Raw genomic sequence first — 57,671 nt, forward strand, 5'->3', positions numbered from 1 at the left:
TTTTGCAGAGACAATTTTTTTAATGTATTTTGAATCTCACCTTCAGTAAAACAAGCAGACGGATATGTTCTTATCAGTTTAAGGTAATCATCTTTTTTACGCTCGTATTTACCAGTATAAATAGCACAGTCTTCGGGGAAAGCAACAAATACTACTAAAGGATATGGAATTGCATTTGACAAAACTTGAAATATTTTATCAAACGCGACTTGTTCATTCATTTGCACGTATAAAAACTCAATTTCGGTGTAAAGCTCATTTTCTGACTCGTAAATTGGAATATTCGTTGTTTCGCTTTTAAAAGAAGCTAACCACCAAATACGTTTGATCATCTTCTGAACTAATCTTTTGTCTTCAGTTTTTCTTAAGTGCTTGTAAAAATCATTTTTAGGCAAATACCGATTGATTAGAGTGTTCGGTGGGAATTGCCAAGCATTTATTATTTCCACTATTTCCATATTACCCCTCCCGAATAATCAAGAATGAAATTAGTTCAACCTCATCTACTGAATCCAGTTGCCTCACTTTGAAATTTGTCCCTCCAGGACTAAAAAGACTCATTCTGCCTTGTTCTTCTTTCATACCTTTTATTGCGGCAATTGCTTGATTTAATAAAAATGAATATTCATCCATATTTTTACCGTCATCAGTCTCCTCATTAAAAGTATCAATCAAATCTTGAAACAATTCATCTTGATTAATGGTTAATTGCTTAAAATAGTTCAATATATCCCGTGCATGCGTATGATTAATCTTTACAGTGCCATCCATATTCATATAAATGAGTAAATACGGTAAGAGACTCGTACTGTCCTTTTTAATTGACAGCCTATTCTGTTTCAAAATTAGAATAACTCCTGGATCCACTCCATTGACTAACGATGCATCAGTTATGGCAAACATCCCTTTCGGTGCCGCTAGAAGCTCCTTTTCATATGATTTTATTGCATTTGATAAATCCGCCTTAAAATCTGTAAAAGTAACATCCGTGATAGAAATAGCTCCATTGACATCTTCTAAATCCAATACTTCATTTTGAAGTTGCCGTAATTGGTTTTTACGATAGCTTAAATCATTCATCTCCTTATTGTTTTTTATGTTAAGTATGTCATCTTCCCCTGTCGCACTAGCATTCATCAATACCATACGTCCTCGAACTCGATTTTCTAAATTAATATACTCATCTAAATCCATATTAGGCCAAAAATTGACAAGTTGTATTTTTGAATTCCGTGATCCAATTCGATCAATTCGTCCAAATCGTTGAATAACTCGTACGGGATTCCAGTGAATATCATAATTAATCAGAAAATCAGCATCTTGCAAATTTTGACCTTCTGAAATAGTATCTGTTGCGATGAGAATGTCTATTTCTTCTACCACATCAGGATAGACTTGACTCCGACCTTTTGAGACTGGAGAAAAGTGAAGCAATATATCATTCATATCTTTTATTTCAACATTCTCTATTGTAGTTTTTTGTCCGCCAGATCCTGTAATCAATGCTGTGTGCAAGCCATATTCTTCTAAATTTTGTTCACTCAAATTATTGTAAAGATATTCTGCAGTATCGGAAAAAGCAGTAAATATAATTATTTTTTTATTATCAGGATTGATCGGTTGAATAATCTTTTTCCGTATAATTTCTTTCAAATTATTCAATTTTGAATCTTCATATGAAGTCACCAATGTTGCAACTTCATATAATTTTTGAATCAATAAACGATCATCTTGTAAAGCACCCCGCCACTTAACTAAGTCCATATCGCCTAATAAAATTTTTGTTTTCTTTCCTACCCATTGCTCGTTATCAAACATTGATTCAATATCATCTTCCGAAAAATCATTAATACTTTTTGCAATGATATCTCCATTCTTATACTCATCTATTTGTACAATAGTATCATTAAGATTCTGTAAAATCCTTTCTAAAGTTAATCGAAAAGAATGAATTGAACTCTCCATTCTTTTTAATAGATTCACTCTTATTAGACCTGTCAATGCTTGTTCTCTATCTACTTGTTTAAAAACCGATTTTCCGTCTTTAACCTTAATATCATACAAAGACTCATATTTTCCTTTTAACTGAGGCATCACATAAGACATTGGCGTATACAATGCTAAAGATAATTCTGAAATTTTTTGATTTACCTCTTCAAGTGGGATAAATAAATTTTTTTCATCAATATTCGCTTTAATAGTCTTAGGTAGTAATCTTTCTGGAAATTCGCCTATTTCGGATGAATCATAATATTTTTCTATATGCTTTCGACTTCGTGCGATAGTCAGCATATCCAATAATTTGAAATATCCGGGATTGACAGCATCAAGAAATTGCCTAGTTGTACGTGTCTCAGGATTTAAATTGCTCCATCGATTAAATGAATTTTGTGCTTTTCTTAACTCTTGATCGATATCATCTATTCCAAATTTTTGTAAAGCAAGAGAATTATCTTCAGTTATAAATGCAATTTGATTCTTAATATCATTCATCCGATTGTTTACAGGTGTAGCTGACAGCATCAATACTTTCGTTTTCACACCTGATTTAATAATATCCTTCATTAATCGGTGATAACGTGTTGGATTCTCGTTGTTTGTTGCAACATTATTTCTAAAGTTATGTGATTCGTCAATTACGACTAAATCATAATTTCCCCAATTAATCGTTCTTAAATCAATATTACCGGAAAACCCGTGATATCTGCTTAAATCTGTGTGATTCAAAACATCATAATTAAAACGATCTTGATTTAACACATTACGAATATCATTTTGAGTATAAATTGTCCAATTGTCCTTAAGACGTTTAGGCGCAAGAACGAGAACCCGATCATTGCGAAGTTCATAATACTTTATTACAGCTAATGCTGAAAAAGTTTTCCCTAGACCAACAGAATCAGCTAAAATTGCACCGTTATATTTTTCTAACTTTTCGATTAAGCCAACTACTCCATCCTTTTGAAACTGATATAATTTGTTCCATATAATGGTGTCTTTAAAACCAGTCCCTTCTTTGATCACTTTTTTTTCATCTAACTCATCTAGCTGTTCGTGAAAAATATGGTACAAGGAAACGAAATAGATCCATTCGGGTGTATTTTCTTGATAGAGCTTCTTTACTTTTTCTAGAATTTGATCAGTAATATTTTGCGTTAATTTATTATCTTCCCACAAGGAATTAAAGTTTTGAACAAAGATATCAACCAAACTCTCAGATCCTATAAGTGCTTGCGGAGGAAATAATTGTTCTCCTTCAACAATACCTAATCCATCTCCAGTAAAATCGAATGCCCCAGCAATATTGAGCCTTTTATCTTCATCTTTGAAATTCTCAATAAATATCTGATTTGAAGGAGGACTGAGCACTTTTTTAAAGAGTACTTTTTGCCTGATAATTTCAGAGGTTTCTCTTGCAATAAATGCAGAGTTCATTTTGTTACGTAATCGTATCTCATAATTATTTCCAGATATCATATTTTCTTTCTCTGCGATTTCGAATCTTTTCAATAGACTACTATCTGTCTTTTCTACAGCAACTTCCGAAAGAATCATCCGCATTCCTGAAGATCTTTTTATTTGTTTTTGAAGAGCGTGAAAAGCATATATAGAAAATGAACTCGTCATGATGCTTATCATACTGTTATCATCTATTAGTGATGAAATGAGATTAGCGACTGTATCATCACCTTTATTAGTAACTACTCGTGGCATATCTCTCCCTCTATTCTAAAAAAATATTCTGTCTATGATAATCCAAATTCTCAGCCATTTTTTTAGATACCTCAAGCTTTTGGCAATCTAAAATCTGTAGCTTTTCATAATCACTTGAAGAGATTAACGATGAAATTTGTATGTATCCGTCTTTATTAAACGTTATTAGGCCTTTGTCAAATAACCGATCATGTTGCGCACATAAAATCAATCCATTTTCAATATCTATTTTATTTTCGTCACTTGAACAAGTCCATGGGATAATGTGTGAAGCGATTAGCACTTGTCTATACTTTATACCACAAATTTGACATTCAGGTGACCTCCTTAACAATTGGCTTCTAAAGTGCCCTTGAGTCACCCGCTGTTTAGTGATGCTTTCTACTTCGTGTTGTTTCAAACAAAGACTCTCTGTACTATCGATTTTTTCTTGACTCATTTGAGGGTCTATTTCTAATTTTGATGATTTTTGTAGAATGTACGCCTCTAAATCGGATAAAATTTTAGGAGATTTTTCACTTATACAAGTAAATCCATCTTCTATTTCAATCAAAGAAGAACGCTTTGAAATATTTCTCAGTAGTACATTTTCCAACAAAAAAAGCAGTTCTAGCCTGATAATTTTGGTGCTTATTGAAGGTACTGTCTTCCAATAAATTGAATCATTTATTCTATTTTCTTTAAAAGGTACTCGATTGGGAATAACCATGGTTTTCGCAATAACTTTTAAGTGTTCTTTCGATCTAGCTATTATATAAACAATATCATAGACATTAGGATTATTATCACTACGATCCACATCAATTATTCTTAAATTTTCAAGCGACTTTCTGATATCATATATTTCTATATCCTGTTGAAATATCCATTTCATATTTATCTTCCTCAATACTCAGTTCATTATTCTGCATCATGTTATCACTATCTATTATAGCAAATATTTCGGTTCAACTTATAAATATAAATAAAAGCTCATCCTCACAATTTTAGAGAACGAGCTACAAATATTATTCCATATTTACTACAAATTTTTAGCAACAATATTTAGGGACCCTGTCTCAGCAAATTCTTTAAAAATACTACTTCGGCTTATTCTTTTTCACAAAACTTCTGCATTCTGCTAGATATTCAGTCAGTTGCTCCGGTGTAGGAATTTCTTCACCTAATCCACTTGCCCTATCATGAACCCAATTGGAGCATTTACTCATTCCTTTTTCTACCTCTTGGTACAGTTCTTGTGTAAATGCTGCTCGCTTTAGGCGCTGTGTTTGTATCGCTGGATTGAAGCGTTGAACCGAATTATTAAATAGTATTTCTTCAATTGTACGTTCCCAAGTTTCTCTCAGCTGTTCACACCAAAGTTTAGCTTCTTCACCATATCTGTCATAAAGTTCAATATTGCCTAAGTTATATTCTTTATAGACTTTTTCAACTGACTGTAATCTATTTTGCAAATAACCTATTCTTTCTTTTACGGGAGCTCCGATCCATGGTATAGCATATTGAATAATACCCGCGTCTTGATTTATCTTTCTTATGGTAACTACATCGCACTTGATATTTTTCTCTTCGCAAAGTTTTTGAACGCTCATTAAGAAAGTTATGTCGTGAGTAAGAATAACTACTTGTTTATTATCTGCTTCTTCAACAAGTCGATCAGCTATTATGTCCCTTCTTTTATAGTCTAATGAACATACAGGATCATCCAATACAATACAGACATTGTCTCTATTTAGATTTGTTTCAGCTAAAAAATTCGCTAGAGAAATGGATCGCTGTTCACCTTCACTTAGAATTTCTACAGGCTTTCGTCCTTTAACAGACAAAGTACTTAAAGTGGCACCTCTGCGTCCTCGTTGTTTAATTTCAGCAGAAAAGTTTGCTTTCAATTTTCTACATTCCTCATCAAACTTCTCCATATACTCCTGAGTTACGTATTTCGTAAATAATTTTTTTTGGAAATTCGTTAGCTTACCTGTGGTAATACTGATAGATCTTGCCTTGTCTACCCATTGAAGATTCTTTATAAAAACTTCAATTTTTGGAAGTAAATTGTTTAATTGCAGTTTATCCCGATAAAGATCCTCGTATATTTTTAAATCTTTTATTTTTTTATCGATACTATCAGCATCTAATTTACTAACTTCCTTCTTTAACAATGTGTAAGCTTTTTCAAAGGAGTCAATATTAAAATGGTACTCTTTAACTTCTGTCTTCCAGTCAAGACTGTTAAGATTATCAATTAGTAAAGAGTTGACCTCTTCATATTTTGTCTCCGCCTCAATCAATAATTCGCGAAGCACTAAATCGTTCTTCTTTAGCCAATCATCGAATTTAGACTCTTGAACTAATAAATGAAAATCTTGCTTTGAGAAATCTTGAATGATTTTCTTTATGTTTGATTCAGCAGTAATTAGATTCTGTTCGGCTACACTTTTTAAATACTTCCAATACTTATCAATTACCTTAATATGCGTTATATCTTGTCCACAAAAAATACAGTGTTCAATTTCTTCTTGGATAGAATTATAGTAAGATTGTGCAGTCAAAATAAAATCTTTCCATTCAACAGAACCTAACCTGTAAATATTTTCACCTTTAAGTTGCGCAATTCCTTCTTCTGCAGAGAGTAGCTTTAATTGATTCCTCTCAATTATTAACTCTTTGGTTTTCATTATTCGAGTATCAGAAAACTTGTTATTGAGCACCTCAATTCTTTCTCTAATCTTATTCAGCTCATTCTCATATCGTGTATACTCTTGCTCTTTTTCTTTAATATTCAGTGCTTGAAGTTTTACCTTTCTTCTCATCTTTTGCTTGTATGTTTCTTCATCTACATCAGTTATTTTAGCTAGCACTTTCAGGTAGTTAATATCAGTTTTACTATCAATCTTTTCTACACTTTGTCTGATTATAGTTTCATTGGTGAAGTAATCTAAAAATTCATTTTTAGTATTAATTGCTGCCAGCTCATCGTTTAACCTTTGCTTGATTGCGGAGAAGCTTTTGGCATACTTGTCGAAAAATTTGAATTCTATCGGTGCGAAGGATACTTCAGTTTCACAAGTTAAATCATTGGTGGCACTGACACTATCAAACACAGCTATTTTCTTCAAAATTTCTTGATCGCCAATATTAGGATAAATGAAATCTAAAAGTTCTCCATCTTCATTTACAAAGTTGAAGGTTGCACTAACTTGTGTGTTCGTTCGATTAAAAACGTTTGGTAATATATTTTTATCTCCTCTTGAAACAAAAGCATTGTTAAAAAGCCGCGTATAACCAGACTTACCACTACCATTTTCTCCGTATATTAAAGTGAGTTGTTCTCCGATTTCTAACTTTTCATTAGGCTTTAGCGCATTGACACCAATAACATTTGAAACACTTCGCCATTTTATTTTGTCTTCTTCATTAGAGTGATCCACGAGACTTAGAAAATCCAACTTTACTTTCTCTAAACTCTCTTCTGATAATCCAAATTCCTTTTTAAATAATAGATAAATTTCCTCTAGATCATCCTCACTTAAAGATTTACCTTCAAGAATTTCATTTGCTAAGTACTGCTCCCAATAAGTTTGCCTTTTAACCCAACTAACAATTTCCCTATTAATCATTAAGTATCCTCCTGTATGCCTTTTCACATATATCATACCAAAAAAGTTAACTAGCAGTATAAAAAAGTAGTGCGGTATCTGTGTCTATCTGTATGACTATTCTTTATCCAATCATGTAAGCTCCCACCAACACCCTCAACCCCTCACTCAACTCCAACTCATCCGCCCCATCATAATAAGGACTCGTCATCTGGTACCAGCTATAAGTCAAATGCGAAACCAGTACAGTCAGCTTCTCGTATTCACTGTCCTCAATATCATCCCGCATGATTCCAGTCTTCTTCAACGTCAAAAAGATCTTCAAATAAAAATCAGTCAGCCGTTTTCTGAACTTCAGCAGCTCTTCCTTCATTGAAGGAAATTCTTCGTGGATATTGACGATGTATTTGTAGTAATACATATTGGTCTTTCGGATTTCTTGAATTTCATGGATCGAATTTTTTAATAGGTCTAGGGCATTCTCGTCAGTGATTTCGGCATCGACGAAATGAAAGAAGGTGCTGTAGAGCTCTTCCTGCAGCCGCAGCATGATCGCTTCTTTTTTGGGAAAATGATAGGTTAGGTTGCCGATGGTGGTGCCGGCATGTTCGGCGATATCTCGTAAGGAAACGTCGCTGTAGCCGCGTTCCTGGAATAATTCTTTGGCACTTAAATAGATTTTGGTTTTAGTATCTGTCACAAAAGTCACCTCGTTTTTCTTTCGCTGCTGGTTAAAAATCAGCACGGTTTTTCTTCTGTTTATAGTATACACCAGAAAAAAGGCCATTGACATCTCGAATAGTACAGTGTACTATGAAATCGTAAACAGTACACTGTACTAGAAAAGGAGCGATTCGAATGGAGATTAGAAAAAGACCACCTGCACAGGATATTGGACGGATTTTAGGAGGCGGGATGTCTCCGGAGGATTTTCTTAAGATGATGGCGGAAACTGAGATGAACCTGGAGACCTTTGAAACGGTTGCCCCAGAGGATGCTGGAGATTTCGTAGAAGTGTGTGAACGTTTAGGGGATGAAGCTTACAGCTATGCCAAGCAGAACGAGAAAGCTGGTCACAAGGAAACAGCCAGCGAATACTACTTCAATGCTAATGCGCTATACCGTTTAGGCGATTACGGGATCAAGGCATTTGACGAAGAGAAGCATCGGATTTACGGCAAGCTGGTAGATAGCTTTAAGCGGCATAAACAATTGGCGCAAAATGAAAATGTTCAGTATATCGAGATTCCTTTTGAAGGCAAAATGATGCCTGCTTATCTGGCACTGCCTAACAATGCACCGAAGGACGTTCCGGTCATCATCTGTGTGGTTGGAGCGACTGGCTTCAAGGAAGAAAATTTTGTGATTGCCAAAACGGTAGTGAATCGTGGTTGTGCGGCGCTGATTTTTGATGGACCTGGTCAGGGTGAATGCAATTTGAATCGTGAGCTGTATTTGACTGAAGATAATTATGATGAGGCTGTCTTGGCCGTGGTTGATTATCTTTTGGAAAATCCAACAGTGGGCAATACAATTGGGATTATGGGGGTAAGCTTTGGCGGTTATCTGGCTACCAGTGCCGTTTGCCGTTATCCGGATAAATTCGCTGGATTGGTGGTTCGAGGAGGCTGTTCACAGCTGGATCAATTGACGATGCATACCTTTGCGGGAGTTGAGCGGTTCTATCTATACAACTTCTTGAATAAGTTCAACGTGGAAACCTTGGACGAAGCAGCGGAAATTTCCCATCGCATGAATTTGGATGATGTGCTGAAAAATATTACCTGTCCCATCTTGGTAGAGCATACTGAGGAAGATCCGGTGATTGGTGTGGAGGGTGCGAAAACCATTTATCGCAATGCTTCCAGTACCGATAAAGAATATTATGAGATTAAAGGCAATGTTCATTGCGGCAACAATGAAGCACAGAAGACATGTACTTATGGTGTGGATTGGCTGCTGGATCGGATGATGAAATAAAAATGGCAGCCTATGATTGGTTTTACTCAATCGTAGGCTGCTTTAACTTTCGAAGCTTCCTGTCAGGTCCCCCTATTTCACGAACTGATCAGAAAACTTTCTCTCTAGATGAATGAATAAAAAAATTTCTTCTCAACTCGGATTTTTTTGCAATATTTTTTTAATTCTACGTAGTAAAATCCAATCGATAATTTTTATATTCGTTAAAAGATTACAAAAACGACCTAAAATAAATAACTGATAATTAAACAATAATTATTAGAGTTGTGTTTAAATACAGAAACAAAGTGACTAACAACTAGACTAGTTGTTAGTCACTTTGTTTCTTTTTAAAAAATTACTTGATTTTTTATTGAAATATATTACAATGGAAGCGAATACTAAAACAACATGAAACAATTCATCCAAACTTACAACTATAGATGAGGAGATAATGCCATGACCACAAAAAAAACTACAGCTAACTCAACTGACAACCATGAAGAGAAAAGGACTCGAACGTAGATTTTCCGAGCACTTCGCGGAGCATCGTGCCATCCATCACATAGTGGAAAGTGCTGTTTTTGTACTTGTTCGCAATGCTTTTTCACCTGATAACTTTTCTTTCCTAGGTCAAGAGTTGATTTGCAGTATTTTTTTGGAAGGTAATGTGCAGGAATTAGCCTCCGTCCGTCATTTTTGTGTCTACTTTAAAGAATATTTCACTCCAGAACATTGGGAAAAGGTCCTTTCCCGTTTATTTGAAAGTCACGAAGAGTATTTAGCTGTTACCCAAGCTACCCGCGAGAAAACTGATCATCTTCACAAGATGCTGCATTCTGGCAGTCGCGAAGCCAACGAACTCATGAATATTTCCACTGTCTATAAAGACGCCAACGGGAGAAAGCATCGCTTCACTCTAAAGGACACTGATCCTTGCTATTCTATTGAAGAAACCACTGCCCTTTTATCCATTTTAAGCTCACTAACCATCCTTGAAAAAGATGGCGTAAGACGCTTCACTGAATTGGTTCGCTACATTTATTTACCGACTGAGCCAGTTTACGACAGTGAACGGGAAGCAGAAAAAGAAGTTGAAGCAGAACCAGCTGATGACATGCTGAGTATTCTACAGCCACAAATCTCTAAAGCAATGAATATCTTGGCTCAAATGGAAGCTCAACTTGAAGGTGATTCAGCAGAGACTGTTCCGTTTCTTGAGTCCAGCGACTATTTGAAAAATAATGTCTATGCAGGCAAATCCCTCGAAGAAACCACTGAATTCTTATTGGATGGCTTTACGCTGCCTCCAGAAACAGATGAAACAGAATTGCTCAGCAGGCTGTTGACTGCCCTTGCACGAGGAATTAAGCTGAAGGATGCTCAAGCTGAATTTGTCTTGAGTAATGAACCTGAGAACACGCCTGATCCTGATTCCGACAAAAAAGCAAAAACAGAAAAGCTCCCTAATAAGAAGAAATCCAAAAAGAATAAAAAGCAGAACTCTTATGAGAGTCCCGAAGAAATTCGCAAGAAAAAAGAGCAGTGGGAACAGAAGCGGTTAAAAAGACGTTTGGACAAAAAAATGGGCAAGAGTAAGCGAACTAAGAAAAAACGGAAATAAGTTGGGCTAGTGATCCCTGTGAAGGGAAAAAGTCGCTAAGCACAGGCTGGTGTGCTTAGCGACTCAAAAAATTCTGTCTTTGCGATTCAGTTTATCTCAGATCTAACTGTATAGTCACATTGCCTATCGAGCTGGCTTTTCAAAAATTAAATACTCAAAATTCGCATAATGTCTGAGCCTGCTAGCTTGGCTAACTCCTCAGTACGACTGATTGAATCAGCCAGTGAAAGAGGTCCTCTAGGCAAGGATAAAACTAAATCGATCCCTGCTTGATAGTTTTCCTCGCTGACTTCACTAGCATCGCCGACCAGAGCAATCACTGTTTTCTTGCTCAGCTTAGCTTTTTGGGCGATAACTGTAGGCAGCTTCCCATAAGCAGATTGGCGATCCATTTTGCCTTCACCGGTAATCACCACGTCCACCTGCTGCATTTTTTCCTGCAGTCCCAGCAGCTCGATCATATAGCTGGCTCCTGAAACGTAGGTGGCTTGAAAAAAGCTTAGAAAACTTAGGCCAATTCCGCCAGCCGCTCCCGTTCCCGCCTGCTGTGCGTAATCAACACCGGTTAATTCTGCTAATTTTTGATTGTAATGCTGCAGTGCTGCATCAACTGCGGCAAGATCCTTTACGCCTTTTTGTCGGCCGAAGGTATAAGTAGCGCCGGCTTTTCCAGCAAAGGGATTTTCTACGTCAGTAAGCAAGGTGAATTTTTTATTTGCTACCTGCTGATTCAGCTGGCTGGCATCAATCGTGGCGATCTGAGCAATTTCCGCTAGTCCGGGAACAATTTCAGTACCGTCTGCTTTTTTTAGAGAAACGCCTAACGCCTGCAGCATGCCGATCCCAGCATCATTAATGCCGCTGCCGCCTAAGCCAACAATAAAGTGCTGCACTGCTGGCTGCTGATCTACAATCGTTTTGAGCAGCTGGCCAAAACCAAAGGAGCTGGCTTCGCAGGCCCCTCGTTCTTCTGTCAAAAAATGAATGCCGGCTGCTTCCGCAACCTCCACTACAGCTGTTTCTTGATCAAGCAAGACATAGTTCGCTGTAATTGGCTGGTTGTAGAGGTCTGCTGCTGGTGCTTCCAGCAGTTCTCCTAACCCATTTTCGTGAAAGGCTGCTAGTGTCCCTTCGCCGCCGTCTGCTACGGAAACTATTTCCACCTCAATCGCAGGATCAAGTTTTTTCATCCCAGCTGCTACGGCTTGGTTCACCATTCTTGAAGTAGCACTGCCTTTGAAGGAATCAATGGCAATCAGTGCCTTCATACTGAAAGCACCTTTTCTGATTGGGTAGCTGAATCAACCAATGTTTCGCCATTGGTTGCGATAATTTCTTTGTACCATTGGAAGGAAGCTTTTTTATATCGTTTATAAGTACCATGACCGAAATCATCAATATCTACATAGATAAAGCCGTAGCGTTTTTCCATTTGATTCGTCGAATTTGAAATTACATCAATACAGCCCCAAGAGGTATAGCCTAAGACCTCCACGCCATCTTCGTTGATGGCTTTACTGATTTGTAAAATGTGGTCGTTCATATAGCTGATTCGATAATCGTCTTTCACCTGTCCGTCCACCAGCTGATCCTTGGCCCCTAAGCCATTCTCTACTACAAAGAGCGGCTTGCGGTAGCGATCGTACAATTCAATCAAGGAAATGCGCATCCCGATTGGATCAATTTGCCAGCCCCAGTCTGTTGTGGTCAAGTAAGGATTTTTAATCGTTGTGGCCGTATTGCCTTCGTTAATATCCAACCCGTTTTTATCAAAGGCTGAGCAAGAAGAGCTGTAATAACTGAAGGAGACAAAGTCCACCACGTATTTTTTCATGATGGCCAAATCGTCCTCGCCAATTGCCAGCTGAATTCCTTCATTTTGGTACTTCGTCCATAAATATGCCGGGTATTCGCCAAAAACCTGGGTATCAGAGAAGGCAAATAATTCTCTCGCATCTAATTGTGCCATCAAGACATCCTCTGGCTTGGCTGTCAAAGGATAGTAGGTTTGCTTAGTAATCATGCAGCCAACCTGTGCCTCGGGAATCCATTTGCGGCAAATTTTTGTCGCTAAAGCACTGGCAACGAATTGATGATGCATCGCCTGATAAATCGCCTGCTGATAGTCCTGCTCTGTTTGGAAATGATCACGGATCAAGCCGCCTGACATAAAGGGATGGCGAATAATACTGTCGATCTCGTTAAAGGTAATCCAATACTTCACTTTATTTTTGTAGCGTTGGCACAGGGCCTCCACATAACGAGTAAAGAATTCAATTGATTTCCGTGATGCCCAGCCATCGTATTTTTCTGCAAAATAAAGCGGCTGTTCATAGTGGCTGATGGTTACCAACGGCTCAATGCCATATTTTGCCAGCTCATCAAATACCTCGTCGTAAAACTGTAAGCCTGCTTCATTCGGTGTTTCTTCATCCCCATTTGGGAAGATTCGTGACCAAGCAATCGACATCCGATAAACGGTAAAGCCCATTTCTGCAAATAGCTTAATGTCTTCCTTATAATGATGGTAAAAATCAATCCCATGACGTTTTGGATAGTATTCGGTATCTTCAGACTCTCTAGCCTCAACAATATCCTGTGAAGAAATGTTCCAATGCTGACTCATGTTTTTTTGATCAGCACCTGGCTTCAATCGGCAAACATCCGCCACAGACATCCCTTTTCCAGCGACATTCCAGGCCCCTTCCATTTGATTGGCAGCAGTTGCGCCGCCCCATAAAAAGTCCTTTGGAAATCTTGTCATTGTTTTCATCCTTTATACTTCTACTGATAGTACAGCTTCTGTTGTATTTTTTGCCCCTAAAGAAATTGGGCTGACTTCTTTAACTGGTGAAGTGAATACCACCATCGTTGTTGGATCATATCCGGCCGCTTTAATGCCTGCCAAATCAAATGTTAACAGGGGCTGGCCTTTCTTAACTGAATCTCCTTGCTTAACCAAAGCCTTGAACATTTCTCCGTTTAGATTAACCGTATCAATTCCGACATGGATTAAGATTTCCAGTCCATTGTCACAGGCTATACCGATTGCATGCTTGGTATCAAAGAGCATTGCTACTTTACCGTCAACTGGTGAAACGACACTTCCTTCACTAGGAATAATTGCAAAGCCGTCACCCATCATTTTTTGAGAAAATACTTGGTCCTTAACACTGCTTAAATCAATCGTTTCACCCTTTACTGGGGCATCGATCGTCACTTTTCCATAGCTTTGAGGAGCCGCTGGCTGCTGTTCTGGCTTGAAGCCCCAAACATAAGTGATGATAAAAGTAGTTACAAAAGCAATTAGCATAGTAATTAGCGCATGAATTAGGTTCATTGGATTTTCACCAACAAAGACTGGTAATAACGCAATCCCGGCACCACCAGCCGAATAACGCACCAGACCGGAGAATCCCGCATATGCCCCACCGACTAAACCTCCAGCCATAACTGAAAACAGAATACTCTTTTGTTTAATGGTCACGCCAAACATTGCTGGCTCAGTAATCCCCAATAAAGCTGTAAAACCGGCAGAGCTGGCAATTGATTTTTGTTCTGGGTCCTTAGTTTTGATGGCTACAACTAAGCTGGCCGCTCCTTGGGCAATATTTGATGCCAGAGATCCAGGGCCTAACAAGGTTTCTGAACCGGTTTGGGCAATTGATCCCAGCCAGAACGGAGCCAAGCTCCAATGCATTCCTGTCATAACTAATAATGGGAACAATCCGCCAATAACGGTTGGTACGATCCATGAACCATAGGCATTCAAGCCATCAATAAGACCAGCTACCACGTTTCCGATTAAATTACCTAATGGTGCCAAAACTAACAGTGTAATAGTGGCAGTCACAGCAATAACCACTAACGGTTTTAAAAAGTACTTCAAGAAATTAGGAATGATACGATCACTGATTCTTTCCACATACGACATCAGCCAAGTCGACAGCAAGGCTGGAATAATAGTACTGCCGTAGCTTACCAGGGTTACTGGCAGACCTAAAAAGGTAAAGGAATTTCCTTCACTGACTAAGGCGGTAAAGGTTGGATGAATCAAGGTTGCCGCTACTACCATTGCCAGCACCTGATTGGTTTTGAACTTTTTAGCAGCACCATAGGCTACGATGATAGGCATGAAATAAAAGGCCGCATCTGCTACAAAATTTAACATGACATACGTATCTGAAGTGGCATTAATCCATTTTAAATTAACAAAAAGTGCTAAGAATGCTTTTAACAGACCGGCTCCTGTCAATGCCGGAATCATCGGGGTAATCGAACCGGAAATAATGCCCAGGAATCGATTAAACAGCCCTTCCTTGGGTTGATCTGTTTGATTCGTCGGTTGGATATCTCCTAATAATTGATTGATTTCAGCATAGACCTCCGGAACCTCTGTGCCAATAATAATCTGATATTGTCCCGAAGTCCGGGAAATCCCTTTTACTCCGACAATCTTATCCACCTGCTGATCCTGTGGAGTAGCCGTATCCTTAAGAACGAAACGCAGTCGTGTCGCACAATGGGATAACTCCACCACGTTTTCTTTTCCTCCGACAGCAGTAACTATTTCTGCGGCCATTTTTTGATAACTCATCTTTTTTTCCTCCTGATTGATTTGAAATCGATTTCTTGATTAAAGTATAGCCGCTTTATTTTTACAAACTGCTTATTTTCAGATTCTGAAAATAAATAAACTGAAACCCTTGCTAGGTTCCAGTTCACTTAACATATTTTTCGTAATACAGCAGCGTAATAAGCTGTACAATCAGCAGGGAGTCTAACGGATGAGCCGAAAAGCTGTCTGCACCCTCTGGCAGTAAAATGACCTCTTCCACATATTTCAGCTTTTCAATCTCTGGATTCATCGTAATGACATAGATCTTTACCTGTTCCTTCTGACTAATATCAGCAAAATATTCCCGAACATAGTTGCCGGATAAGGAAAAAATGATGACCAATAATTCCTGCTGCGTGTTCTCCATTAATTCCACTTGTTTTCTTGGGTCCAGCCGAGTTTCAATGATTTTTTTGCAGCGGAACAAATTATTTTGTAAAAGCAGCGAAACAGTCTCCATGTGCATTGCGCCAAAGGTTGCTACATCTTGGTAATGGTGAATTTCGTCTATCAAATGCTCCAGCTTGGCTAAATCGATTTTCCGCATCAGCTGATCAATATCACTTTTCACTGCTCCTAGATAACCGGCAACTAGCGGTTGATTCTCTTCAACTGGTTCAAATTCGTAATGAGGCTCGGTTGCCTGCTGGCGATGATTGATGACTTCTCGCAATTCCGCAAAGCTTTGCAGACCAATCTCCTTACAAAACCGACTGATGGTTGCAGTAGAAACGTGAGTTTTATTTGCCAAGTCTTTGATTGCTACATTCTGCAGTTCATCCATGTGAGTCAAAATATATTTAGCTACCGTATAATAAGGCGAATTCAACTCTGTTCGATTCAAAAAGGCATACAATAAAACCCCTAGTCCGTAAGGCGAACTTATTTTTGACATGATTCTTCCCCCTTGGAAGTCAAGCTTCTCGCCTGTTCACAATCAGGCGCGTTAGTTCTATCATCTTAGGGTAAAACATCAAGCATGTCAATATTCATTTGTTACCGCCTTCATTATAATTATATAAGTATTTAGCCTTTAACTATTATTCTTTACAGCAGGTTGATAATTAAAAAACTGCTTCCTATTAACAATCAAACATCCGAGGAAGTAGCTTATTCCTTTGATCAGTCATTTCTACTAAATTTAAGGAGTATACCCTTCGCTCGCTAGTCAGATCTTAGCTAGTTCATTCCGACGAAAAAGCGCTGTTCTTCTAGCAATTACTTGGTCTATTCCAATCATATAATTTGTACAATTAGTTATTTGTAGTTAGTATTTATCAGACAAGGAGGTACATCATGAAAATATTAACAAAAATTATAGTTGTATTCTTGCTTGCTGCTTTATTTCCAGTAAGTGCTCTAGCTGCTGAAAATCAGCCAGGCCTTCGAGCATATGGAGATATAAAATTAGAAATTGATGGACAGGAATTTTTGCCCGGCTCCATTTTCGATAATCAAGTGGTTAAGTCTGGTAGCGAAAAGAAAGTGGTTGTCGTTAGTAATTACCCTTGGGCAGTCACCAATTCGCCCTCAGCTGATGGCAAAGTTGCTGTTTCCCCTTCATCAGGTGAAGCGGGAAGAACAGAAATTTCCCTATCCTTTATTGAAAGCGGAAATGTTAGCCTAATATTTGAAGAGCAGGGTGAGAATGGACATGATCGAGACCAGTTTAACTTTAATATTACCGCCTATGGAAGCTTGATTTTACGGTATGAAAACGAAGCAGGCGAAACAATCTCGCCTGACGAAATAAAACACGATGAGCCTTCATGGTTTTGGTACGATGTCTCTGCGGATACTCCCAAAGATATCCCTGGCTATGAGTTCAGCAACGTTAAGGCTGGCAGTGCCCCTTTATCCGGAAGCTTAGGGGAAGGTACAAAGGTCATCACCTATGTGTATAAGGAAGTTAATAGAGAAAGTTCTATAAATATTCGTTATGTAGATGAAAACGGCAATGTCCTTCGACAGCAGCAATCTATTAAGGGACAAGTCGGGAGTGACTATCAAATTGAACCACCTGCTATTGACGGCTTTGGCTTTAAAGAAGTGCAAGCTGGCAGTGCCCCACTCCAAGGGCAATTCACTGCTGATGCACAAACCGTTACCTTAGTCTATGCAAGAATACCCAATGTTGAATTGGGTCATGTTTTAGTTAAATACGTTGACGAAAACGGTAAGGAGATTCAACAACGACAAACTATTCACGGACAAACCGGCAGTAATTACCAAGTAGATACTCCGGTTATTGATGGCTTCGGCTTCAAAGAGGTTCAGACAGGTAGTGCTCCGAGACAAGGGCAATTTAATGACGAATTCCAAACCGTTACCTTAGTCTATGTTAAATTACCCAATTTTGAATTGGGTCATGTTCTAGTTAAATATGTTGACGAAGACGGCAATGAGATTCAGCAACGACAAACCATTCATGGGTTAGTCGGTAGTGATTACCTCGTAGATACTCCAGCTATTGATGGCTTTGGCTTCAAAGAGGTTCAGACAGGTAGTGCTCCGAGACAAGGGCAATTTAATGACGAACCTCAATCTGTTACCTTGGTCTACGCTAAGTTACCTAATGTTGAATTAGGGCATGTTTTAGTTAAATACGTTGACGAAGACGGCAACGAAATTCAGCAACGACAAACTATCCATGGTAAAGTCGGCAGTGATTATCTCGTAGATACTCCAGCTATTGACGGCTTCGGCTTTAAAGAAGTTCAAAATGGCAGTGACCCTGTTCAAGGACAATTTGGGAATGAACCCCAATTTGTTACCTTGGTCTACGCTAAGTTACCCAATGTTGAATTAGGACATGTTTTAGTTAAATATGTTGACGAAGATGGCAACGAAACTCAACAACGACAAACCATCCATGGGTTAGTCGGCAGTGATTACCTCGTAGATACTCCGGCTATTGATGGCTTTGGCTTTAAAGAAGTTCAAACTGGCAGTGACCCTGTTCAAGGGCAATTTGGGAATGATCCCCAATCCGTTACCTTAGTCTATGCTAAGTTGCCTAATGTTGAATTGGGACATCTTTTAGTTAAATATGTTGACGAAGACGGCAACGAAATTCAACAACGGCAAACTATCCATGGTTCAGTTGGTAGTAATTACCTCGTCGAACCAGCTACTATTGATGGTTTTACCTTCAAGGAAGTACAAGTGAATAGCGATCCAGCGCAAGGGCAATTCTCTACTGAAGCTCAGTCGGTGACTTTTGTTTATTCTAAGCTTTCAAACATTGAGACGGGAAACCTTTTAATTAAATATGTCGACGAAAACGGTAAGGAGATTCATCAGAAACAGACGCTTAGCGGACCAATCGGTGAAAGCTATGATGTCTCCTCAGATAAATACAAATTAAGTATTGATGGGTATGCGCTCGTTGAAGAAAAGCTGCCTAGTAACATGAAGGGAACCTTCTCTGGCGAAGAACAAGTTGTTACCTTTGTATACAAAAAAATTGAGCAGCCTACTGTAGTAGCTGAAGGGACTGTTACGACTAACTATCTTGACGAAAACGGCGAACCGCTAGCTCCTTCAGATACTCAAACTGGGAAGATAGGTGAGGACTACACCACTACCGGAAAAACCATTAATGGGTACAAATTGGTTCAGTCTAAACTACCAGAAAATGCTGCCGGCAGCTTTACTAAAGATCCAATTACTGTAAATTATATTTATGCCAAGCAGCGAAGTTCAGTAGTCTCAGATAGAACGACTACTGTTCCTTCTAATAAGCAGTCTGGAAGCAATCATTCAAGTACAACTTACCCCAAAACTGGTGAGCAGACTTCCATGATTCTGACCCTGGCTGGCTTGATCTTTTTATCCTTAGCTGGCTTGATTGTCTACAAACGAAGAACCACTAAATAACTTGATAAAACCAACTCAATTACTAAAAAGTAATTGGGTTGGTTTATTTTGTCTGTCTGACCGCTAAAAAACTATTTAGAATCAGCTTATTAGGATGCCAAGTTGTAAATCTTGTGCTTTATTAATAGCACCATCCTCGATACTCAACAAGTTCCTTCCTTAGTATTGTCAAACTTCTATCTTGGTCTTCGTTGTCAATAATTTCTTGACCTGGGATGCGTTTCAGAGTGTATTCTATTTATATAAACCTTAAGAAGGAGTTGGAAAAATGGGGATCAAAATGATTGCTGTAGATATGGATGGCACGTTTTTAGATGATCAAAAGGCCTACAACCATGAACGGTTCCAACAGTTATTCCATCAAATGCAGGAAAAAGGCATTAAGTTTGTCGTTGCTAGCGGCAATCAATACGACCAATTGAAAAGCTTCTTTCCTGACAACCACGAAAAAATGTCCTTCGTTGCTGAGAACGGGGCGAATATTGTTTTAGAGGGAGAACACTTTGATAATGCCCGTTTAGATATGAAGGTAGTTCTCGCTGCACTGGCAAAAATTGAGACCCTAGACCCGACAGCCATTGTATTATGTGGCAAAAATAGCGCGTATGTTTCAGCGCAGCTGCCAGCGGAACGCTTTGAAAGTGTGCAGTTTTATTATCCTAGTATTAAGCGTTTGGAAAACTTGGCGGACATCCAGACTGAATCGGATGACATTTTCAAATTCGCCCTGTCCTTTCCTAACATTAATATTCCCGGGAAAGTGGCAGCTTTAACTGACCTCTTAGCCGAAGACCTAATCCCTGTTTCCAGCGGCCACGGCGATATTGATTTAATTATTCCTGGTGTTCACAAAGCCTATGGGCTATCGAAGCTGTGCCAGGTTTGGGCTATTTCCCCTAGCGAACTAGCGGCCTTTGGCGACAGTGGGAATGATATCGAAATGCTGGAATATGCCGGCTTCAGCTTTGCCATGGAAAATGCCCAGCCAGCAGTTAAAAAAGCAGCCGGAAAAGTGATCGGATCAAATAATCAAGAGAGTGTGTTTGATATAATAGAAGCACTACTATTAAAGGTGTGATGTTTCATGGCAAATATTCGTGATATTGCTAAGCTGGCCGGTGTCTCGCTCTCTACGGTTTCAAGAGTGATTAATCAGGAAAAATATGTGTCTGATGAGAAGAGAAAACTAGTCCAAGAGGCCATCGAAAAAACCGGCTACATCAGAAACGGGAATGCCGTAAAATTGAGTACCGGAAAAAGCGGCATAATCGGTGTACAAATTCCCTATAATAATTCCTGCTACGACCAATTAATCGACAGTATTTTACTAGCAACCAAGGAAAAGGGCTATCAGGTACAACTATTGCCCACCTACTATGAACAGGAAACGGAAAATTATTACTACTCCATGCTGGAGCAAAAATTAATTGATGGCTTGATTCTGACCTCGCGAACACCCCATCCGATTAATTGGTCCCGGCTATTGGCGAAGGGCAAACTAGTTTCGACTGAGAAGTTGGAAACTACCGAAGTGCCTATGATCTATGCGGACCGGGAACAGGTTTACAACCAGTTATTCTCACAGCTGCACGCTAAGAAAGTTAAGGACGTTGTATTTGTGACCAAAAGAAGCGCTGAGCAAAGCATCACCACTAGAAATAAAATTAAGGCCTTTGAACAATATTTTGGGAAAGCTGAAGAAGGGAAAAATTATTTTGTGGAGATCGATGACTATGAGAGCGGCTATGCTTGGGCACAAAAGCAAGCAGCTGCTGGGAAAATTCCAGCGTACGTGTACACCAATGGGGACAGCACCGCTGCCGGAATTCTAGCCGCTTTTCAGGAGGCCGGCTTCCAGCATAAAAAAGACTTTTGTCTAGTTGGTGAGGGCAACTCATCCTATAGTAAACTTCTGAATTTTTCTACTATCGATTTTTCTTCTCGAGAGATTGGCCAAGACTGTGTGGATTTTCTTTTATCAGATCAGCAACAGATTTGCTGCAGAAAAGAAGCAAAGCTTATTCTTAGGTAAGAAATTAGCAGCCTATACTTTAGGTAAATCCAAGCATAGGCTGCTTTCTTCGTATCTATTCCTTTAATTTCTCAAAAATCGGCAGCCAGCTTTCGCGAATCACGACAATATTCACCTGCAGGTCCTCATTTTCCTTGCGAGACGCTACCTCATAAAGAATTCGTGCTGCTTCCTCTTTAGGATAGTGGTAAACGCCAGCGCTGATTATCGGCGTGGCTAGAGAATGAATCCCTTTCTCATGAGCAAGGGCAAAAACAGCTTCATAGGCCGCATACAGCTGAGCTTCCTCGCCATGCTTCCCGTCACGATAAATTGGACCAACTGTATGAATGACATATTCGGCATTCAGTTTGTAGGCTGGAGTAATCACGGCTGTACCTGTAGGTGTTCCACCGATTTGGGCCATCGCCTTCCCCAGTTCGGGACCTGCTGCTCGATTGATGGCACCATCTACTCCACCACCAGGAATCAGCTGTGCATTGGCTGCATTTACAATTGCATCAACATGGAAAGCTAGTTTGGTAATATCGCCAAGGATAATGTTAATCATGAGATTTGCTCCTTTCAATACCCGCCTTGTTTTTTCTTTTATCATACTCGCATTAGTAATTAATTGCCATTGATTTAGTCAATGGGAAAAGCGCTCCGCAGCTTACTCGCGGAACGCCCTCTGGTTATCTTCTATTTAACAAATGGCAAAAGTTCCTCCGTTAGCTGATCAAAATCCAGCTCATTGACTGCTTCGATTTGACGAATCATTTCTTTAGGTAAATCCGGCTGCATACCACCGCAAATTGCGGCACTGATCGCCCCGATAGTATCTGTATCCCAACCAACTGATGCACTTAGTTGTGCAGCCTTCAATGGGTTGCCGGCTGCTAATTCAACAATCGCAAAGGTGCTTGGAATCGTCTCAATCGTTTCCATCCCCGTTCCAATTTCTTCATACAAACGTTGCAGAATGATCGCTTCATCGGTTTCTTCCTGCAGGATTTTTCTGGCCTGATTCATGCGAAAGGCCAAGGAAGCTGCTGGGAAATCGTGGCCATACTCCTGAGCTGCCTCAATTGCGGCAAAAGCCAGCTGCCAGATTTCTTCGATGGATTGGCCCCCACGAACGGTATAGCTTACAGCTGCTGCCACCGCACTGGCGCCAGCGATAGCGATTTTGGTATTGTGGGTTGGCAGACAAATTTCAGCCACATTTTTTATTAGCTCAGGAAGCTTGCGGTAATCGCTAATTAAGCCGATAGGGGCAATCTTCATGGAAGCCCCATTGGTTGTGCCGGTTACACCAGTTTCTTCAATTGGCACCCCTTGCGCAATTTTATCCAAAGCCTTCAAGGTTGAGGGTCCAGAAACGAAGGCTGAGACAGGAGAGTTGTCGTTCCATTCCCGTAATTCTGCCACATAATCGGCCACCCGAATACGGCCTTGGTTTTTCTTAATCATGGATAAAATCATCAAGACGTTGATCGTATCATCCGTGATTGCTCCAGCTGCTAGCTTGCGACCGAAGACATCATTTTCGTTAGAAGCAACTAGTTCTGTGACACCATTAGGAAACTGTTGGCGGATTTTTTGCTGGGACCAGCACTCGGTTGGCATGCCTAATGCATCGCCTAAAGCACCTCCAGCTAATACACCCCATATTTTTTCTCGCATTTAATTTACCTCCGCTAAGCTGTTGAATTCCGTTTGATTGTTAAAAGGAATCACAGTCAAAATTTTCTCACCGGCTTTGATATTGGCAGCCGATTCACTCATGACATCTAAAAACTGATCAGTATTGGTAACGGTAATTAACGATTCTATTGAATAACCAGCTGCTTTGACTTTTTCTAAGTCTACCTCAAGAATTTTTTCTCCTTGAACCACTTTCTGACCCTTTTTAACTAGGGGCTTAAAGCCTTCACCCTCCAGCTCAACTGTGTCAATTCCAATATGAATTAGGATTTCGATTCCCGTATCGCTGACAATCCCAATCGCATGTCCGCTTGGAAAGACCGTTTCGATTGTACCATTCACTGGTGAAACGATTTCGCCGTTTTTCGGTATAATTACGATACCGTTGCCCAGAGCTTTTGAAGCAAAGGTTGCATCAGTAGCACTTTCGATCGGTTTCAATTCACCAGTAACAGGAGCAGTAATTACTTCTGTTTTTACTAATTCCTTCTTTGGCTCGTCCACGACATCGTCTTCTTTTTTGAAGGTTATATAGGTTAACACAAAGGCCACCACTGAAGTCGCAATCGTTGCGATAATTGCCATAATCAAGCCATTCATGCTGCCAGTTTCAGGATTGATAAATGCCGCAAAGCCTAAAATACCAAAGGACATTGCATACATTTTCGTAGCGGAAAAAGCTAAAATCAAGGAACCTACTGCTCCGCCAATCATTGAAAAGGCAAAGCGTTTCTTCACTGGCAGGCTGAAGCCATAAATGGCCGGCTCAATAATGCAAAACAGCCCCGATACCATCGCTGGGATTGCCAAGGCTTTTTGATCCTTTGAACGGGTTCGCAGGAAAACTGCCAGCACCACAGCTGTTTGGGCGAAGTTTGCAGTAAAGGACATTGGGAAAATATAGTCCACTCCTGATTGGGCCAGATTGGTAATCCCAATCGCTGAAATTGGCCAATGCAAGCCGAAAATTACTAACGGTTGATACAACAGCGCCACTACCAAAGAAGTTACAATTGGCGAAATGCCATACAAGCCTGACACCCCGGCACTAATTAATGAGCTAAGTACATTGGTAATTGGTCCAACAATTAAAATCGCCAAAGGAACGGTAATCAAAATCGTTAAGAAGGAATTGACATTGTGGGCAATCACTGCCGGCACCACCTTCTTCAACCATTTTTCTACCTTTGAGCCAACATAAACGATAAAGATAATCGGAATAACGGTATATTGATAACCGTTGGCCGGAAACAGGATCGGAATCCCAAAGAAGGTATTATAAACCGGAGTTTGGAACAATGTCCCTTTAAACAACGTATATAAAACAGTGCCGTCCGACAAACCCGTCATCAATTCCGGAATAATCAACGTTGCTCCCAGCATCATGCCGACAAAGGGATTCATCTTGAAGGCCTTGGCACTGGTATAACCTAATGTAACAGGTAAGAAATAGAAGACTGCTTGCCCCATCGCATGCAGAATAATGTACGCTCCATCAGTCACAGCCAATACATGCGTTGCCGTCAGCAAGGCCAAAATTCCCTGCAGCAAACCAGAAGCAGTCAAAATACCTAGAACCGGAGTAATCACCTTAGTAATCGTATCAACTAAAGTGCTAAGCATCCCTTTCTTTTCCTCTTCCACCGCAGCTGTTGCAGTGCCGTTCAACTTTTCCTGCACCACTTGAAAAACCTCTGCGACATGTGTTCCAACAACAACTTGAAAACGGCCACTGGCGAATTGTGCACTCATCACATCTGGCGATTGAACAATTGCCTCCTTTTTAACTAGCGAATCATCCTTTAAAGTAAAGCGCAGTCGAGTCATACAGTGTGTCACACTTAATACGTTTTCCTTGCCTCCTACATTTTCCAAAATGAATGCTACCAGCTCTTGATACTTTTCCATTCTGCCTCTTCCTTTCTTATTTTGGGTATCAAAAAAGGCAACACTCAAACAAGAGACGCTGAACATCTCCTGTTTGGGTGTTGCCTGCTTTATCAGTTACAATCCCGTTTATTTAATTAGCCGTTGGACATGTAGAATTAAATACATCTCTTCCTCCGGATAAATCTGACAATGTAATTTGTCCTGCAGATAGCTCTTAATAATCCCGACGCTCTCTGTCGCCTTCGGATAAAACTGCACCACCTGATGGAACATCTCGGGTACCGCTTCTCGTCTTGGTTCATTTATTATGACACGTTGGATAAAGAATTTCAAGTGGGTCACAAAGCGAATATAGTTCAAGGAATCCATATCCAGCTCAATCCCTAAGCAATCCTCCACGATCAAAACAATTTTTTGCAGCGTCTCAGCCGTCAATAACGTCTGGGTGGTATCATTGCCTAATCCGCCATTAATAAAGTGCAGCGCAATAAAGCCAACCTCGTCTTCATTCAGCTCAATGCCCTCATAATAAGCAATGGTTTCTAATGCCTTCAGTCCCGCTGCATACTCCTTTGGATAAAATTTCTTAATCTCCAACAGCAGCGCATTGCGAATCGTCTCTCCCTTGCGGAAACGATTTACGGCATAATTAATGTGATCCGCCAAGCCGATATAGGTATTGCCGTCAAAATTCTTCTTCAGCTCGACTTCAGCATTCTTGATAATTACCGTAACCATCTCTAAGCGGTTCACCGGCACCTCTTCAATCAGCTGAACAAAACGATCGGTCACATTCGGGGAATCCACCACAAAGGTTTTTTCAATCTTATCCTTTTGGACGGTTTCTCCTACCTTTTTGCGAAAGGCAATCCCTCGGCCAATTAGAATCCGCTCCAGCCCCTTGGCATCAATTACCAGCACGACATTGTTGTTAAAAATCTTCTTTATTCTAAGCAACTCACATCACCATCCCCAGGTCACGCTTTCATAGGCTATAGTACAGGTTATTTTATTTTTGTCAAGAAGACCTGAATCGAAGTGGGCTTTTTTCCTTTGAAGTTATTTTTAGAACTACACAATTCCACCACAAATTTCCCTCCTCCGTCAAAAATAAAAAAGAAGCGAACAATCCGCTCCTTTTCCCTATACCAGTTCCTGATTGTAAAACTGCAACAGCTTAGGTGACAGCTGGTAGCCGTAGCCCCAGACGGTCTCGATTAACTCCTCCTGGAAGCCGGCCTCCTGCAGCTTTTGCTTAAGCCGCTTAATCAATACCGAAATCTGAGTCAGGCGAGAATTATTAGGGCCGCCGTTCCATATGTATTGGCACAACATTTCCCGAGAAACCAGCGGCTCCTCACTCGTAAGCAGGCATTCAAAGGTTTTACTTTCCTTTTTAGTCAGATTCTTTTTGAATTCCTCCAGCGTTTTAGGTGAATCTTCTTTTTGATAAAAGAAAAAAACATTATTGTTTTCCTTCTTTTGTACGTTGGCTAACTGCTGAGCCAGTTGTTCCCGTAACAAATCGACCGGCTCACCCTCACAAATCCACATATCCAATCCTATTTGATTCAGCTCTTCCTGCTCAGTGGTTGAAGGTTTGTGCACCAGCTTGCGGATCAGCAAATAATCACTTGAAGTGATAAACAGCAGTAAATCGCGGATTTCCATATTCGTCAGCGTCTCGCTAAAAATAATTGCTTGATAGCCTTCCACTATTTCAGGCTGATTCGGTTTATTTTGCAGCTGCTTTAAAATGGACGTCGAACAAAACACCTCGTAATTAAGATGCTGCAGCTGCTCCTGCAGCGATTGTTCGATTAGTAAATTCTTAGTTAAAATTAAAATTGGGCGCATACTTCTTCCTCCTGTTCACTTCATTTTTGTCTGTTTCCTCTTAGGCTCCGGTTGTTTCTCTAATACCGAGTTAAGTAGTTCTTCAACGATCAATCCCCTAGAGCCCTCGTACATACAGCACACGCTGCTTATGCCAGATATATTTCTCGGTGCCTTTGACGGATTGTGCGAATAATTTAAGTGGAAGACTGAGTCAATTGCAGCTGCTAAAAGTGACCTTCCCTAACACAGTACCAATATCGTAGACTTCATCTCTTTTTTTATACCCTATGAGTTCGTTTCAGACTTGTTTCTTTTGCGTCGTCGCAGGATAAACAGCAGTAGTAACAAAATGATCAGTCCAGCAATTCCATAAACAAGGTACTTAGTAAATGGCTGCTTGCCTGCTTTCTTCTCAGCAGCAATCTTTTCTTCAGAGTAAGGTACTCGATGCCCCCGGACGTACAAACGATGGCTGTTGACCATATAAGGGGTGCAGGTAATTAAAGTAGCATAATCTTTACCTGGCTCGATCCGCAAAGCCTCTGTTTCCTCCGGCTTTACCGTCAAAATCTGATCCACCTCATAGGCCAGCTTTTCGTCTAAATAGCTAATCACAAATTGATCGCCTTTTTTCACTTCCGGCAAATTAGTAAACAGCTCCGCCGTTGGTAATCCCCGATGCCCTGTCAAAACTGTATGGGTGCTGTCACCCCCAGCTGGCAATGAGCTGCCTTCCAGCCAGCCGATTCCCTTTTGTAAAATCTCCTCGGTGGTTCCTTTATAAATTGGTGAACTCAGACCGATTTTGGGTATTTCAATGGTACCTAGCGTTTCTCCCAGCATCGCCTGCATCACATCAAATATTTGATTGCCTGAATCATCTACCGCATTCCCTTTGGTATCCTGAACTTTTTCTTCACTAAAGGTGTTCCCCAGTGACGGTGTGGACTCGATCCGAGATTGATTGTATTTCTTGGTTTCCTTTTTAAGTTCTGCCTTTTGCTCTTCCGGTAACTCAGCTACCTTAGTCTGATAGTGCTCTACCACCATCGTTTGCGAACGGACGAGCAGATAATTGCTGATTTTAGGATAAAGTAAAATACCTAAGCCAATCAGAAAAACCAGCGGCACAATCACCCTGGAAATGATTTTCTGTTGAAGTGTTTTATCCATCAGCCCTCATCCTTTTAAGCAAAAACGGCGTAAGCTTGTTTACGCCGTTTCTACTCGATTATTCTGTTTCATCAAGCGGTGAAACGATATCTTTTTAAATACCAGCCTAGACCAGCAATCACTGCAATCGCTACAATCAACAATAGACTAATCGCTGCACCAGTACCTCCAGTGATCGGTAGAATAAATTTCTTGCGGTTGTAGACATTTAGACTAATTGTATTCTCACTAAAGCTATACTTCCAATGGTTCGTATCTTTTGGATGAGTGACTGTTCGGTCATCATTGACCGTAAACTCATAGACTCCGGCAAGCAGTTCATAGCCAAACTTCGTAGACTTCTCTCGCAGCTTATATTTTCCTGGTTCTAGGTCGGTTACTTTGATCTGTCCTAAATTGTTCGTTGTGTAATCCTTTTTCGTTCCATCAGGATATTCGAGTTCAAATTTTACCCCGTCTAATTTCGTTGATGGATTTTCCAAGTCTTGTTTTACAATCGTAAGATCAGGGTTTCTATACAATTGGAAGTCAGTGTAGACTCCTTCAGTTACATCGCTGACAGCATTACCTGAGGTTACTCTAGTCGAGGAAAGCCACGGCACATTGTAGGCCTTCGGTAAGCTTGGCATATTTTCAGGCATCTTCATTTTAAACGTAATATTGATATACTCGTTATTTTTAAACTGTTTATCAACACCAGTGGTAGTTTTTGTCAGGTCAACTGCGATAGTCTTAATGTTCTTTCGATCTGCTTCTGACATGGAGCTGGTGAACAATTTCCAACCGCTTGCTGAATTTAGCGAACCACCGCCTGGTTTAAATGGCGTAATCAAATTATTATTGACGTATATTTTAGCATCAATTCCTTTGCTTCTCGCATAGCTGGTGTCCACATCCACCAAGATCCCCTTCCATCCCTGAGAGTAACCTTGTTGGTTAGTATTTACTTGTTCTAGCTGATCAAAAAGAACAACGTTTTTAACATAATTCTCTTCAACAGAGGCCTCTGTTCGATAATCCAAACGGTAGAAATAGTTCCCAGTTGGACTGAACTTGCCTGTACCTGAGATATCAAAGATTGCACCCTCTTCATCAGCTTTAACGAATTTGCTTAAACCATTCTCTACAGAAGTTTCTCCAGTAATTTCCACTGCCTCATAAGCATTTAAACTATTTTTAGTAATTGTTCCAGGAGACGCATGGCTAGCGTTACTATTATTCAATTCACTTTTTATCTCTGTATTCGCTGCTGTTCCTGTTTTAGCATCACCCAACATCGCCTCGGGTGTATAGTTTTGATTAAACAATTGAATAGTTGCTGAATTTCGATTTGAACTCGTCGCATTCTCATTAGCTAAGAAACGATCCGCCCAAGCAATTCGTGTTATTAGATTAACACTAAGGGTATTTCCGCGAATTCCTTTTCTATTCGTAGTGATACCTTTTTCACTTAAGTACCCTGATTTATTGGTGACAGAGCTTGGATCAATCTGAAATCTAACTAATGTTCGTCCAGTATTCCCATAATTTTCTGTAAGGGTGACCGTATAATCCTCATCTTCGACTAACCATTTTCCTCGATAGTATACGCTGGCACTTTCATATGTGTGTCCTGCGGGTAAAAGATCGGTGAAACGTATCATCTTTCGTTCAGGTACTTTCAACTGACCATTGGTAAACATCTGTCTTATTTCATCCAAATCAGTTAAACCAATATCATATCCTTCCGCCCAATTAATTTTCCAATTTACCAGGTTAGACTTGTTTCCGGGATCATTGGATTGATGAACGACTTGTTTATCCATAAAAGACTTTTCTGGTTCTGTGGTAATCGTATGATTGGCCTCTCTTCTTTCGAGATAGTCACCGTATTCCTTTACATCCTGCGTAAAGCGATCATTTGCTGTATTGTGATCAGGATTATAGTGAGTATATTTGCCTGTACTTGAGTAATACCCCTCGACCTTCCAACCTGTAAAATTATGAATAGTCAAGCTGTCTAATTGATTGTTATTGTTCCAGCTTTCCAGCTGCGTGACCTTGTTATCGGTCGTATCAATCCCACGAATAGTCATATCATATTGAACATTAACGGTGACTTGCCCAACAGCGCCATCACTTTTAGTTTTATTTCCAGCTTTATCTACTGTTACCATCCTTAAACGATAAGGTTTTATTCCATAATCCTTCACTAAATCAAACACACCATACACACCTGAATTTGTTTCTCCTGACCGTGCTGCTCCCCAACCATATTTATCGTATTTTGTTCCATCAGGGTTAGTCCCTGCATTCGGATAAACTTTGGGAGCAATTAATTGGCTATGCTCCTTCCAATTTCCACTGTCATCATCTTGATACATAATTTTTAAATAAGGAAGCTTTACGCCATCTTGTTGTGTCCAGTTTTTCGCTGCATTTGGTAAGAGCGTTTGAGTTTGAATCCGCATCTGACTAAAGTAGAAATCCTCCGCCTTCATATCTACAGGACTCGTTCCGCCTGTTTTCCATTTGGCATGATCGTCTGTTAATTCAAATGAGAAGATTCCACCAGCTTTGCTCTGATTGGCGCTGTAGGTCGCCTTGGCCGTATGGATCGTTACATCATTTCCTGCTTTAAGTACCGGAATAACTAGTTCCTTTTTCAAACTGGTGGATCCGCTGGTTGATCCGTAAATTGAATACGTTGGATCCCAAGTATCGTAACTTCTGTGCGCAAAGATTTTTCTAGAACTAGTTAGATCTCCTGGTGGATATTCAAAACTGTACTCTGAAAGGGTAGCAACCGTTGTTTTTGTGTCTGTACTATACCAAGTATTAGTATCTCCGTCGCGATATTCCGAGGTAATTGTATTGTGAATTTTATCGGTCGTTTCAAATTTATTTTTGGGAAATCCTACAACGAAGTAAAAGTGATGCTGATCATTACTTCCTTCCCCATATTGAGTATTTGTACCAATGAAATCAGTGTGATTACGATTTGTTTTAGACGTCCACTTAATTTGTCCACTGCTACTAGTTGTCCGACTATCTAAACCAGCATTTCCCTCCGTCACAAAATATTGCCTATTATTGTTAACAGCATAATAAGGAAATATTTTTAAGCTATCCACTTCTGCTTTTGTCAAATTTCTTTTTGTTGAGCCTCTTTCAAAGGCAAATTGATCCGTAAAATTCATGACGAGATTTTTCCCATTTACAGTACCGCCCATGTGGGTAATGTCAAACTTAATCCATCGATAGTTATAGAAGTTATCAGGACGGTTATGCCCAATATCCTCAGCTTTCCATTCATACGGATTAAATGGAGTGGAGAACTTATTCATAGTGGGTTGAGCATAACTAGTATTTAAGGTCAGCTTGATTGAATTTGTTTTGAAATTCTTTTTGGCTGGCTCCGTTTGACTACTATCCTCTACATTAAACGCCATGCTAGCATTCGTTCCATGATAAATTTGACGCGCCCTTACATAACCTTGATTTGATCCATCCTCGTTAGCAGAAAAAAGCATAGATAATTCAAAGCTTTGATGAATCGTTTCGTTGATATCCTTTTGATTCGTAATGATTAAAGAGCCATCGGGTGCCTTTTCATACGCAAAGATATCAGTTGATTGCCCTATAGGTGCCAAACTAATATTAGTTTGACTCCATTGCCTAAACTTGTTTAAACCAGTTGAATTGGAAAAGTTCATACTGTTTGCCGGCAAAGTAATCTTTATTTCGCCTTTTTTATAATTTTTTGTTTCTGTAACAATATTTAATTTATATGTGAGTAATCGTAACCCATTTGTTTGCGATACAATGTGGGTTAAATGTGTTTGCTGAGCAGCATCGTTTGTCACCCACTCTAAAGAGACATCCAAACTTCCGTTGCTTACTAACAATCCGATACTTTGCGTGGCAATCGTTTCGTTGGTTTTCTTTTCAACTGCCTGATACTCAACATGGTAGTTTGTTTCTAGCTTGGGAATAAAACTGCCATCCGATAAACTGATTTTTTTGCCTTCTTTTTTTACCACCGCCTTAACTGGATACTCTGTTGCTCCATCTACACTTTTAGCGGTGACATTCTCTGAAGGATTAAAAGCTTCGCCTTCTTCTACTGTTAACTTTGTTTTATCATCCAGTTTTTTATCGTCTTTGTAGAAGACAACCTCTTTAATTTCTTCACTTGATTCCGTTGTGACTTCCGCTGCTGAGGAGGACTCTTGTGATTCCTGAAGCTTCTCATTTGCTTCTTGATTCTCTTCTGCACTTGAAGTCGTCTCTTCTGGCTGAGGGGCACTTGATTCGATAGTTGCAGCTGGCTTCACCAAATGAATCAGATTTATCTGTGTTTCTGGCAGATTCACCTCTTTAAAGCTGGCCGTACCTCTCAGCGTAGCTGATTCTGCTAACAGATTGAGCTTGAAGTAAACGGTCATATCTTTTTCTAGCTGGATCTCATAGCCCTCTTCAGCGGCCGTTACTGCAAACGAAAGATTCTCTGTCTCTTTGGATTTACTCTTTATTTCCTGCTGCTCTTCTTCTGGCAGCAGTCCAATCTCATAGCCTTCGCTTTTAGGAATTTTTAAGGTAAAATCTCCAGTTGCTTTGATTTGAATGGTATCATTATCGCCAGCTTCAATCTCCTGGTCTGCCGTAACTTTCTTTCCATTGTGGCTGACGGTCAAAAGCTTAGGCTGACTTTCCTCAGCTACTGCCGTTAAGATTGGGTGAAAAAGGGGCAGAAGCAGAATTGCTAAAAAGATGATTGATCCTAAGATTGAAAATAGTTTTTTCATCATTGCCCCTCCTCAGTATGATTTCGTTTCCTTATGATGCTTACAGCTAGTATGACTAGAATTACTCCTAATAGAATCAAACTACCTGCTTGCTGCATTCCGGTTTGCGGCAGATTCCTTGCTGCCTTGCTAACAGAGCTAGTTCCTGCCGTCGAAGGTAAGCGACCTGTAGTTGGTCCGTCCGGTTCATTCGGCTCAGCTGGCGGTACGTCAGTTTTCTTGAGGTTGATCACCTTGGATTCGTTCATAGAACTACTGATGCTGCCCACCGTTACACGAATCGGTTCACTAAAGCTGGCTGGAATTTCGATCTTTACCTTTCTTGAATCCGCGGTAATTTCGTAGCCTTCAGGGGCCTTGGTTTCCTCAAAGAAGTAGGTTCCTGCCGGTAAAATATACTCTGCTAACTCTACTAAGCCATTTTGATCAGAAACAACCTGCAGGATCCCTTCATCCGTTTCATCCTCAACCCAAGCATTGTTATTATTGTATTTATCCTTGTGTAAGTAGTAAGTTTTTCCTGCTAACTCCTTATACACTCTAAATTCCGCGCCTGCTAGTTTTTGGTCCTCCGCTGGATCGGTACTTTGCCGTCCATATTTATAGAAAAACGGTCGACGAAACTGCTGCTGATTCTTAGGATACAGATGCAGGATATTATCGCTGCCGATTGCAGCATAAGGTAAGCCCACGACAATATTGCTGGCCTTATAAGCAACCTGTTCCGGCACACTGGTTTCCATAAATAGATAGACCTTCCCCAAGGATCCAGAATGGTAATTCGCCAATTCAAACGTAACAATCCCATCTTTGCCGGTTTGGTTTTCTGCAACCTTAGTATAGTTACTTAGTTCATTCTTTTCTGCCGCCTGATCTGCTTCTTCACTGATCTTTTTTTGAGCTTCCTGTTTCTCCAGCCCGGTATCCGTTAATTCATAAAAACGGCTGCTGACATCGTAAACACTGAAGGTCGCGCCCTCTAACGGACGTCCCCCTAGCAACTCTTCTTCTTTGATTGCTTGCCCATTATTGTTAAAGGCGCTGTCTGCATTCTGCTCCCCAGAAAAGACAATCCTGTGAATCATTACCTTGGTTGTCTCCTCGGCTGCTTCAGCGGTACTGGAAAATATCACACCCACCAGACACAGCAGCAATGAAAACAACCCTAACCAACTACTTTTCATTTTTCCTTCCAACCTGTTCACCTCCAACTTGTTTTTGCTTCCTTCTGCGATAGCGTAAATACACCATTATTAAAATCATTACCAGCACGATTGAGGCAAAAACGAGATACTCCTTCACCCGATCCCACTTGAAGCTTCGCTGCGCCTTTTGGTCAACTTTTTCTTTTTCCTTCTCCTTATAGGCAATCCGATGGCCTCGAACAAACAAACGGTGAGAATTCACCGAAATAGGGACACACGTAATCAATGTGGCATAATCCTTGTCCGCTTCTGCCCGCAAAGCCTCGGTTTCCTCTGGCGTCACAGTTAATAATTGATCGACCTTGTACGCCAATTTTTCATCCAAGGATTGAATATAAAATAAATCCCCGATTTTCAGCTTAGGCAGATCGGTAAAAATTTTGGCAGATGGCAGACCACTATGCCCAGTGATAACTGCATGAGTTCCCACCCCGCCAATGGGGATAGCACTGCCTTCTAGTAATCCAGTACCTTTTTGCAGGACTTCCTCACTAGTACCTTGATAAACCGGAATAGTGATATGGATTTTGGGGATCGTCAAGGTAGCAACCTCTTCTCCCAGCATTGCCTGCATTACATCAAACACGGCATTGCCATCTTCATCCTGGACATTTCCTTTTGTTTCCTGAACTGGCGTCCCTATACTGCTTTGCTTTTTGTTGTAGTTTTCGATTTTTTCCTTCAGCTCGTCTTTTTTCTTCTTGGGTATTTCCTCTATTTTTTGTTCGTAATGTTCCACGACCATCGTCTGTGAGCGAACCATTATATAATTACTGATGGTGGGATATAAAAACAGACCCAAGCCCAGCAGGAATAAAATGATTCCCACAGCGTTCTGAAATGTTGATTTTTTGCTGATTTTTTTGGTCATGAGCCCTCCCTCCCAAAGACGTGTATCACGATTTCCTATGTAAGACTGAATGAGAAGCCTAGGCTTCTCATTCAGCAGAAAGACTATGCAGCTTTACGACGATTTTTCACTGTGTAAAGAACTGCTGCACCCATTACGGTTAAACCTAGAACCGTAAAGATTAGTGTACCCATGCCACCAGTGATTGGTAGATCAGGTTTCTTCTTGTTTTCGATTTTATGCTGATAAATACCACTAATGATACTGTTTGTCCAGCTGTCGCTGGTTACTTCAAAGTCAATTGGCGTAACTAGCAATTGATAAGGATTTGGTGCTTTCGTTTCCTTTAATTGGTAATGTCCGTATTCCAGACCGCCGACTGCAATTACACCTTTTACGCCACCAACAGTTTTCGAAGTAAATTTGTAGGCAGTAGCTTCTGCACCCCATTGAACAACTCCGCTGACCATCGGATCAGATTGTAGGTATTTACCTTTGTTAGTATCACCTGTGTTGTTATTCATCACGATAAATTCTGCACCGTCTAATCCGTCTTTGTCCGCTGTTTCTTCACCGTATTTTTGCCATTTGTATCCACCTGTGTAAACTTCTTCTTTGTCAGTTTCTTGATCAGTCACTGGTCCATTGCTATAATCCAGATCGACCTCATTTTCCAGGCCTGTATCGATCACTGCAGTGTTATTAATGGTCATTTTGTATTTAACAATGATTTTTTTACCAGCGTAATCTTTGATTTTTCCACCAGGAACAAATTCCAATTTGAAGGTGTTGCCAGACGCTGTAAATTTCAGGTCTGTAGGATCTACAAAAGTAATTGGTGTTGTGCCGTTTGATTCAAAGAAACTCAAATCTGACAAAGCCGCAACCTTAGAAGTCAAACCTGTAACTGCTGTATCCTGGAAGTCAAATTTAGTGTACGGTTTGCTCTTAGTTCCATCTGGTAAGATAGTTCCGCCATTAATATCTGTTGGAACAGTAATTGTAGATTTGTATTCAATGTCATCACCAACATTGAAGTTGTCGTTTCCAGATGGTGCACCATTTTCAACGTCTTTTTCTACATCTGGTTTAATGAAGTTGACGAACTTGATTTCTTTGCTGCCAATATCGCCAGCTGCAATAGTGAAGCCCAATTTGTTATCCGCATTATTTAATGCGTTTGGACTTAACAAATTACCATTGGCATCTTTGTCTGAAATAATCGGGGTTCCTGGATTAGCTGGATCATCAATTTCAAAACCAATTTCGACTAAGTAATAGTCGCCAACTTCTAATCCAGTGATTGAAGGAGTCAATTTGCCATCTGCACCTGTCTTGAATTGTTTAGCTGGATTCAAAGCTGTTGGTGCTCCCCATGTACCATCATTTAAGAATGCTTGACCACTACCAGCCGTGCCTTTGTATAGATTAAAGACAGCATTGGATAACTCGGAACCCGCATTCAAATTCTCTGAATACTTGGTAAAGTCTAATCCGCCTTCAGTGATTTGGTTCTTTCCGTACAGGTGAATATCAGTCAAATAATCTGTCCCTGTGGAATTGGTGAATGGTAAATGTACAATCATCGGAACTGTACGTTGGGTAACATATGGTCCTGCTGCTGTTTCCAAAATAATGTAGGTTTTACCTGTTGCTCCTCCAGTAGCTACATTCGGAAATGAAGCGGGGGTTCCAGCTGTCGTAATTTCTTTTGTTACAGCAGCTCCTGTACCATGGTCAGTAATAAAATCTGCATACAAGGTTGGATCATATTTGTTGCTGGTTTTCAATTCGCTTAAGATTTCTGCATCCGTTTTGCCGTTTGCGTAGCCTGTAATGTCCACCAATGAAAATTCTACATTTCCTAAAGTTGTTGTGCCGCCACCAGGCAAATTGATCACTTTACTTGGATCAAATGGTTTTAAATCCGCTGCGCCAGTTCCCTTTGGTGTTTGGACAGTCCCGTCATTTTCAAAGTAGGCCCCATCTTTGGTAACTTCACCAGTATTTGAATCATACTTAACTGTTCCATCTTCGTACATATACTTATGTACATTGATGGTTACTGGATCATCTGCACTTGCAGCTGACACTGTGCCGGTACCCAAAGCCAACGCTGCTGGTGCAAGAGTTACCGCCGCCATCAACCCTGTTAAAAGACGTTTAAATTTTTTGCTTTTAACCATTTTTTTCACTCCTCTGTTTTTGTTTTTTTCTATTTATACGCACAAGATATGCGACATAAATCATATTCTTAATTTATTGTAAAACATTAGAAAGAAAACTTTAGTTTTTGCAATTAAGATGTCGAAAATGACATATGAAGTGTCAATTCTTATTTTCCTTTAGCGATCAATACTTATAAAGATGGGGTGAAATCAAAAAAATGATATTAACTTAGCTTGCTAGACACAAAAAAAAAGCCAATGAATAGTTTCATTGACTTTTTACTCCGCAAATATACGATTAATTAAGCTATTTTCAAGTGTGAGAAAGGTTGACCTGCCCTATACAAGCTGAAAAAGTTGTTCCTGTACCGCTTTTTTGTCTCTACGATGGAGCTTTACCTTGATGTCCCCAGTCAGCTGCAAATAATGATTCTCCAGCATCAAGACCTTATCAAGGTTCACCAGCAGCTGTTGATTAATGCGATAGAAGGAATCACCGGCCAGCTGTTGTTGGATTTGATCTATTGAATCGGCTAAGACATATTCCTGTTCCTGGGTTTTCAAAAGGACTCCCTGTTCGCGGAGAAAACGCTTTGACTGAACAAACAAAATATCTTTGGCCAACAGAGAATGTTCTTCCTCTTCCACAGTTTGAAAATAGAACCGTTGTCTGTCCTGAGCCAGCCTTTTTAAGATTGGCTCCAGCAACTGCACAAAGACTGGATAATCCACTGGTTTTTCCAGTAAATAGCCGTGACCTCGCTCTTGACTGGTCAAAAGCTGTCTCTCATGATTTGTTAAAAAGACAATTGGACCAGTATATGAGAGCTCTTCGTTTAAGCTTTTAGCAGCTTCTAAGCCATCCAAGCCATCCATTTCTATATCCAAAATAATCAGTGAGCTGCTCTTTTGCTGATAGGCTGTAAGCAATTCTTCTCCTGAAGAAACAGTTTCAACCGTTATTTCAAGGGAAAGTCCCGCAGCCAATTGCTGCAAGTATTCGGTTGTTTGTTGTGTACTGTGCGTCTCATCATCACATACCAGTATATTGATCATTTTTTTCTCCTAAATTTTTATGGGCCAAAAGCACGATCACTTCGTATTGATTCTCCTTTGGCTGATACTTTACCATACCACCGATTTTTTTGACTGTTCGTTCAACAATTGTCGTTCCGATGTGCTTAGGCAGCGTTCGTTTCAGGCCTTGGCGATTATTCTTTTCTAGCTGGACACAGGCATTTTTAATGACTAGCCGCAGCCTTGCATTCTCCTGCTGGATTTCAAAGGTAATCCAGCGCAGGTCCTCCTCAACTAATTCACAGGCCTCCACTGCATTTTCAAATAAATTTCCTAAAATTGAAGTCATATCCAGTGGTTCTATCTTAATTGATCCATTGATGGACGGATCCAATTTCATGGTTAATTCAATCTTTTTTTCTAGACATTGATTGGATAAATGGTAGAGCAACGCATCTAAGGTTTCATTACCGGTCTCTTGAAAGTTCAATTGCGGCCGCAGCGTTTCAAAGGCCGATTCACAAAATTCAGCTAAATAATCATAGTTCTTTTCTTTTATGGCGTACTGGATTACCGTAGTATACTTATTAATATCATGGGATACCTTGCGAATTTCGGCGATATGCCGTTTTTGCTCTTGAAATTGTGCCAGCTGATGATCATAACGCAGCTCTAGCTGAAGCATCTGATTCCTAGTAACCACCAAATTGTAAATCAACCAGCTGGAGATCCCGACAATCGCCAGAAACGGAAAAAACACCAGCACCTGGATAATCAACAGCTCAGGTGAAGTCTGAACCAGATACATTGCGAATAAAACCAAAAACCAACTGGCACTCAGGGCAGTAAAACCTGCTTCATCCTTTTCAGAAATATGATCGATCATATAGGAATATTTCGGAATAAGATGTGTGTAATAATAATAGAAAGTCAGGGCATATAGTAGCGTCTGTAAGGCAGCAAAAATCAGCATTTGATTATCCGCTGAGAAAAATTGACTCGTAAAGTAACTAATACAGTACAGGGAAAAAGTATACGTCCACAAAAAGAAAAAAATGTTGATCAACTTCAAAATTCGCGTTTCATATAAGAAAAAAATCGGAATAATATACAGAAAGCCAGTTAACATCACTAAAGGTCCATCTGTATAAAGTGGTCCTATCCCAGATTTTAACAAACTCCCTAATACGACCATCAACAAGCGAAAAAGGATGTAACACGCAACCGTAGCTATGACTGAATATTTTCTTTTCGCACAACGATCCCACAGAAAAAGATTCGCCAAAAGCATCTCAGTAGAAATAATGAACATTTCATACACAAACATCCCCCCCTACCATTCCTTTTTTTATTCAAAAGAGAAAATACCAGCAAACTACATTCATCTTGCTAGCTAATCTGCCCATGACGAACGACTTGGAAAAAGCCTTTCTTTTAACTCTATGATTCTTTGTCTATTCTAAAATGATGCCTAATTGGTTATACCTTTTTCATTTTTAAACTATTTTTCGATATATACTTATCATCATATTTAAATTGTAACAAATTATATTTTTCTATTCAAACTAAATAATCAATTTTCTTTCGATAACTTTTCATCAAATTAAATTCATTTATAGCGAAGACAGTTAAAACTAATTAATTAGCTAGTATGATTAGCGAAGAAGTTAATGTCAGACAGTGACCAAATCAGCCAGCAAAAATAGCCTTTTTATTGGTCTTCGACAAATAAAAAGGATGGTTTAATAAAAGGTAGCTGAAGGTTCGCAACATTTTTTTGTTGGATTTCATCTTTTCCGCTATCATCCCTCATCAGAAATGGTGCAGCAAACGATCCTTCAGCTCTTTTTTCTTATTCCGGCTAACCTTGTGCCGTTGATTATCGACAGTCAGGGCCTCTACCCCATCAAACAGCAAAATCTTGTCCAAATTGACGATTGTCTGCTTGTGAATCCGGAAAAATTTTCGTTTCTCCAGACGTTGCTCAAAATCAACCATTTTTCCAAAGGCTTCAATCTCTTCACGCTTGGTTTGGATAACCACACCGCCCTTTCGACCTAACGTTTTAGCCTGAATAGACGTAATTTCTCTCATGGGAATCAGCTGCAGGCCGCCTGCGACTAGTTCCACTGTCAGCCGCTGGTCATCCTCTAAAATCTTTTTAAAAATGGGCCGCAGCTTCGTATCAAACTCCAAATAGTCGATCGGCTTAACCAAATATTGATTTGTCCCCACTACAAAGCTGTCCTGCATCAACTCAGCATGACTAGTCAAATACACCAGCTGTCCTTCATACTGGTGCTGCTCGCGAATAATTCTGCCGGCCTGCAGGCCATCACAGCCAGGCATTTCAATGTCGAATATCATCAGGTCATAGCTCTTTTTGCGCTGCGCATAAGCCTTCAGCAGCTCTTCTGCCGAAGCAAAGTCTTCTGTATTAATCTCAATGTCTAACGCGAAAGCCATTTTGACCAGCATTTCCTTCACTTGATCTCGATAATTCTTTTCATCTTCACACATCATGACACTAATCATAGCTCTTTACCTACCTATTCTTTGCAGCGGAAGCATCACTTTGATTTGGCATTCACTCTTCGGATATGCTGTATCATAAATACCAGAAACCTGCTCTACAATTTCTACAATTTCCGCCGGTATTTCACTGGTAACTCTGCTCAACAGCTTGCTTCGCCGTTTTTCTTCTGGATAACTTACCTCAATCAATAAAAATTGCGCGCTGGTCTTCATAGTTAACGACAGCTTTTTGACCTTATTTTGTTTAGCAACAGTCATCACGTGGTCAAATAAATTCCCTAACAAGCTGGCTAACAGTGCCTCATCCAACAAAACTCTTTTTTGAATGACCAGCTGCTGCTTCAACTGAATATCGGCCTGCTGACAGTTCATTTGCAATGAATAAAGCAGACTGTCAATCCGATCATTGCCGGTAAATTCCAATAATTCCGGAAAATCTAGCTCCGCATTTATTTCTTTCAGACTACTTTTTGCCTGTTCCAGCTGTTCCTTAGCTAAGGCCTCATCGATCTTCCGGTACTGCCGTTTCATGTTGTGAACAGCTCTTCTTGCTATCTGCAAGTAACTGCTCGTTTGCCTGACCTTTGCCTGCTGAAATTCCAGTTGCTTTGCCACAAGCTTACTTTCTTCACTAAGTTGGATATTTCTTTCCAGATCGAAAGAAAACGTATAAACAACACCTAAAGCAGCGGTAATTATGCTAACGACACCTGCCAGGTGATGACTAGAGAATGTCAATAAAAACAAGCCGATCAGGTTGAGGGTGGTTAGCCCCCAAAGCAGAAAATGCTTGATACCTATTCGCTGAAGTAATCGCGGTTTGTCTCGTCGCCACAGGCTAATAGCCAGCAAAAAAAGCAGGAAAAAGCCCACGGCATATCCTGGTAGAACGCTTACTATAAATCCTAGTTGTAAAAACAAGCCGGCAACAAAAAGCTTCTGTTCTATCGCCCCTGAGAAAAAGTACCCGCTACTAAGCACTGGAAAAACTATCGCCGATTGAAGGATCAGATTAGACTGAAGATAAAGCCAGCTGCAAACAAAGCTAAACAGAAGAAAGCCGGCATAAGAAATAATCCCTCTTTTTCTCGGCCATAAAAAGAGCCTGGCAAAGAGAGCTATGGCAATCACTTGGCTAGCGGTAATTAACAAAGCCGCAACAAAATTATCCATACTCTTTTCCTTTTCCCTTCATTTCACTTAATTTCAGGCGTTCAATTAACCTGCCAAAATTATTAGCAAGCCCAGGTCATTCTAATCGAAAAGAAAGCCTAGATAAATAAAAAACTGTGACAATTGATTGAATGATCAAAATCACAATTATATTATCCTTCACAATAAATTAATTATATCAAATTACATTGTACAAAAAAACTTTTAATAGAATTTATTTTCCAAAATCATCAGCAAACTTCAATAACATCTTTATAAATAGTTATATTATTCACTCTATTTCCCTCTTAGCTGCTACTAGAAAAATCTATTTTTCATCCTAACTTAACACCCGAAAAAAAATCCTAGAATTGTAATTTAATGACGATCATCATTAACTGAAAAATAGCGCCCACCTTTTTTAGTCGACTGCAGTCTGGATGCTTCAAGATACTTTTTAGGCTGCTTATTTTCACTTGGCCACGGCTGTACTCGGTAATCGAAAATACGCTATCTGTTGGAACAATCTTCCCTAGATAAACCATCCCGCTGGATTTGTATCTAACTGCTTAAGTGAATTCTCGTAAGGCTCTAGCAAGACGAAGCTTGACATTCTATTCATTCGTCTATAAACTATTTATATAAAAATAATTTCAAATTTACCGATAAGAATGCCTTCTGTAGCATAAAATATATAACTATAGTTTCAAGAGGTGCTAAAATGAAAAAACAACGACTCAAACTAGATCCTTTTTTACGAGAGAAATTTACCTACCAGGATGATTCTTTTCCATTAGGAGTTTGGCAGGATCAATTCGATCAGGAAAATGGGACCGCTTTAGAATATCATTGGCACGATGCAATGGAATTTACTTTAGTCACCAGCGGTACTGTGGACATTCAGCTAAACAAGCAAACGTCCCGCCTGCATTCTGGTGAATGTGTGTTTATTAATGCCAACACATTGCATGCCATTTCCTTGAATGATCAGGTGGAGCAGGCTAGTATTCTGACAGTGGCTTTTTCACCCACCATTTTGACCGGCGGCATCCAAGGTCGACTATTTAACAAGTACATTCAACCCTTAAATACGACTAATATTGTCGGCAGTGTGTTTAACAGCGAAAAAAAAGAGACGGCTAGACTGCGTAACCTGATGACAAAATTAGCCGCTATAGACACTACCGTCGTTGGCTACGAGCTGGAGCAGCTCTCATTGACGACCTTACTTTGGAAACAATTATTCCAAAGCTTCACCACTGAACGCTTTATCGCACAGCCGCCCAATGAAGAGAAATATGAGCAGCAAATCAAACGAACCATTCAATACATTCAAAACAATTACATGGCTAAAATTACGATCGAAAGTCTTTGCCAAGCCAATGATCTCAGCCGCTCCGAATGCTTTCGCCTTTTCAAGCGCTTCACCGATAAAAAGCCAATTGAATATGTCAATGACTATCGGATGACCATTGCCGTTAACCTGCTCTTAAACACCCATTGGACCATAGATAAAATCGCGCAGCAAAGCGGCTTCCAAAGCGCCAGCTATTTCGGAAAACTATTTAAAGAGCAATTCAATAAAACGCCGCGCAGCTACCGCATCCACCATTCTCAAAAGGAGGAAACATCCCTTGAATAAAATTGCTGTATTAATTCCTTGTTACAATGAAGAAACCACAATTAAAAAAGTCATCGCCGATTTTCAGGAAAACCTGCCTGAAGCAGCCATCTATGTTTACGATAATAACTCTACAGACAACAGCTTTTCTGCTGCTAAAGAAGCTGGCGCCATCGTGAAAAAGGAAGTTCGTCAAGGAAAAGGGAATGTACTCCGGACAATGTTCCGAGAAATCGAGGCGGATTGCTATCTTTTAGTGGACGGGGACGATACTTACCCCGCTCAGTTTGCCAAAAAAATGTGCGAGGAAATTTTGTACAAGCATGCCGATATGGTCATTGGTGATCGTCTCTCTTCTACCTACTTTTCTGAAAACAAGCGGCCCTTTCACAATGTGGGCAATGTTTTCGTAAAGAAGCTTATCAATATTTTTTTCAATGGAAATATTAAAGATATTTTAACCGGCTATCGTGCTCTTAGCCCGCTTTTTGTAAAAAGCATGCCGGTGTTAAGTAAAGAATTTGAGATCGAAACAGAAATGAATATCCATGCCTTAGATAAAAACTTCATCATTTCAAACGTCCCGGTTGATTATCGAGATCGTCCAGACGGCAGCGAATCAAAGTTAAATACGGTCACTGATGGAATCAAAGTCATCCGCACCATTTTCAGCCTATTCAAAAATTATAAACCCTTGCTTTGTTTTTCTGTTCTCGCTTTTTTATTAGCTGTTCTTTCTGCTGGTTTTGGCTTACCAGTAATCATGGATTATTTTAAAACAGGGTTGGTTGAGCGCTTTCCCACCTTTTTGACCGCCATCTTTTTTCTACTTTCAGCACTGCTTTGCTTTTCCTGCGGCTTAATTCTAGATACAGAAAATAAAAAAGCACGCCAAAATTTTGAAACGCAGCTGAACATTTCTTCCTGCTGCTTCATAAGCAGGAAGAAATTTAACCTTACGCTTGATCCTTATCCGCTAAAGTACCTCGTCAATATCTTAAACGAGCGCAAAATACCGTACAGTCCTTTCATTTGGCCAGCTTGTTTCTCATTCACTAAGCTAGTCAAATTGCGGCTGGTATTGCTGCGCTCAACCAAAGCTTCTTTAGCCCTCTCCGTTGTAAAAAACATCGTTTTATATCATCCAGCGACACATCTTATTCCCCTCTCTGCCTACTTAACTTCTCACAAAATTAGACGGTTTAACTATATATATAACCCCAGGCAACTTCAACAGCTCCTTTTTTAGGCACTCTTTTCATCGCTAGTAAAGATAATTCACCAAAATGTAAGTTCTTTAGTGTGATCAAGGATAGATTTCTATATTTGTTCGCAAATCCCAAAAAGTTAATTTTAATACCGATATTACTTTTTCATTATTTATTGCGTTACTTCCTGTTGCTCTAGCGGAAAAAAGATGTTAAAATAAACTCCGGCTATTTTAATGATATACTCATTGAATTATTTTCTTTACCCAATAGTCGAAAATAATACATCCTATTTGGCTGAAACCATTAATGCAGGTACTGAATCATTGGTAATTTCGTATAAATGAAAGAGCTAGGATTATTCAAAGGAGAAGATACAATTGAAGCGTATATTTGTAAAAAAGAAATACCTTATTATCACGATTTTTCTACTTGCCTCAACCTTGATAAACACCCTCTCAGCACATGCAGATGGATGGAAATACTATTATATTGGTGATACTGAGCTTTCCACTGGATCAAACCAGCGCAGAAATGGCTGGCATACAGCTCTATATGAGTTTGATACTGTCCAGGTATTTGCTTATTTGAATAATCCTAAGAAAACAGCAATTACCAATCCACAACCTGGAGAAGACTATCCGCTGATTGCCTTTACCTTTGCTGGTGCCGGTTATACTCCCATGGAAGCTGACTTCAGCTATACTACGAGTAAAGATATCATGCTCGACAATTCTTTGATCGGTCACGTGTACACGACCTATTCCAATCTCGGCTTCACACAAATAGCTAAATTTGATAGCCCCAACGCAGAGTTAGTACGAACTTACGAAAACATCACTATCGAGTCAAGTGTTTCTTACTACCTGCAATTTGGAAGCGTAGATTTAACTAAAAGACCGCAAATAACTGTACTAAGGACTGCTACCCTAAATGGTCACGAATATACTTTGTATAACGCTGGTACTCCTTATCTTCATTCAGATCTATCTACCTACGATATGACTGGTTATGTGCTTGGCGGTCCGATCACATGGCCTAGCGACGGTATGTACGGTCTTACCCGAGTGACCGAACCCGGTATTCCTAATAATGGTGTTTATATTAAAGACTCTGCTGTGATTAGTAGTAAAAAGACAAAAGCACCCGCAGGTCCGGTTACTGTACGTTATCTTGATGAAAATCAACAACCCATCCATGACGAAAAAAAAGTTTATGGCCTAGTTGGAAATCCTTACGATGCTTCAACTGATGAATACAAATTAACTATTGACGGGTATTCGTTAGATGAGAGCAAGCTGCCTGCAAACGCCTTAGGAACATTCACTTCCAATGGGCAAACTGTTACCTATCTTTATACAAAAAATAAAGTAGCAGCTAAGAATGTCACTGTTCAATATGTCGATCAGGAAGGAAAACAAATTCACGATCCACAAACAATCAGCGGCTTTATCGGCGACAGCTATGATGCTTCTTCAGATAAATACAAATTAGCCATCGACGGGTATTCCTTAGACGAGTCTAAGCTACCCGAAAACATTAACGGAACTCTATCTGACCAAGAGCAGTCGGTTACCTTCGTCTACTCTAAAAACCAAGTGAAGGCTAAAGATGTCACTGTTCATTATGTCGATCAAAAAGGAAAACAAATTCACGATCCACAAACAATCAGCGGCTTTATCGGCGACAGCTACGATGCTTCTTCAGATAAATACAAATTAGCTATCGACGGGTATTCCTTAGACGAGTCTAAGCTACCCGAAAACATTAACGGAACTCTATCTGACCAAGAGCAGTCGGTTACCTTCGTCTACTCTAAAAAACAAGTGAAGGCTAAAGATGTCACTGTTCATTATGTTGATCAAAAAGGAAAACAAATTCACGATCCGCAAACAATCAGCGGCTTTATCGGCGACAGCTATGATGCTTCTTCAGATAAATACAAATTAGCCATCGACGGGTATTCCTTAGACGAGTCTAAGCTACCCGAAAACATTAACGGAACTCTATCTGACCAAGAGCAGTCGGTTACCTTCGTCTACTCTAAAAACCAAGTGAAGGCTAAAGATGTCACTGTTCATTATGTCGATCAAAAAGGAAAACAAATTCACGATCCACAAACAATCAGCGGTTTTATCGACGACAGTTATGATGCTTCTTCAGATAAATACAAATTAGCTATCAATGGTTATTCCTTAGATGAGTCTAAGCTGCCAGAGAATATCAAAGGAATTTTTTCGGATAAAGAGCAGTCAGTTACCTTTGTCTACAAAAAAATAGACGATCCGGTGACAGCCAAAAAAGGGACGGTAATTACTCAGTATATCGACGAGACTGGTACACCGCTTTTTCCAGAGGAAGCTCAAAGTGGACGGTTAGGTGAAAAATATACTACTACCGCAAAAAGCATTGATGGTTATGAACTAAATCAAAGCAAGCTTCCCAAAAATGCTGATGGCCTTTTTACTGAAAAGCCGATTACAGTTACTTACGTCTATGCTAAGCAGCAAAAACCAGTAATCACTGACAAGTCTACCCCCACTCCTGCGGGTAAAGAGGCGCTGTCCACCTATTCAAATACACTGCTTCCAAAAACCGGTGAAAACAACTCCACTGTTCTCACTTTGTTGGGATTAGTGATTCTGCTTTTGGCAGGTGTATTTATTTATAGAAGGAAAAAGAAGCAGTAACTTAATAACCAAACAGCCTACTTTCTCTTCAAGTAGGCTGTTTTAGCTTAATTTTAACAAAAGCTATGTTGTTAAAAATTGACCCTTCTTTTATTTATTCGTATTCTTATACCAGAAGGATGTGGTTTCATGTACTCATTACTGAAGAAGATTATCACTGAAAAAGATATTCAGCGTCAGGTTTCTCTGCTGGAGCAGCTGCTTAACCATCCCAATATCACAGTAAAAGAGCTTGCTCAAGAAATTCATACCACTCAACGAACGATTTTTTCTGACCTACAGCTTATTCGTGATCAGCTGCCAGCTGGTTGGCAAATCGACTCCAGCAGCCAAGGTATCCAGCTGATTAATGAAGAAAAACAGTTAGCAACTGATTTATGGTCTTTGTTTCTGCCCCAATCAGTCAGCGTTCAGTTTATTAAATCTCTATTTTTCACCAGAGAATTGAGTACCGCCAAATTTCTGCAGGAAAATGGTCTTTCCTTAGAAACCTTGAAACGGCATACCGGAAAAATTAATAAGCATTTGAAGCCTTACCATATTCAAATTAAGCTGACGGCTAAAACGGCACAGCTGGCAGGCGACGAAAGTTCCATTCGCATCTTTTTTCATCGCCTGCTAATACCCTTTACCCATAACAATTATTTTTTTGAGGACTATGCGATCCATGAGGAGCACTATTCCCAATATTTGAAGCAGCTCAATCAATCGCCGTTAGCCGTAGAGACTGAGCAAATTTTTGGTACCTGCTGGTTTTTCATTAACGCTATTCGTGTTAAGGCGAATTGCCGAATTGACGAATTTCCCTTCAATGAAAAAGATCCCTTGTATCAGCTTTATCAGCTGCCTTTAGCTGAGCTGTATAAAAAAGAAGGTGTCTATTTAAAAGAAGAAGAAAGCTTTTTTGCCTTTTTCTGTTTTTTAGAAAGCTGGAATTACAACAACTCCTTTGGCGAAGCCCTTGCCTTAGCCCAGCATTATCCTACGTTAGCTGCTGTTGCCGCTCAGCTGACAGAACAGGTCGCTAATCAAACTCAGATTTCCCTTCAGCAATCACAGCTGGCGGAAAATCTTTTGCTGCTGCTGTTGAAATACAGTGAATCTACCTGGCTGTCAGAACAGTTTCAGCTGGAATATCAGGAGCTACTGACGGAACGAAAGAACGATGATCGCTACCGGAGTGATGAAGAGCTTTTGCCGATCCTTCAACCGATTCTTCAATTGGATAATCCAGTTTATTTACTGAATCTGATCGCACTTTTGGAGCAGCAAGCCTTGTTTGCTCTGCAGCCGCAAATCATGACAGTTTATTTTATTTTCCAAGGAGAGCCGGCCTGGAAGGTTTTTCTGCAGCAGGAGCTGACTGACCTGTTGGGCCGCCGGGTGCATTTACAGAATCTTGAAGCCTTTCAGCTGCAAAGTGTTGCCTTTAAGCCGCAGGATATCATTGTCTCCAACCTTCCTTTAGAAGCCGTGCCCGTACCGGTGGTTTATATCTCGACGATTCCAACAAAAAATGAGCTGCGGCAGTTAACCGAGCTCACTTTAGAACATTATTTATAATTAGCTAAGATCGCTGGAAGTTTGGCTTTGACTGCGGACAATCCGTTTTGTCAGGCCTTTTTCCATTTCTACGATCAAGAACAACAATGCCGCATTGGCAAAGACTATCAGCTGCTGCGTGCCGCTTAAGGTGGTCGTTCCTACCCATTGCTGCATTATTGGCAAAAAGAGTACCGCCGATTGCAGAACCGTCAGAATACCTAATGAAAGAAATAGCGGTCGATTCTGGAACAAGCCCTTGTTAATCGAAGGATTGGTCAATTCGCGACAGTTAATCATATAAACTGCTTGTGCCAACACAATGTTTTGCAGAAGGATCGTCTGCTGTAAGGCTTGTCCTTCAAACTGCATCGCTAAAAAGTACGCCGGCACCATAATCAACAATGACACATAGATAACTCTAAATAAACTGTAAGCTGATAAGATTCCTTCATTAGCTGCTCGCGGCGGCCGATTCATACTGTCCTTGCCCGCCTTTTCAAAGCCTAAAGCATAAGAAAGCGTGATAGTTGTTACCATGTTCACCCACAAAATTTGAATCGGAGTTAACGGTAATGGACGGTTCATTAATAGAGCAAAAATAACTACTAGCCCCTGGGCTAAAGCGGTTGGCAGGAAGAAGTTGATGGTCTTCTTCAGGTTGTCAAAAATCTTCCGCCCTTCCTTAACCGCTTTGGCAATTGTGTGGAAATTATCATCTGCCAACACCATATCCGCTGCCTGTTTGCTAACCTCACTGCCTTTGATTCCCATAGCAATCCCAATGTCCGCCTTCTTCAGTGCTGGTGCATCATTCACTCCATCACCAGTCATACCCACCACTTCGCCGTTGGCCTGTAATGCACTAACAATCCTCAGCTTGTGTTCTGGTGTGGTCCGAGCAAAGACATCTACCTTTTGTACCTGCTTTGCCAGCTCCTCCTCACTTAATTGATTTATTTCAACGCCCTCTAAAACCGTATCAGTATGCTTCAGTCCAATTTCCTTACCAATTGCTTTCGCGGTATCCTTGTGATCACCAGTAATCATCTTCACAGCAATTCCAGCTGCCTGACAATCCTTCACGGCCTGGATCGCACTAGCTTTTGGCGGATCAATAATTCCTGCCAGGCCCGCAAAGGTTAGGTCCGTCAATGCTTCATGGGTCAGTTCCTGTTTTTCTGACACCTCTTTAAAAGCAAAACCTAAAACCCGTTGCCCCTGCTGAGCAAATTGCGATGCCTTTTTCTGCCAATTCCGTTTTTCTTCTTTCGTCAAATTCGCCTTACTTAGTAAAACCTCTGGTGCTCCTTTAACAAATACCACTGCCTGACCACCTTCTGGATGAAGTGTCGCCATGTATTTGTAGCTGGAGCTGAAAGGAATTTTACTTTTAACGTCTTTCAAGGTCACTGTCTGATCCTGATCCTCTACATAGTGCAGCAGAGCCAGTTCAGTCGGATTTCCTTTTAAGTCAGCAACCACTTGATCATCTGCCAGCTTCAGCTCTTGGCAGTTATTCATGATCTCTAGAACTCTTGCTTCCTTTTGCGTTGCCACATTTACTACCGTCATCTCATTTTTAGTCAACGTTCCGGTCTTATCTGAACAAATCACCGTCATGGAGCCCAACGTTTCCACAGAAGGCATGCTCTTGATAATCGCATTTTCCTCAGACATTTCCTTGACACCCATCGACAAAATCATTGTTAAAACAGCTGGTAAACCTTCTGGGATCATCGCCACTACTAACGCAATCATTGCTGAGAACATCAGCTGCCATTCCATTCCGTAACGGAAGGTGGTAAAGAATAGTAAGAAAATAATCAGTACGATAATTCCTCGGAAAATCTGTTGGTTCAGTTGGTGAATCTTCTTCACTAACGGTGTTGTTTGCTGCTGAACCGATTGTAATGCCTGATTGATTTTCCCAATCTCTGTTGCATCTCCTGTCTCAACCACCATCCCCAAAGCCGAACCCGTTTGAACTAATGTCCCCGAAAAAGCCATATTCTTCTGATCACCAGCTGGTACCTCCTCTGCCAGTACAGCTGTATTTTTCTCAGCCGCCTCCGACTCACCAGTTAAGATCGACTCTTCAATCAATAAGTCATGAACCTCAATCAACCGAAGATCCGCCGGCACTACATCGCCGGCCTTCAAAGCTACGATGTCTCCTTGAACCAGCTCCTCAGTCGAAACCGTCTGCTTAATCCCTTCAATTAAAACTACTATCTCCTGCCCCATCATCTGCTTTAAGCCATCCAGCGATTCCTCCGCTTTACGCTCCTGCCAGTATCCCACAAGGCCATTCACGACAACTACTAAGAAAATAATTCCACCCTCGACATACTCACCTGTTCCAGCTTTCAAAACCGCCGCGGCCAACAAAACCAGCATCAATAAATCAGTAAAATGCTTCAAAACCTTTTGCCACGGCTTCAGCTGTTTGCGCTCCTGCAGCTTATTGCTGCCATTTTCCTCCAGCCGCTGACTTCTTTCTGCTGGAGATAATCCAGCTATAGTTGTATTTATTTGCTTCATGATGTCTGTACTTGTTACTTGATACCACTTCATGAGACCTGCCCCCTCTTTTGGTTGATAGCCTTAGTATAGAGGCAATCAACCTTTGAAAAGGGTCGATAATTTCAGACAGGTATGAAAAAAATGGTTAAAAAGGACGCCTTCCTATATCGGAAAGCGCCTTTGATAATTACTATAGATGGACTCACTAAAACACTAAAGTATCCATCCTTGGTGCTTTGATAATTTTTTGAATATGCCCATCCTTCATTACGATCGCTCGCGAAGACTGACTGGCCAGCTCCAAATCATGGGTTACCATGACAATTGTTTTACCTTTTTCAACTAGTTCCTGCAATATTTCCATAACAAGTAAGCGGGAATGAGTATCTAAGGCACTAGTCGGTTCATCCAAAAATATAATCTCTGGATCAGCTAAAATCGTCCGCCCAATCGCAACCTTCTGCTGCTCCCCACCAGATAAAGCATCAATGGATTGATGCAATTCTGCTTTCAACTCAAGCCGTTGAGCCAATTCATAGACTGTCTGCCGTTTGATTCTATGCCAATTTAAGGTTCCTGCCAATACCATATTGTCGTAAGCAGATAATGAAGGAATTAACTGAAACTGTTGAAAAATGAAACCAATTTCTTTTCGCCGGAATTTTGCAAGCTTGGCAGCATTCCAGCTATAGGGAGATTTCCCCTTGATTAACACTTCTCCTTTTGTTGGCGGCAGCAAGCTTGATATGCAATAAAGTAAGGTCGTTTTGCCCGATCCAGACGGTCCTACAATTGAGATAAACTCCCCCTGCTTTACTTCAAAGGAAATATCATCCAGTACCTGCAGCAGATTCCCTTTGGCAAGTTCAATATCTTTTTTTAGATTGGTAATTGAAATAACTGTCTGACTCATTTTCTCAACTCCTGAAGATTGATTTTTTAGTTAATTAACCCATGTAAGCTTTAATCGACTGCCGTTCTACAAAGTAGATGAGGGCAAAACATAAGAAAAACAGTGAAAATATACCCAACGATAGTAAAATATTGAATGACCAGTTTGCCTTAAAAATGTCACCACCGCCAAGATAGGCCACCCGTAGCAACGGCACTGCGAACAAGAAAGTTCCAAATAACGTGATCAAAATTGAAATGACGGAAACCGTACCAATTTCTATTAGCTTTAGATTGAATATCCAGTTAGGAGTACAGCCTGAGAAAAAGTACTCCTCTGATTCGGTTTTGGTTTTTAATTTAAAGAGGCAAATGGAGGTAATAATATTAGCTAAACTGATGACTATCGGTGCACCAAATACAAATACCAGGCTGATAATCAAGTCGTAAATATAGGTATCATCATTCATCCCATCCACTAACAATTTAGTATTAAGGAAGAGTGCGACAAAATTCCCCACTAATAAAATGATTATGCTAAGCGGCCGGCTTAACTTAACAAGACCTTCTACGTTGTATTGCAGATTATAAAAGGCTGAACGGATTCTTGGATGCCTAGTCATAGATGGCACATCAACAATCTTATTCACTAGACCGTTAAATAGTGGTCGCATCAAAAAATTCAGCCCAATGATTAATGTAAGCCACACCAGCAGCAGGAGACTCATGGAATTGTTCATACTGCTGTTATACTCATTCATTACGCCTGGATCCGGTACTTCCTTAACATATAGAAGCAACGTTGCACCTATACTTGTTAAAAGTGCCATTAACCCAATCACTCGACCGCCGTTTTTCGATTTACCTAAGCGATTATAGGAAGATAGACTCCCGTTTCGCTGCTTGAAGCTTTTAAGACAATAGCGCATACAGGTAAAAATAATAAGGAATGTTTGAATGGCCATCACAGCAACTACTACCCTCTCTGAAAAATGTAAAGGCAATTCGGAGAGCGTCTGACTGGCAGAATCCACAGGTAAAACAGCTAAAAATAATTGGGCAACCTTGAAAGAAAATAAACTCCCAGCAGCTGCTCCTATCAGACCTATCAGCATCATCTGTCCAGTCATTAAAAAACTCAGCTGCACAGGCGAGCTTCCTAAAAGAAGCAGAATATCATTTATATCATCAAAAAGATCAATACATTGTTTCATGGCATTAGTTGTCAAAATGCATAAAACAATCCCCCCAATAAAAATCGGCATTTGCAGAAAAGCACCATAATCAACCGCTGCATCAGCACCCGCACGATTTACTGCAGCCATCAAAATAAGTGCTGCCCCAAAAATTAAGCCCGAAACAAAGAAAATAGGGATAACCGACAGCCAAATCTGCCAATGCTGCAGAAATTGCTTCACAATTAACTTAACCATTTGTTAGCCTCCTTGCTTGAGAATTGTTCACTAGATAGTGGTTAAGAATTATATTTTTGTTACCTTTTTTGGTTAACGCTGGTTTTCATCACCCACTTTCGAATACATCTACACCGAAAAAAACGTTATCAATAAAAATTCAAACAGTCTTCTAAGATCACTAAAAGTATAATCCCCTATAAATCTTTTTTCACGATTCTCCAGCCCCATTTTATTCTGCAACTTTAGACTCACGAAAAAGAGCGTGCCTCCCATGAATCACTTATCAATAAAACTGCAAAAAAACCTAGCACGAGTGAATTTATCCACTCATGCTAGGTTTTCGAAAAAATTATTTGGCTTAACGTTGTAATACGTCGTTTCTGCTATCAAACACTATTTAATTAACTAGTCAGCTCACTCCGATTGAAGGCTTGCTAGAAAAAAATCGAGCATTTCGAAAACATTAATAACTTACTATTCCACTTCAGATTGAACTTCTTTGTAAAGATCATCTCTGTGGCCACTTGTTGCAAGTTTAGACAATGCTGCAGAAGCAGTGTGATCAAAGCCGGCTTCTTTTGAATTACTTAATTCCCATACACCTGAAGAGAATGGTGTTTCAAAATCGCCTGCAGAAGTATTTTCAATAGTTACTTCATATTTACCATCTTTAAGAGCAACAGTTGCAGTCATATAGTCGCTAGCTTTACCATATTTAAGTTCGCCATCATTTGCGGTTACAGCTTTAGAAGTTGATGCATCTGGTGCTGCAAACAAAGCAACTTTATCTGTGATATTTACTGTTTTGTCACCATCAAACATAGCTTTTGAAAGAGCGATGCCATCTTTAGATTCTGGTGCGAAATACCAACCCTTCATGCCTGATGCTGCATGCATAAAGGCAAAGTGAAGATAACCTTCCTCTTTAGCAGCAGGTACTTCAAAGGTAACTGAATCACCTGGTTTAGTAATATCTACTGCTGTTTTATCTGCGTTTGAATCTTTACCAATAATTTCACCAGCTTGTGCTTTAACTTCTGATGTTTTACTTGAACTCATGCTTGTTGATTGACTTGTAGCTGCGGAATCCTTTGAGCTGTTACTTGATGATGAACCACTTGGACCACAAGCTGCTAATAATAAAAGTAATGATGCGAAGGAAACTCCTCCAATTAATGCCTTTTTAATCATAATACTTCATCTCCTAAAAATTTCTAAATCTTAATTCGTTTGTAGTTTATTCCTAGAGATGAATAAATGCAATTAACTTGATCAGCAATTTTTTTATTAGTCAGGTGTTACTTAGTAGCTTCATTTCTGTTAAAAAAGGCAGCAAATATAATAGAACGCTTTTATGGTCAAAAAATGTAGATTGGATTAATCAGGTTGAAAAAAAGATGCTTATTCGTCCCAATCAACTAAAGCATTTAGTATTCGATGGACTATTTAATTATTAAGAAATCTTAAAAAACAGTTTCTAATTGCCTTCTATTTCATTAGATTATTACACTTTGAAATACTTTAAAACTGGATGAATTAGTTCTAAATTATGGTTCATTCATTTTGTAAAACATTCATTCCATAGAACAGAATCAAACTAGCCTAAACTCTCGGCACTATCTTCCTCAATATAAAGTTTCACTGAAAAGCCAAAAAAAGACACCTTCCAAATGGAAAGTGCCTTTGATCTTCTGTAGAAACGAATTAACGTTTTGAGAATTGGCTCGCTTTGCGGGCTTTTTTCAAACCTGGTTTCTTACGCTCAACCATACGTGAATCACGAGTAAGTAATCCAGCGCGTTTTAATGGAAGACGGAAGTCAGGATCAACTTCTAGTAACGCACGAGCGATACCATGACGGATAGCGCCTGATTGTCCAGCGTAGCCTCCGCCGTTTACATTTACGAATACATCGTATGAACCAGCAGTTTCAGTTACACCAAATGGTTGGTTGATAACTAAACGTAGGTCAGCATGTGGAATATATTCTTCAACGTCTTTTTTATTTACAGTAATTTTACCAGTTCCTGGTACTAAACGTACGCGAGCAACTGCATTTTTACGACGGCCTGTGCCGCTATATTGTACTTGTGCCAATGAATTTCCCTCCTGTTAAATTAAGTTTGTGATGTCTAAAACTTCTGGTTGTTGTGCTTCATGTGGATGAGTTGCTTCACCATAAACGTGAAGTTTCATTCCTTGTTTGCGTCCTAGAGTGTTCTTAGGCAGCATACCTTTAACAGAAGTTTCAATCAAACGGCGAGAATTTTTAGCACGTAATTCGCCTGCAGAGACTGATTTCAATCCGCCTGGGTACATTGAGTGACGGTAGTACATCTTGTCTGAAGCCTTATTACCTGTTAATTTCACCTTGTCAGCATTAATTACGATTACAAAATCTCCAGTATCTACATGTGGTGTGAATGTTGGTTTATTTTTACCACGTAAGATAGAAGCAACTACAGTTGAAAGACGTCCCATAGGAACATCGGTTGCGTCTACTACGTACCATTTACGTTCTACTTCGCCTGGCTTAGCCATATATGTTGTGCGCACGATTTCTTCCTCCAATTTCAATTTCGAATGTTTGACAAACACTTGAGTTTCCGGGGCTCTCGTGGGGCAAACAATACCATTTACCATAATACTTCCTAATGCCCGTCCTGTCAACGTTTTTCTGCTGTCTTTACAAAGTTTTTTCCAATCTTTTTCTTTATCTACTATACAATTACGCGTGAACTAAAATGCATAAAAAGACACTAAATCAAAATATTTTTGTATAAATATTTAAAAAGTGCTTGATTTTTGTATTTTATGGTGCTAAGATAACCTCAACACAAAATTAGAGTTCAATGAAAAAGGGAGTTTTCAGGATGAAAGAAAAAGTAATTTTAGCTTATTCAGGTGGTTTAGACACTTCAGTTTCTATTAAATGGTTAGTTGACGAAGGCTACGATGTCGTGGCATGTTGTTTGGATATTGGTGAAGGCAGAGATACTGAATTCATCAAAAACAAAGCGTTACAAGTAGGTGCTTCTGCTTCTTACGCAATTGATGCCAGAGAAGAATTTGCCCAGGACTTTGTTTTAGTCGCTTTGCAGGGAAATACTTACTATGAGAATTCATACCCATTGGTTTCTGCTCTGTCTCGTCCATTGATTTCGAAAAAATTGGTTGAGCTGGCTCACCAAACCGGCGCTACTACGATCGCTCATGGCTGTACAGGTAAAGGAAATGACCAAGTACGTTTTGAAGTTTCCATCGCAGCACTTGATCCAAACTTAAAGATCATTGCTCCAGTTCGGGAGTGGAAATGGTCTAGAGAAGAAGAAATCAACTACGCGGCTGAAAAAGGCGTTCCAATCCCAGCCGACTTAGATAATCCTTACTCAATCGACCAAAACTTGTGGGGTCGGGCTTGTGAGTGTGGTATTTTGGAAGATCCTTGGGCAACACCGCCGAAAGGTGCTTATGATATCACAGCCGAATTAGAAGAAACTCCAGATGTACCGACTATTATGGAAATCACCTTCGAAAAAGGAGTTCCAGTGGCTCTAGACGGCGAAGAAATGCTATTGTCTGATTTGATCATGAACCTGAATGCCGAAGCAGGCAAACATGGGATTGGCCGGATCGACCACATTGAGAACCGTTTAGTTGGGATTAAGTCACGGGAAGTTTACGAATGTCCAGCTGCAACTGTTTTAATGGCCGCTCATAAAGAACTAGAAGATTTGACTTTTGTAAGAGAAATGGCGCATTTCAAACCAATCATCGAGCAAAAATTAGGTCAAATGATCTACGACGGCTTATGGTTTAACCCAATCATGGATGCTTTAAAAGCCTTCTTAGCTGAATCACAAAAAGTAGTGAATGGTGTTCTGCGGGTAAAATTATTCAAAGGCAATGTCATTGTTGAAGGACGGAAGTCTAACAACAGCTTATATAATGAAAACTTAGCGACTTATACTTCTGCTGATACCTTTGATCAAGATGCAGCAATCGGCTTCATTAAATTATGGGGTCTGCCAACGAAGGTAAACGCTGAAGTACA

At 40.0% G+C, this 57,671-nt stretch carries 39 protein-coding genes (2 of these 39 cut by a window edge); 10 read left to right on the forward strand and 29 right to left on the reverse strand.

Annotated elements, in window-relative coordinates:
- The 5 genes from I588_RS12240 to I588_RS12260 form a co-directional block, all read right to left on the reverse strand.
- Positions 1 to 458 carry the 5' portion of a DUF4391 domain-containing protein gene (locus I588_RS12240; protein WP_010756239.1) on the reverse strand. The gene continues 259 nt to the left of window position 1, outside the view, so only the first 458 of its 717 coding nucleotides appear in the window; its start codon is at positions 456 to 458; the stop codon falls past the left edge of the window.
- Position 459: 1 nt separating this feature from the next.
- On the reverse strand, positions 460 to 3,714 hold the full coding sequence (locus I588_RS12245; protein WP_010756238.1) for a helicase-related protein: 3,255 nt from the start codon (positions 3,712 to 3,714) through the stop codon (positions 460 to 462).
- 10 nt (positions 3,715 to 3,724) lie between these two features.
- Positions 3,725 to 4,588 carry an HNH endonuclease gene (locus I588_RS12250; RefSeq protein WP_010756237.1) on the reverse strand — a complete coding sequence of 288 codons (864 nt, stop codon included), beginning with the start codon at positions 4,586 to 4,588 and terminating at the stop codon, positions 3,725 to 3,727.
- Positions 4,589 to 4,793: 205 nt separating this feature from the next.
- Positions 4,794 to 7,331, reverse strand: a complete 2,538-nt coding sequence (locus tag I588_RS12255) for an AAA family ATPase (RefSeq protein WP_010756236.1) — start codon at positions 7,329 to 7,331, stop codon at positions 4,794 to 4,796.
- Positions 7,332 to 7,434: 103 nt separating this feature from the next.
- A complete protein-coding gene (locus I588_RS12260) occupies positions 7,435 to 8,010 on the reverse strand; it encodes a TetR/AcrR family transcriptional regulator (protein WP_162141126.1) in 576 nt (191 codons plus the stop codon).
- A 158-nt stretch (positions 8,011 to 8,168) separates the two neighbouring features.
- Here I588_RS12260 and I588_RS12265 point away from each other — a divergent pair, with 158 nt between their 5' ends.
- Together I588_RS12265 and I588_RS12270 are read left to right on the forward strand one after the other, a co-directional pair.
- Positions 8,169 to 9,290, forward strand: coding sequence for an alpha/beta hydrolase family protein (locus I588_RS12265; protein ID WP_010756234.1), 1,122 nt, complete (start codon positions 8,169 to 8,171; stop codon positions 9,288 to 9,290).
- A gap of 649 nt (positions 9,291 to 9,939) precedes the next feature.
- Positions 9,940 to 10,893 (forward strand): hypothetical protein, encoded by a 954-nt coding sequence (locus I588_RS12270; RefSeq protein ID WP_245569571.1) that lies wholly within the window; start codon positions 9,940 to 9,942, stop codon positions 10,891 to 10,893.
- A 146-nt stretch (positions 10,894 to 11,039) separates the two neighbouring features.
- On the opposite strand, the gene I588_RS12275 is transcribed toward I588_RS12270, so the two are convergent.
- From I588_RS12275 to I588_RS12290, 4 genes are all read right to left on the reverse strand, one after another.
- Positions 11,040 to 12,161 (reverse strand): glycerate kinase family protein, encoded by a 1,122-nt coding sequence (locus I588_RS12275; RefSeq protein WP_010756232.1) that lies wholly within the window; start codon positions 12,159 to 12,161, stop codon positions 11,040 to 11,042.
- Positions 12,158 to 13,666: a glycoside hydrolase family 1 protein gene (locus tag I588_RS12280; RefSeq protein WP_245569570.1), complete on the reverse strand. Its 1,509-nt coding sequence runs from the start codon at positions 13,664 to 13,666 to the stop codon at positions 12,158 to 12,160. The genes I588_RS12275 and I588_RS12280 overlap by 4 nt, the downstream gene beginning before the upstream one ends.
- 3 nt (positions 13,667 to 13,669) lie before the next feature.
- The gene (locus I588_RS12285) at positions 13,670 to 15,490 is read right to left on the reverse strand and encodes a beta-glucoside-specific PTS transporter subunit IIABC (protein ID WP_010756230.1); all 1,821 of its coding nucleotides are present in this window, start codon (positions 15,488 to 15,490) and stop codon (positions 13,670 to 13,672) included.
- Positions 15,491 to 15,614: 124 nt separating this feature from the next.
- Positions 15,615 to 16,406, reverse strand: coding sequence for a MurR/RpiR family transcriptional regulator (locus tag I588_RS12290; protein ID WP_010756229.1), 792 nt, complete (start codon positions 16,404 to 16,406; stop codon positions 15,615 to 15,617).
- A 401-nt stretch (positions 16,407 to 16,807) separates the two neighbouring features.
- Here I588_RS12290 and I588_RS12295 point away from each other — a divergent pair, with 401 nt between their 5' ends.
- The 3 genes from I588_RS12295 (at position 16,808) to I588_RS12305 (ending at position 21,422) form a co-directional block, all read left to right on the forward strand.
- Positions 16,808 to 19,390 (forward strand): MucBP domain-containing protein, encoded by a 2,583-nt coding sequence (locus I588_RS12295; RefSeq protein WP_010756228.1) that lies wholly within the window; start codon positions 16,808 to 16,810, stop codon positions 19,388 to 19,390.
- Between the two features lie 268 nt (positions 19,391 to 19,658).
- On the forward strand, positions 19,659 to 20,468 hold the full coding sequence (locus I588_RS12300; protein ID WP_010756227.1) for a Cof-type HAD-IIB family hydrolase: 810 nt from the start codon (positions 19,659 to 19,661) through the stop codon (positions 20,466 to 20,468).
- A 6-nt stretch (positions 20,469 to 20,474) separates the two neighbouring features.
- On the forward strand, positions 20,475 to 21,422 hold the full coding sequence (locus I588_RS12305) for a LacI family DNA-binding transcriptional regulator (RefSeq protein WP_010756226.1): 948 nt from the start codon (positions 20,475 to 20,477) through the stop codon (positions 21,420 to 21,422).
- Positions 21,423 to 21,477: 55 nt separating this feature from the next.
- Here the strand turns inward: I588_RS12305 and I588_RS12310 are convergent, their stop codons facing one another.
- The 14 genes from I588_RS12310 to I588_RS12375 all read right to left on the reverse strand — a co-directional run bounded on the left by I588_RS12310 (position 21,478) and on the right by I588_RS12375 (position 41,745).
- Complete coding sequence (locus tag I588_RS12310; protein WP_010756225.1) at positions 21,478 to 21,972, reverse strand: macro domain-containing protein; 495 nt, start codon at positions 21,970 to 21,972, stop codon at positions 21,478 to 21,480.
- A 131-nt stretch (positions 21,973 to 22,103) separates the two neighbouring features.
- Positions 22,104 to 23,087 (reverse strand): ADP-ribosylglycohydrolase family protein, encoded by a 984-nt coding sequence (locus tag I588_RS12315; protein ID WP_010756224.1) that lies wholly within the window; start codon positions 23,085 to 23,087, stop codon positions 22,104 to 22,106.
- A complete protein-coding gene (locus I588_RS12320; protein WP_010756223.1) occupies positions 23,088 to 25,016 on the reverse strand; it encodes a beta-glucoside-specific PTS transporter subunit IIABC in 1,929 nt (642 codons plus the stop codon).
- Between the two features lie 108 nt (positions 25,017 to 25,124).
- Positions 25,125 to 25,955, reverse strand: a complete 831-nt coding sequence (locus I588_RS12325; RefSeq protein ID WP_016250059.1) for a PRD domain-containing protein — start codon at positions 25,953 to 25,955, stop codon at positions 25,125 to 25,127.
- A gap of 186 nt (positions 25,956 to 26,141) precedes the next feature.
- Entirely contained in the window at positions 26,142 to 26,855 is a 714-nt protein-coding gene (locus tag I588_RS12330) for a helix-turn-helix domain-containing protein (RefSeq protein WP_010756221.1), read from the reverse strand.
- Between the two features lie 267 nt (positions 26,856 to 27,122).
- Entirely contained in the window at positions 27,123 to 28,010 is an 888-nt protein-coding gene (locus tag I588_RS12335) for a class C sortase (protein WP_010756220.1), read from the reverse strand.
- A gap of 71 nt (positions 28,011 to 28,081) precedes the next feature.
- Entirely contained in the window at positions 28,082 to 32,797 is a 4,716-nt protein-coding gene (locus tag I588_RS12340; protein WP_010756219.1) for a SpaA isopeptide-forming pilin-related protein, read from the reverse strand.
- Positions 32,797 to 33,981: a pilin N-terminal domain-containing protein gene (locus tag I588_RS12345; protein WP_139244045.1), complete on the reverse strand. Its 1,185-nt coding sequence runs from the start codon at positions 33,979 to 33,981 to the stop codon at positions 32,797 to 32,799. The genes I588_RS12340 and I588_RS12345 overlap by 1 nt, the downstream gene beginning before the upstream one ends.
- Positions 33,971 to 34,873 carry a class C sortase gene (locus tag I588_RS12350; protein ID WP_010756217.1) on the reverse strand — a complete coding sequence of 301 codons (903 nt, stop codon included), beginning with the start codon at positions 34,871 to 34,873 and terminating at the stop codon, positions 33,971 to 33,973. Before I588_RS12350 ends, I588_RS12345 begins: the two co-directional genes overlap by 11 nt.
- Positions 34,874 to 34,956: 83 nt before the next feature.
- A complete protein-coding gene (locus I588_RS12355; protein ID WP_010756216.1) occupies positions 34,957 to 37,038 on the reverse strand; it encodes a SpaH/EbpB family LPXTG-anchored major pilin in 2,082 nt (693 codons plus the stop codon).
- 321 nt (positions 37,039 to 37,359) lie between these two features.
- The gene (locus I588_RS12360) at positions 37,360 to 38,076 is read right to left on the reverse strand and encodes a LytR/AlgR family response regulator transcription factor (RefSeq protein ID WP_010756215.1); all 717 of its coding nucleotides are present in this window, start codon (positions 38,074 to 38,076) and stop codon (positions 37,360 to 37,362) included.
- On the reverse strand, positions 38,054 to 39,349 hold the full coding sequence (locus I588_RS12365; RefSeq protein ID WP_245569576.1) for a sensor histidine kinase: 1,296 nt from the start codon (positions 39,347 to 39,349) through the stop codon (positions 38,054 to 38,056). The genes I588_RS12360 and I588_RS12365 overlap by 23 nt, the downstream gene beginning before the upstream one ends.
- Before the next feature lie 500 nt (positions 39,350 to 39,849).
- A complete protein-coding gene (locus I588_RS12370; protein ID WP_010756213.1) occupies positions 39,850 to 40,572 on the reverse strand; it encodes a LytR/AlgR family response regulator transcription factor in 723 nt (240 codons plus the stop codon).
- Between the two features lie 6 nt (positions 40,573 to 40,578).
- The gene (locus I588_RS12375; protein ID WP_010756212.1) at positions 40,579 to 41,745 is read right to left on the reverse strand and encodes an ATP-binding protein; all 1,167 of its coding nucleotides are present in this window, start codon (positions 41,743 to 41,745) and stop codon (positions 40,579 to 40,581) included.
- A 700-nt stretch (positions 41,746 to 42,445) separates the two neighbouring features.
- Here I588_RS12375 and I588_RS12380 point away from each other — a divergent pair.
- The 4 genes from I588_RS12380 to mafR all read left to right on the forward strand — a co-directional run bounded on the left by I588_RS12380 (position 42,446) and on the right by mafR (position 48,806).
- A complete protein-coding gene (locus tag I588_RS12380) occupies positions 42,446 to 43,366 on the forward strand; it encodes an AraC family transcriptional regulator (RefSeq protein WP_010756211.1) in 921 nt (306 codons plus the stop codon).
- Positions 43,359 to 44,594, forward strand: coding sequence for a glycosyltransferase family 2 protein (locus I588_RS12385; RefSeq protein ID WP_010756210.1), 1,236 nt, complete (start codon positions 43,359 to 43,361; stop codon positions 44,592 to 44,594). Before I588_RS12380 ends, I588_RS12385 begins: the two co-directional genes overlap by 8 nt.
- A gap of 339 nt (positions 44,595 to 44,933) precedes the next feature.
- Positions 44,934 to 47,243, forward strand: coding sequence for a MucBP domain-containing protein (locus I588_RS26450; RefSeq protein WP_016250060.1), 2,310 nt, complete (start codon positions 44,934 to 44,936; stop codon positions 47,241 to 47,243).
- 129 nt (positions 47,244 to 47,372) lie between these two features.
- Positions 47,373 to 48,806, forward strand: a complete 1,434-nt coding sequence (gene mafR, locus I588_RS12395) for a global transcriptional activator MafR (protein ID WP_010756207.1) — start codon at positions 47,373 to 47,375, stop codon at positions 48,804 to 48,806.
- On the opposite strand, the gene I588_RS12400 is transcribed toward mafR, so the two are convergent.
- From I588_RS12400 to rplM, 6 genes are all read right to left on the reverse strand, one after another.
- Positions 48,807 to 51,362 carry an HAD-IC family P-type ATPase gene (locus tag I588_RS12400; protein ID WP_010756206.1) on the reverse strand — a complete coding sequence of 852 codons (2,556 nt, stop codon included), beginning with the start codon at positions 51,360 to 51,362 and terminating at the stop codon, positions 48,807 to 48,809.
- Positions 51,363 to 51,516: 154 nt separating this feature from the next.
- Positions 51,517 to 52,224: an ABC transporter ATP-binding protein gene (locus I588_RS12405; protein ID WP_010756205.1), complete on the reverse strand. Its 708-nt coding sequence runs from the start codon at positions 52,222 to 52,224 to the stop codon at positions 51,517 to 51,519.
- 34 nt (positions 52,225 to 52,258) lie between these two features.
- On the reverse strand, positions 52,259 to 53,635 hold the full coding sequence (locus tag I588_RS12410; protein WP_010756204.1) for a hypothetical protein: 1,377 nt from the start codon (positions 53,633 to 53,635) through the stop codon (positions 52,259 to 52,261).
- A gap of 456 nt (positions 53,636 to 54,091) precedes the next feature.
- Positions 54,092 to 54,808: a cadherin-like beta sandwich domain-containing protein gene (locus tag I588_RS12415; RefSeq protein ID WP_010756203.1), complete on the reverse strand. Its 717-nt coding sequence runs from the start codon at positions 54,806 to 54,808 to the stop codon at positions 54,092 to 54,094.
- A 513-nt stretch (positions 54,809 to 55,321) separates the two neighbouring features.
- On the reverse strand, positions 55,322 to 55,714 hold the full coding sequence (gene rpsI, locus I588_RS12420; protein ID WP_010756202.1) for a 30S ribosomal protein S9: 393 nt from the start codon (positions 55,712 to 55,714) through the stop codon (positions 55,322 to 55,324).
- Positions 55,715 to 55,729: 15 nt separating this feature from the next.
- Positions 55,730 to 56,176, reverse strand: a complete 447-nt coding sequence (rplM, locus tag I588_RS12425; RefSeq protein WP_342662608.1) for a 50S ribosomal protein L13 — start codon at positions 56,174 to 56,176, stop codon at positions 55,730 to 55,732.
- A gap of 314 nt (positions 56,177 to 56,490) precedes the next feature.
- Here rplM and I588_RS12430 point away from each other — a divergent pair, with 314 nt between their 5' ends.
- Positions 56,491 to 57,671, forward strand: partial view of an argininosuccinate synthase gene (locus I588_RS12430; protein ID WP_010756200.1) — the 5' portion only. 28 nt of this gene lie beyond the right edge of the window; 1,181 of the gene's 1,209 nt are visible here — the first part of the coding sequence; the start codon lies at positions 56,491 to 56,493; its stop codon lies off the right edge, out of view.

It is taken from the genome of Enterococcus pallens ATCC BAA-351 (genome assembly GCF_000407485.1).
GTDB classification, from domain to species: Bacteria; Bacillota; Bacilli; order Lactobacillales; family Enterococcaceae; genus Enterococcus_A; species Enterococcus_A pallens.

Bases quoted from the DNA above. Each gene is read 5' to 3' on its own strand.
- I588_RS12285 (WP_010756230.1), bottom strand. From the start codon at position 15,490: ATGAGTTATCAAAAAATGGCCGCAGAAATAGTTACTGCTGTCGGAGGA.
- I588_RS12330 (WP_010756221.1), bottom strand. From the start codon at position 26,855: ATGCGCCCAATTTTAATTTTAACTAAGAATTTACTAATCGAACAATCG.
- I588_RS12280 (WP_245569570.1), bottom strand. From the start codon at position 13,666: ATGAAAACAATGACAAGATTTCCAAAGGACTTTTTATGGGGCGGCGCA.
- I588_RS12400 (WP_010756206.1), bottom strand. From the start codon at position 51,362: ATGAAGTGGTATCAAGTAACAAGTACAGACATCATGAAGCAAATAAAT.
- I588_RS12320 (WP_010756223.1), bottom strand. From the start codon at position 25,016: ATGGAAAAGTATCAAGAGCTGGTAGCATTCATTTTGGAAAATGTAGGA.
- I588_RS12360 (WP_010756215.1), bottom strand. From the start codon at position 38,076: ATGATCAATATACTGGTATGTGATGATGAGACGCACAGTACACAACAA.
- I588_RS12370 (WP_010756213.1), bottom strand. From the start codon at position 40,572: ATGATTAGTGTCATGATGTGTGAAGATGAAAAGAATTATCGAGATCAA.
- I588_RS12315 (WP_010756224.1), bottom strand. From the start codon at position 23,087: ATGCGAGAAAAAATATGGGGTGTATTAGCTGGAGGTGCTTTAGGCGAT.
- I588_RS12380 (WP_010756211.1), top strand. From the start codon at position 42,446: ATGAAAAAACAACGACTCAAACTAGATCCTTTTTTACGAGAGAAATTT.
- mafR (WP_010756207.1), top strand. From the start codon at position 47,373: ATGTACTCATTACTGAAGAAGATTATCACTGAAAAAGATATTCAGCGT.
- I588_RS12245 (WP_010756238.1), bottom strand. From the start codon at position 3,714: ATGCCACGAGTAGTTACTAATAAAGGTGATGATACAGTCGCTAATCTC.
- I588_RS12310 (WP_010756225.1), bottom strand. From the start codon at position 21,972: ATGATTAACATTATCCTTGGCGATATTACCAAACTAGCTTTCCATGTT.
- I588_RS12365 (WP_245569576.1), bottom strand. From the start codon at position 39,349: ATGTTCATTATTTCTACTGAGATGCTTTTGGCGAATCTTTTTCTGTGG.
- I588_RS12255 (WP_010756236.1), bottom strand. From the start codon at position 7,331: ATGATTAATAGGGAAATTGTTAGTTGGGTTAAAAGGCAAACTTATTGG.
- I588_RS12305 (WP_010756226.1), top strand. From the start codon at position 20,475: ATGGCAAATATTCGTGATATTGCTAAGCTGGCCGGTGTCTCGCTCTCT.
- I588_RS12275 (WP_010756232.1), bottom strand. From the start codon at position 12,161: ATGAAGGCACTGATTGCCATTGATTCCTTCAAAGGCAGTGCTACTTCA.
- I588_RS12410 (WP_010756204.1), bottom strand. From the start codon at position 53,635: ATGGTTAAGTTAATTGTGAAGCAATTTCTGCAGCATTGGCAGATTTGG.
- I588_RS12290 (WP_010756229.1), bottom strand. From the start codon at position 16,406: ATGTCAAAAATAAGTTCGCCTTACGGACTAGGGGTTTTATTGTATGCC.
- I588_RS12295 (WP_010756228.1), top strand. From the start codon at position 16,808: ATGAAAATATTAACAAAAATTATAGTTGTATTCTTGCTTGCTGCTTTA.
- I588_RS12335 (WP_010756220.1), bottom strand. From the start codon at position 28,010: ATGGATAAAACACTTCAACAGAAAATCATTTCCAGGGTGATTGTGCCG.
- I588_RS12375 (WP_010756212.1), bottom strand. From the start codon at position 41,745: ATGGATAATTTTGTTGCGGCTTTGTTAATTACCGCTAGCCAAGTGATT.
- I588_RS12250 (WP_010756237.1), bottom strand. From the start codon at position 4,588: ATGAAATGGATATTTCAACAGGATATAGAAATATATGATATCAGAAAG.
- I588_RS12345 (WP_139244045.1), bottom strand. From the start codon at position 33,981: ATGAAAAGTAGTTGGTTAGGGTTGTTTTCATTGCTGCTGTGTCTGGTG.
- I588_RS12350 (WP_010756217.1), bottom strand. From the start codon at position 34,873: ATGACCAAAAAAATCAGCAAAAAATCAACATTTCAGAACGCTGTGGGA.
- I588_RS12265 (WP_010756234.1), top strand. From the start codon at position 8,169: ATGGAGATTAGAAAAAGACCACCTGCACAGGATATTGGACGGATTTTA.
- I588_RS12340 (WP_010756219.1), bottom strand. From the start codon at position 32,797: ATGAAAAAACTATTTTCAATCTTAGGATCAATCATCTTTTTAGCAATT.
- I588_RS12355 (WP_010756216.1), bottom strand. From the start codon at position 37,038: ATGGTTAAAAGCAAAAAATTTAAACGTCTTTTAACAGGGTTGATGGCG.
- I588_RS12300 (WP_010756227.1), top strand. From the start codon at position 19,659: ATGGGGATCAAAATGATTGCTGTAGATATGGATGGCACGTTTTTAGAT.
- I588_RS12405 (WP_010756205.1), bottom strand. From the start codon at position 52,224: ATGAGTCAGACAGTTATTTCAATTACCAATCTAAAAAAAGATATTGAA.
- I588_RS12415 (WP_010756203.1), bottom strand. From the start codon at position 54,808: ATGATTAAAAAGGCATTAATTGGAGGAGTTTCCTTCGCATCATTACTT.